General features: G+C 64.4%; 40 protein-coding genes (1 of these 40 only partly in view). 30 read left to right on the plus strand and 10 right to left on the minus strand.

Features of this window, described 5'->3' with window-relative positions; genetic code table 11:
- The 5 genes from Q7V20_RS22635 to Q7V20_RS22655 form a co-directional block, all read left to right on the plus strand.
- Positions 1 to 1830: the 3' portion of a chemotaxis protein CheA gene (locus tag Q7V20_RS22635; protein ID WP_304796160.1), read on the plus strand. It extends 285 nt beyond the left edge of the window; only the last 1830 of its 2115 coding nucleotides appear in the window; its start codon lies beyond the left edge, outside the window; it ends in the stop codon at positions 1828 to 1830.
- Positions 1831 to 1872: 42 nt separating this feature from the next.
- Positions 1873 to 2349 (plus strand): chemotaxis protein CheW, encoded by a 477-nt coding sequence (locus tag Q7V20_RS22640; protein ID WP_304796162.1) that lies wholly within the window; start codon positions 1873 to 1875, stop codon positions 2347 to 2349.
- Positions 2350 to 2395: 46 nt separating this feature from the next.
- A complete protein-coding gene (locus Q7V20_RS22645; protein WP_304796164.1) occupies positions 2396 to 2857 on the plus strand; it encodes a cache domain-containing protein in 462 nt (153 codons plus the stop codon).
- 47 nt (positions 2858 to 2904) lie between these two features.
- Positions 2905 to 4437, plus strand: a complete 1533-nt coding sequence (locus tag Q7V20_RS22650; protein ID WP_304796166.1) for a methyl-accepting chemotaxis protein — start codon at positions 2905 to 2907, stop codon at positions 4435 to 4437.
- 110 nt (positions 4438 to 4547) lie between these two features.
- Entirely contained in the window at positions 4548 to 5129 is a 582-nt protein-coding gene (locus tag Q7V20_RS22655; protein WP_304796168.1) for a hypothetical protein, read from the plus strand.
- Between the two features lie 19 nt (positions 5130 to 5148).
- Here the strand turns inward: Q7V20_RS22655 and Q7V20_RS22660 are convergent, their stop codons facing one another.
- Both Q7V20_RS22660 and Q7V20_RS22665 read right to left on the minus strand, forming a co-directional pair.
- Positions 5149 to 5592 (minus strand): HIT family protein, encoded by a 444-nt coding sequence (locus Q7V20_RS22660; protein ID WP_304796170.1) that lies wholly within the window; start codon positions 5590 to 5592, stop codon positions 5149 to 5151.
- A gap of 1 nt (position 5593) precedes the next feature.
- The gene (locus tag Q7V20_RS22665; RefSeq protein WP_304796171.1) at positions 5594 to 9583 is read right to left on the minus strand and encodes an FAD/FMN-binding oxidoreductase; all 3990 of its coding nucleotides are present in this window, start codon (positions 9581 to 9583) and stop codon (positions 5594 to 5596) included.
- A 152-nt stretch (positions 9584 to 9735) separates the two neighbouring features.
- Here Q7V20_RS22665 and ugpQ point away from each other — a divergent pair, with 152 nt between their 5' ends.
- From ugpQ to bamE, 20 genes are all read left to right on the plus strand, one after another.
- Positions 9736 to 10500 (plus strand): glycerophosphodiester phosphodiesterase, encoded by a 765-nt coding sequence (gene ugpQ, locus Q7V20_RS22670; RefSeq protein WP_304796173.1) that lies wholly within the window; start codon positions 9736 to 9738, stop codon positions 10498 to 10500.
- Positions 10501 to 10639: 139 nt separating this feature from the next.
- Positions 10640 to 10972 (plus strand): phosphopantetheine-binding protein, encoded by a 333-nt coding sequence (locus Q7V20_RS22675; protein ID WP_304796174.1) that lies wholly within the window; start codon positions 10640 to 10642, stop codon positions 10970 to 10972.
- Positions 10973 to 11026: 54 nt separating this feature from the next.
- Positions 11027 to 11719 carry a hypothetical protein gene (locus Q7V20_RS22680; RefSeq protein WP_304796176.1) on the plus strand — a complete coding sequence of 231 codons (693 nt, stop codon included), beginning with the start codon at positions 11027 to 11029 and terminating at the stop codon, positions 11717 to 11719.
- Positions 11706 to 13127: an AMP-binding protein gene (locus Q7V20_RS22685; RefSeq protein WP_304796177.1), complete on the plus strand. Its 1422-nt coding sequence runs from the start codon at positions 11706 to 11708 to the stop codon at positions 13125 to 13127. Before Q7V20_RS22680 ends, Q7V20_RS22685 begins: the two co-directional genes overlap by 14 nt.
- The gene (locus Q7V20_RS22690; protein WP_304796179.1) at positions 13124 to 13465 is read left to right on the plus strand and encodes a 3-hydroxyacyl-ACP dehydratase FabZ family protein; all 342 of its coding nucleotides are present in this window, start codon (positions 13124 to 13126) and stop codon (positions 13463 to 13465) included. The genes Q7V20_RS22685 and Q7V20_RS22690 overlap by 4 nt, the downstream gene beginning before the upstream one ends.
- Before the next feature lies 1 nt (position 13466).
- Positions 13467 to 14372, plus strand: coding sequence for an acyl-CoA synthetase (locus Q7V20_RS22695; protein WP_304796180.1), 906 nt, complete (start codon positions 13467 to 13469; stop codon positions 14370 to 14372).
- Positions 14338 to 14985: a LolA-related protein gene (locus Q7V20_RS22700; RefSeq protein WP_304796182.1), complete on the plus strand. Its 648-nt coding sequence runs from the start codon at positions 14338 to 14340 to the stop codon at positions 14983 to 14985. Before Q7V20_RS22695 ends, Q7V20_RS22700 begins: the two co-directional genes overlap by 35 nt.
- A 5-nt stretch (positions 14986 to 14990) precedes the next feature.
- Positions 14991 to 17435, plus strand: coding sequence for an MMPL family transporter (locus Q7V20_RS22705; RefSeq protein ID WP_304796183.1), 2445 nt, complete (start codon positions 14991 to 14993; stop codon positions 17433 to 17435).
- A 124-nt stretch (positions 17436 to 17559) separates the two neighbouring features.
- Complete coding sequence (locus Q7V20_RS22710; protein WP_304796185.1) at positions 17560 to 18258, plus strand: alpha/beta hydrolase; 699 nt, start codon at positions 17560 to 17562, stop codon at positions 18256 to 18258.
- Complete coding sequence (locus Q7V20_RS22715) at positions 18255 to 19502, plus strand: beta-ketoacyl-[acyl-carrier-protein] synthase family protein (protein WP_304796186.1); 1248 nt, start codon at positions 18255 to 18257, stop codon at positions 19500 to 19502. Before Q7V20_RS22710 ends, Q7V20_RS22715 begins: the two co-directional genes overlap by 4 nt.
- A complete protein-coding gene (locus tag Q7V20_RS22720; RefSeq protein WP_304796188.1) occupies positions 19499 to 20362 on the plus strand; it encodes a beta-ketoacyl synthase chain length factor in 864 nt (287 codons plus the stop codon). The genes Q7V20_RS22715 and Q7V20_RS22720 overlap by 4 nt, the downstream gene beginning before the upstream one ends.
- Positions 20363 to 20411: 49 nt before the next feature.
- Entirely contained in the window at positions 20412 to 22055 is a 1644-nt protein-coding gene (locus Q7V20_RS22725) for an NAD(P)/FAD-dependent oxidoreductase (RefSeq protein ID WP_304796189.1), read from the plus strand.
- Positions 22055 to 22894, plus strand: coding sequence for a polysaccharide deacetylase family protein (locus tag Q7V20_RS22730; RefSeq protein ID WP_304796191.1), 840 nt, complete (start codon positions 22055 to 22057; stop codon positions 22892 to 22894). The genes Q7V20_RS22725 and Q7V20_RS22730 overlap by 1 nt, the downstream gene beginning before the upstream one ends.
- 13 nt (positions 22895 to 22907) lie before the next feature.
- The gene (locus Q7V20_RS22735; protein WP_304796192.1) at positions 22908 to 23678 is read left to right on the plus strand and encodes a bifunctional 2-polyprenyl-6-hydroxyphenol methylase/3-demethylubiquinol 3-O-methyltransferase UbiG; all 771 of its coding nucleotides are present in this window, start codon (positions 22908 to 22910) and stop codon (positions 23676 to 23678) included.
- A gap of 35 nt (positions 23679 to 23713) precedes the next feature.
- Positions 23714 to 24898: a beta-ketoacyl-[acyl-carrier-protein] synthase family protein gene (locus Q7V20_RS22740; RefSeq protein WP_304796194.1), complete on the plus strand. Its 1185-nt coding sequence runs from the start codon at positions 23714 to 23716 to the stop codon at positions 24896 to 24898.
- A 2-nt stretch (positions 24899 to 24900) separates the two neighbouring features.
- Positions 24901 to 25731: a beta-ketoacyl synthase chain length factor gene (locus Q7V20_RS22745; protein ID WP_304796195.1), complete on the plus strand. Its 831-nt coding sequence runs from the start codon at positions 24901 to 24903 to the stop codon at positions 25729 to 25731.
- A complete protein-coding gene (locus tag Q7V20_RS22750; protein ID WP_304796197.1) occupies positions 25722 to 26198 on the plus strand; it encodes a hotdog family protein in 477 nt (158 codons plus the stop codon). Before Q7V20_RS22745 ends, Q7V20_RS22750 begins: the two co-directional genes overlap by 10 nt.
- Positions 26195 to 26932 carry a 3-oxoacyl-ACP reductase FabG gene (gene fabG, locus Q7V20_RS22755; RefSeq protein ID WP_304796198.1) on the plus strand — a complete coding sequence of 246 codons (738 nt, stop codon included), beginning with the start codon at positions 26195 to 26197 and terminating at the stop codon, positions 26930 to 26932. Before Q7V20_RS22750 ends, fabG begins: the two co-directional genes overlap by 4 nt.
- The gene (locus tag Q7V20_RS22760) at positions 26929 to 28266 is read left to right on the plus strand and encodes a cation:proton antiporter (protein WP_304796200.1); all 1338 of its coding nucleotides are present in this window, start codon (positions 26929 to 26931) and stop codon (positions 28264 to 28266) included. Before fabG ends, Q7V20_RS22760 begins: the two co-directional genes overlap by 4 nt.
- Before the next feature lie 53 nt (positions 28267 to 28319).
- Positions 28320 to 28721 carry an outer membrane protein assembly factor BamE gene (bamE, locus tag Q7V20_RS22765; RefSeq protein WP_304796202.1) on the plus strand — a complete coding sequence of 134 codons (402 nt, stop codon included), beginning with the start codon at positions 28320 to 28322 and terminating at the stop codon, positions 28719 to 28721.
- Here bamE and Q7V20_RS22770 read toward each other — a convergent pair whose 3' ends face one another.
- Genes Q7V20_RS22770 through Q7V20_RS22805 form a run of 8 tightly spaced genes read right to left on the minus strand, consistent with a single transcriptional unit; the run spans position 28722 to position 37194 of the window.
- Positions 28722 to 29516 carry a glycosyltransferase family 2 protein gene (locus Q7V20_RS22770; protein ID WP_370652545.1) on the minus strand — a complete coding sequence of 265 codons (795 nt, stop codon included), beginning with the start codon at positions 29514 to 29516 and terminating at the stop codon, positions 28722 to 28724. It lies immediately after the preceding gene.
- Complete coding sequence (locus Q7V20_RS22775; RefSeq protein ID WP_304796203.1) at positions 29509 to 30297, minus strand: 1-acyl-sn-glycerol-3-phosphate acyltransferase; 789 nt, start codon at positions 30295 to 30297, stop codon at positions 29509 to 29511. Before Q7V20_RS22775 ends, Q7V20_RS22770 begins: the two co-directional genes overlap by 8 nt.
- A gap of 16 nt (positions 30298 to 30313) precedes the next feature.
- Positions 30314 to 31177 carry a MipA/OmpV family protein gene (locus Q7V20_RS22780; RefSeq protein ID WP_304796205.1) on the minus strand — a complete coding sequence of 288 codons (864 nt, stop codon included), beginning with the start codon at positions 31175 to 31177 and terminating at the stop codon, positions 30314 to 30316.
- Positions 31178 to 31179: 2 nt separating this feature from the next.
- Positions 31180 to 32232: a hypothetical protein gene (locus Q7V20_RS22785; RefSeq protein WP_304796207.1), complete on the minus strand. Its 1053-nt coding sequence runs from the start codon at positions 32230 to 32232 to the stop codon at positions 31180 to 31182.
- A 22-nt stretch (positions 32233 to 32254) separates the two neighbouring features.
- The gene (locus Q7V20_RS22790) at positions 32255 to 33556 is read right to left on the minus strand and encodes an NAD(P)/FAD-dependent oxidoreductase (protein ID WP_304796208.1); all 1302 of its coding nucleotides are present in this window, start codon (positions 33554 to 33556) and stop codon (positions 32255 to 32257) included.
- A 23-nt stretch (positions 33557 to 33579) separates the two neighbouring features.
- Complete coding sequence (gene mpl, locus Q7V20_RS22795) at positions 33580 to 34962, minus strand: UDP-N-acetylmuramate:L-alanyl-gamma-D-glutamyl-meso-diaminopimelate ligase (protein WP_304796210.1); 1383 nt, start codon at positions 34960 to 34962, stop codon at positions 33580 to 33582.
- 2 nt (positions 34963 to 34964) lie between these two features.
- Complete coding sequence (gene hemL, locus Q7V20_RS22800; RefSeq protein ID WP_304796212.1) at positions 34965 to 36251, minus strand: glutamate-1-semialdehyde 2,1-aminomutase; 1287 nt, start codon at positions 36249 to 36251, stop codon at positions 34965 to 34967.
- On the minus strand, positions 36241 to 37194 hold the full coding sequence (locus tag Q7V20_RS22805; protein WP_370652546.1) for a hydroxymethylpyrimidine/phosphomethylpyrimidine kinase: 954 nt from the start codon (positions 37192 to 37194) through the stop codon (positions 36241 to 36243). Before Q7V20_RS22805 ends, hemL begins: the two co-directional genes overlap by 11 nt.
- A gap of 189 nt (positions 37195 to 37383) precedes the next feature.
- On the opposite strand from Q7V20_RS22805, the gene Q7V20_RS22810 reads away from it, so the two are divergent.
- From Q7V20_RS22810 to Q7V20_RS22830, 5 genes are all read left to right on the plus strand, one after another.
- The gene (locus tag Q7V20_RS22810) at positions 37384 to 37536 is read left to right on the plus strand and encodes a rubredoxin (RefSeq protein WP_290661279.1); all 153 of its coding nucleotides are present in this window, start codon (positions 37384 to 37386) and stop codon (positions 37534 to 37536) included.
- 40 nt (positions 37537 to 37576) lie between these two features.
- Positions 37577 to 37990 carry a PleD family two-component system response regulator gene (locus Q7V20_RS22815; protein WP_300545118.1) on the plus strand — a complete coding sequence of 138 codons (414 nt, stop codon included), beginning with the start codon at positions 37577 to 37579 and terminating at the stop codon, positions 37988 to 37990.
- A 73-nt stretch (positions 37991 to 38063) separates the two neighbouring features.
- Entirely contained in the window at positions 38064 to 38429 is a 366-nt protein-coding gene (locus tag Q7V20_RS22820) for a PleD family two-component system response regulator (protein WP_290661239.1), read from the plus strand.
- 3 nt (positions 38430 to 38432) lie between these two features.
- Positions 38433 to 38972 carry a chemotaxis protein CheW gene (locus Q7V20_RS22825; RefSeq protein WP_304796216.1) on the plus strand — a complete coding sequence of 180 codons (540 nt, stop codon included), beginning with the start codon at positions 38433 to 38435 and terminating at the stop codon, positions 38970 to 38972.
- Positions 38973 to 38990: 18 nt separating this feature from the next.
- Positions 38991 to 41290, plus strand: a 2300-nt coding sequence (locus Q7V20_RS22830) for a methyl-accepting chemotaxis protein (RefSeq protein WP_304796218.1), incomplete at its 3' end; no start/stop codon positions are given.

Here is a 41290-nt window from a genome sequence, read left to right on the forward strand (position 1 = left end):
GCGAGCATGGTGGATGTGCTGCTGGCCTCGGGCGATGCGCTCAAGGCCCAGTTGGCGCGCCACCAGGGCAATGGTGGGGATGCGATCGACACCACTGAATTGCTGTTCAACGTTCGTGCGCTGGTGGCTGGCGAGGCGCCCGTGGCCATCGCGGCCGCGCCGGTCGTGGCCGCGCAGCCCGCCGCGTCCGTGGCCGCAGCACCCGCCGCCAAGGGCAAGCGCCTGGTCGAGCTGCGCGTCGGACCTTTGAGCAATCTGGCTCAGGCCGATGAACTGCGCGATCTGTTCAAGGAAATCGAAGGCCTGGGCACGATCGAAGATCTGCCCAGCCTGCCCGACCAGGCCAACACCCGCCGCTTCAAGTTGGAGACGGCGTCGGCCGAGTCGGACCTCCTGGACCTGTTCACCTTCCACGTGTCGCGCGAAGAAGTTGTCTTCCTGCCCTGGAGTGAAGGTGGTGTGGAGGTTGATCCTGACAAAGGCCTGTTCGAGGGAGGCCCTGCGGCCGCTCACGAAGAGCCTGGCTACGGATTTTTTGACAATGCACCTGGCGCCCCCACAGGCCGCGCCGTGGCGGTGTCTGCCGCTTCTGCCGAGGTGGCGACTGCATCTTCAGCGGCGGCCAAGCCCGCTGCCAAAGCCGACAAGCCTGCCGCCGGTGGCCTGGAGTCCTCCACCATCCGCGTGTCGGTCGAGAAGGTCGATCAACTCATCAACCTGGTTGGCGAGCTGGTGATCACGCAAGCCATGCTGGCGCAAAACAGCCGTGGCCTGGACCCGGTGCTCTACCAGCAACTGGTCAGCGGCCTGACCGACCTGGACCGCAATACCCGCGATTTGCAGGAAGCAGTCATGTCGATCCGGATGATTCCGATGTCGACTGTGTTCAGCCGCTTCCCGCGCATGCTGCGCGACCTGGCCAACAAGCTGGGCAAGAAGGTCGAGCTGGTCATGCAAGGTGAATCCACCGAGCTGGACAAGGGCCTGGTCGAGAAGATCACCGACCCCCTGACCCACCTGGTGCGCAACTCCTGCGACCACGGCGTGGAAATGCCCGCCGACCGCATCGCCAAGGGCAAGCCGGAAGTGGGCACCATCACCCTGGCCGCATCGCACCAAGGCGGCTCGATCGTCATTGAAGTTCGTGACGATGGCCGTGGCCTGAACCGCGAAAAACTGATCAGCAAGGCGCGCGAGAAAGGCATCGACGCGCCGGACACCATGTCCGACAGCGACTGCTGGAACCTCATCTTTGCGCCAGGCTTCTCAACCGCCGACGAAGTCACCGACGTGTCGGGCCGAGGCGTGGGCATGGACGTGGTCAAGCGCAACATCACCTCGCTGGGGGGCACGGTGGAGATCGACTCCGCCGAAGGCTACGGCATGCGCGTCTCGGTGCGTCTGCCGCTGACCCTGGCCATCATGGACGGCATGAGCGTGGGCGTGGGCGAAGAGGTCTACATCCTGCCGCTGTCGTCGGTGGTGGAAAGCTTCCAGGTCAACGAAGAGATGGTCAAGACCATCGGCGGCTCGGGTCGCGTGGTCGAGGTGCGCGAGGAGTACATGCCGGTGATCGAGCTGGAGAAGGTCTTTGGCGTGCCGCGATTCGACTGGGAACACACCAGCGGGATCATGGTCGTGGTGGAAGCCGAAGGCGGGCGCGTGGCGCTGCTGGTGGACGAACTGCTGGGCCAACAGCAAGTGGTCGTCAAGAACCTGGAAAGCAACTACCGCAAAGTCAATGATGTCTCGGGGGCCACCATCATGGGTGATGGCCGCGTGGCGTTGATTCTGGACGTGGGCAGCCTGGTGCGTCGTTCGCGCCATTGATCCGACTCACCCGCAAGCAATAGATACCTTGGAGAACAAGCCATGGGCATGATGGAAAAACTGGACCTGCAGACCGACCTGGCGCGCGAGTACCTGACCTTTCGACTGGGCGATGAAGAGTACGGCATCGACATCCTGAAGGTGCAAGAGATCCGCGGTTACGAGAACCCGACCCGCATCGCCAATGCATCGCACTTCCTCAAGGGCGTTGTCAACCTGCGGGGCACGATTGTCCCTATCGTTGACCTGCGTTTGCGCTTTGGCTGTGCCTCGGCGGAGTACAACGCTTTCACGGTGTCCATCGTCTTGCACATCGGGCACCGCACCATCGGCACGGTGGTCGACTCCGTGAGCGACGTGATGGAGATCCCGGCCGAGTCTGTCAGGCCCGCGCCCGAGATGCATTCGGCCATCGACGCTGGCTTCATCCGTGGGTTGGCCCAGGTGGGTGAGCGCATGGTGATCCTGCTGGACATCGAAGGTCTGTTGATGAGTCCGGACATGGGCTTGGCCGACTGACCGGAACTTGTGTTTCCCCTCTTTTCAACATTGATTGGACGCTGACATGAAAACCAAACTCGCGCTGATGTTGTCTCTGGCCCTGTCGGTGGGGGCGTCCAGCGTCCTGGCCGCTGAAGGTGGTGCCACCAAGGATGAGGCGGTGGCGATGGTCAAGAAGGGCGTGGCCCACGTCAAATCGGCTGGCAAGGACAAGGCCTATGCCGACATCAGCGACAAGGCCAACGCCGAGTTCCACCACCAGGACCTGTACCTCACGGTCTACCAGCTGGATGGCACGGTCAAGGCGCACGGCGCCAACACCAAGATGATCGGCAAGAACCTGATCGAGCTGAAAGACATCGACGGCAAGGCCTTCGTGAAGGAGCGCATGGACCTGGCCAAGGCCAACGCCACCTTCTGGCAGGACTACAAGTTCACCAACCCCGAGACCAAGAAAATCGAGCCCAAGAGCATGTATTGCGAGAAGCTCGAAGACACCGTGGTTTGCGGCGGCATCTATAAATAACGGCGCTTTCCCTCACTCGGCGTCTGAGTTGGGCGCAGGAATCTAGTATGAAACTGCGTACCAAATTGATGGCGGCGCCGGTCTTGGCCAGCATCGTCTTGTTCCTGGCTTTGCTGGGCTTTGTGTGGGTGCTGTCCAACGACCGGGAGAGCAGCCAACGCACGCACGACAGCAGCCTGCAGCAGCAGTTGGCCATCGTGGGTGTGGCGGGCAAGCTGTCCGATGTCCATGTGTCGCTGTACCGCACGATTGCGTTGATTGCCTCGCTCAGCGAGGACGAAGTCAAACAGCGTCGGCAGGGGCTGCCTGTGGCGGTGGCGGCCATTCAAAAAGCGGTGGCCAGCAGCTTCACGGCCGGTGAGCTGAGCGCTGAATCGGCCAAGGCTTTCGAGCAATCCCTGACGGACTACGTCAAGGCGGCCGACAACGCCATTGACCTGTCCACCATGGACCCCAACACCGGCGTGGCCGCCTTGCAAACCGCCGACGGCTACTTCAAGAAGTCGGCCGAGCAAATGTCTGCGCTGGTCACTCGGGTGCAAAAGAATGCGGAAGGCCAGGTTGTGGCGCTGGAGGCCAAATCCCGCGCCACCCAGATCGTGATCGCGACCGTGGCCGCTCTGGCTGGCCTGTGCTCCTTGCTGGTGGCGTGGAGCAGCCAGGGCCGCGTGGTCCGTGATCTGCAAATGGCCGTGAAGGCCGCCGACGAAGTGGCCGAAGGGCGCTTCGACCTGGTGCTGGAAAGCCGCAACGACGACGAGATCGGCCAGTTGCTCAAGGCGCTGGGCCGCATGGTGACGCAGCTGTCGCACTCCATCAACACGGTTCGCCTGGCCGCCAACTCCATTGGCACGGCGTCCAGCGAAATTGCCGCGGGCAACCAGGACCTCAGCCAGCGCACCGAGAACACGGCGTCCAGCTTGCAGGAAACCGCATCGTCCATGGCCCAGTTGACCACCACCGTGCGTCACACGGCCGAGTCGGCTCGGTCGGCGGATTCGCTGGCCAACGCGGCGGCAGATTCCGCGCGTCGGGGCGGCGATGTGATGTCCCAGGTCGTGTCCAACATGGCCGAGATCGACACCGCCTCCCGCAAGATCAACGAGATCATCAGTGTGATCGATGGCATCGCTTTCCAGACCAATATCCTGGCCTTGAACGCAGCCGTTGAAGCCGCGCGGGCTGGTGAGCAAGGCCGTGGCTTTGCGGTGGTGGCCAGCGAGGTGCGCTCGCTGGCGCAACGCAGTGCCGGCGCTGCGCGCGAGATCAAGACCTTGATCGGCGCTTCGTCCGAGCGCGTTGAAACCGGTGCGCGTCTGGTGAACGAGGCGGGCAAGTCCATGCAGGACATCGTCGAGGGCGTTCAGCGCGTCACGCAAATCATTGGCGAGATCACGCTGGCGGCCGAGCAGGAATCGCTGGGCATCACGCAGGTCAGCACGGCGGTGACACAGTTGGACCAGATGACCCAGCAGAACGCGGCCCTGGTCGAGCAGTCGGCCGCCGCCGCTGAAAGCCTCAAATCGCAGTCGCACACTTTGACCGAGGTGGTCAGCCAGTTTCGCCTGGCGCAAAACTGATCGGTCGTCCGGCATCTGCTGGCCGAAATCGGCATTAGTGCCGCGCGCATCACCCCTGCTTACAGGGGGGCCTGCAACACTGGGACCATGCGACGGTGATGAGGTGCAGCATGGTCAAGATGATCTCGATGAGCGTGGTGGGTTTGGTGTTGTGGTGCAGCCAGGCCTTGGCCGCCAGCACGCCGCAGCCGGGTGATTCCGAACCGGCCTTGAGCCAGGCCCTGGCCGAAGCCACCTGGCCCGCCGACATCACCCAACTCGCCACGAGCTACCTGGAACGCTATCCATTGGCCGCAGGGGCCGCCACAGCGCGCCGCCTGAAGGACCAGGCGGCCAAACCCGAGGCCGTGCTGGCCCGCACCGATGTTCGCCTGTACCGCCGTGCTTTCGCCTTGGCCGAATCAAAGCCCGAACTGGCGCCAGACATCCACCGTGCTGCCTTGGGTGATCACGCGGCGGCCATGCGCATGTCGCAGGCCCATCAGCGTGGTGAACGCGGCGCGGCCAAGGATGAGCGTTTGGTGCTGGGTTGGTTGCAATACGCCGCCGTGTTGGGCAACGACCAGGCTGCCTATGATCTGGCGGTGTACTTCCGTCGGCAAGATCAGCCCGCCGTGGCTTCGCAATACGAGGCCATGGCCGTGGCCTTGAACCACCCCTTTCCCACCGAGCTGAATCACATTCGCAAGTGAGCCAGGTTGTGTCGGCTGTTCAGTTCAGCGCGGCCTGGATGGCGATGTCCAGGGCCTTCAATTCGGCGCGCATGCCGTCCCAATGGCTTGAAGCCACCTCGCGTTGAGTCGATCCCCAGATGGGTTGAGGGAAATGCTTGTCATCGGCAAAGCGCGCGATGACATGCCAATGCAGGTGCGGCACCACATTGCCCAGGCTGGCCAGATTCACCTTGGTGGGGTGCAGGTGCTCGCGCACCAGCGATTCCACTTTGGCCAATGCTTCCATCAGGTAGACCCGGTCAGCCGTTGGCAAGTCGGTGAACTCGGCCGCGTGGTCGTTCCAGATCACCCGGTAAAAGCCGGGGTAGTCCAAGTCCAGCACGCGGATCACCCGAAGCTTCAGATTGCGCATGACCAGGAAACCCCCGTCGGTCACGCACAACTCGCAGCCCGGTTGGCGGGTGGTGTCCAACTGCCCCATGTCAGACCAGCACGCGCTCGATGCCACCATCGTTGGCGCGCTTGACGTAGTCGGGCATCCAGTTCTCGCCCAGGATCTGGCGCGCCATCTCGACCACGATGTAGTCGGCCTCAAGCAGGCCGTTCTGCAGGTCGTCTTCGTAGCGGCTCAGGCCTTGCAGGCAACTGGGGCAGGAGGTCAGGATCTTGACGTTTTCCTTGGCGCCGACCTTGCCTTCGGCGCGCAGTTGTGCTTCGCCCTTGAGGATCTCTTCTTCCTTGCGGAAGCGGATCTGCGTGGAGATGTCGGGCCGAGTGACGCCCAGGGTGCCTGACTCGCCGCAGCAGCGCTTGGACTCGAGCACGTTGTTGCCGACCAGTGCCTTCACCGTCTTCATCGGCTCTTGCAGCTTCATGGGGCTGTGGCAAGGGTCGTGGTACAGGTACGAGTTCTTGCCAGCCAGGGTGATGCCCTTTTCCAGCAGGTACTCGTGGATGTCGATGATGCGGCAGCCGGGGAAGATCTTGTCGAACTGGTAGCCCTGCAACTGGTCGTAGCAGGTGCCGCAACTCACCACCACCGTCTTGATGTCCAGGTAGTTCAACGTGTTGGCCACGCGGTGGAACAGCACCCGGTTGTCGGTGATCATCTTCTCGGCCTTGTCGAACTGGCCCGAGCCGCGTTGCGGATAGCCGCAGCACAGGTAGCCCGGGGGCAGCACGGTCTGCACGCCGGCATGCCACAGCATGGCTTGCGTGGCCAAGCCCACCTGGCTGAACAAACGCTCCGAGCCGCAGCCCGGGAAGTAGAAGACCGCCTCGGTGTCCGCCGCCTGCTTGGGGTTGCGGATGATGGGGACGTAGTCCTTGTCCTCGATGTCGAGCAAAGCGCGCGCAGTTTTCTTGGGCAGGCCACCCGGCAACTTCTTGTTGATGAAGTGGATGATCTGCTCTTTGATCGGTGCCGAGCCGACCGATGCTGGCGGTGCGCTGGTCTGCTTGCGGGCCACCACCTTCATCACGTCGTGGGCCACGCGCTGCGCCTTCATCCCCACGCCCACCATGGCCGAGCGGGCCAGCTTGATGGTCTCGGGGTTGGTGGCGTTGAGCATGAACATGGCCGCGGCATTGCCGGGCCGGAAGCTCTTCTTGCCCATCTTGCGCAGCAGGTTGCGCATGTTCATCGACACGTCACCGAAATCGATGTTGACCGGGCAGGGCGACAGGCACTTGTGGCAGACCGTGCAGTGGTCGGCCACGTCCTCGAACTCTTCCCAGTGCTTGATGGACACGCCACGGCGCGTCTGCTCTTCATACAGGAAGGCCTCGACCAGCAATGAGGTGGCCAGGATCTTGTTGCGCGGGCTGTAGAGCAAGTTGGCGCGCGGCACGTGGGTGGCGCACACCGGTTTGCACTTGCCGCAGCGCAGGCAATCCTTGACGGAGGTGGCGATCTCGCCAATGTCCGACTGCTGCATGATCAGGGATTCGTGCCCCATCAGGCCAAAGCTGGGCGTGTAGGCCTCGCTCAGGTCGGCGTTGTGCACGTCGTCGCCCAGGCCCTTCAAGGCGGCGCCACGGAGCAGCTTGCCCTTGTTGAAGCGGCCTTGCGGATCAACACGCGCCTTGTAGGCGGTGAAGTCGGCCATTTCCTCGTCACTGAGGAATTCCAGCTTGGTGATGCCGATGCCATGCTCGCCCGAGATCACTCCATCCAGCGAACGCGCCAGCTTCATGATGCGGGCCACGGCTTCGTGCGCCGTCTGCAGCATCTCGTAGTTGTCGCTGTTGACCGGCAGGTTGGTGTGCACATTGCCGTCACCGGCGTGCATGTGCAGGGCCGCCCACACGCGGCCACGAAGCACTTCCTTGTGGATGCGCTTGGCCTCGGCCAGGATGGGCTCCATCGCCGAGCCGCTGAAGATCTTGGCGAACTCGTCGCGCAGCTCGCGCTTCCAGCTCACGCGGATCGACCAGGTCTGCAGCAGGTTGAACACCGTGTCGCCGTCTTGCGGGGCGTAAGTGCCGTTGCGGTGCTGTTCGTAGCCCAGGGCCACGAGTTGATCACCGACATCAGCCAAAGGCGCGTCAATGCGCTCGTGCAGGAACTGCCACTTGGCCTGCGTTTTTTCCAGCAGGGCCAGGGCACGCTGCACGCGTTCTTCCAATTGCTCGGGGCTGGGCAACTCGCTGGTGTCTTCGACCTTGCCCAAAGGCAGGTTGCCGTTGGACATGAAGGCCTTGAGCTTGTCGATCAGGGCCAGCTTGTTGCGCAGGCTGAGTTCGATGTTGATGCGCTCGATGCCCAGCGTGTACTCGCCCATGCGCGGCAGCGGGATCACGACGTCTTCGTTCACCTTGAAGGCGTTGGTGTGCTTGGCAATGGCGGCGGTGCGCTTGCGGTCGGCCCAGAACTTCTTGCGCGCATCTGAGCTCACGGCGACGAAGCCTTCGCCGCTGCGGCCATTGGCAAAGCGGATGACCTGGCTGGTGGCCAGGGCCACGCGGTTCTCGTCGTCACCGACGATGTCGCCGATCAGGACCATCTTGGGCAGCACGCCGCGCTTGCTCTTGGTGGCGTAGCCGACGGCGCGCAGGTAGCGGTCGTCCAGGTGCTCCAGGCCGGCCAGGATGGCGCCGCCAGGCTGCGCCATCTCGGTGAACATGAAATCCTTGATCTCGACGATCGAGGGCACGGCATCCTTGGGGTTGCCGAAGAACTCCAGGCACACGGTGCGAACGTGGTTGGGCATGCGGTGCACCACCCAGCGCGCGCTGGTGATCAGGCCGTCGCAGCCTTCCTTCTGGATGCCGGGCAGGCCGGCCAGGAACTTGTCGGTGACGTCTTTGCCCAGGCCTTCCTTGCGGAAGGTGCGGCCGGGGATGTCCAGGCGCTCGGTGCGGATCGGCGTCTTGCCATCGGCCTCGAAATAGCGCAGCTCGAAGCTGGCCATGGGGATGTCGTGGATCTTGCCGAGGTTGTGGTTCAGGCGCACGACTTCCAGCCACTGGGCGTCGGGCGTGACCATGCGCCAGCTGGCCAGGTTGTCCAGGGCGGTGCCCCACAGCACGGCTTTCTTGCCGCCCGCGTTCATGGCGATGTTGCCGCCCACACACGAGGCTTCGGCCGAAGTCGGGTCTACCGCGAACACAAAGCCAGCGCGCTCCGCCGCATCGGCCACGCGTTGCGTGACCACGCCCGCGCCAGTCCAGACCGTGGCCACGGGGTGATCGACGCCGGGCAGGCTGACCATCTCGACCTCGGTCATCTGCTCGAGCTTTTCGGTGTTGATGACCGCGCTGCGCCAGGTCAAAGGCACGGCGCCGCCGGTGTAGCCGGTGCCACCGCCGCGCGGGATGATGGTGAGTTCCAGCTCGACGCAGCCCTTGACCAAGGCGGCCATTTCTTCTTCGGTGTCGGGCGTCAGCACGACGAAGGGGTATTCGACGCGCCAGTCGGTGGCGTCGGTCACGTGCGAGACGCGGCTCAGGCCATCGAACTTGATGTTGTCGCCAGCGGTGACCTTGCCCAGCGTCTTGCGGGCGCGTTGGCGCAGGTCGTACACGTGCTTGAAATTCAAGGCGAAGCGGTCGATGCAGGCACGGGCGGCCACCAGCAACTCGCCCACCAGCGTGTCGCGGTTGGCGTCAGCCGGGTTGTTGGACGGCGTGCGGCGCTTGTCGATCTCGCTCAGGCGGTGGTGCAGGGCGTCGATCAACTGGCCCCGGCGCTTGGGGTTGTCCAGCAGGTCGTCTTGCAGGTAGGGGTTGCGCTGCACGACCCAGATGTCGCCCAGCACCTCATACAGCATGCGGGCGGAGCGGCCGGTCTGGCGCTCGGTGCGCAACTGGCTCAGCAGTTCCCAGGCGCGCAGGCCCAGCAGGCGCTGCACGATTTCGCGGTCGGAAAACGAGGTGTAGTTGTAGGGGATTTCGCGCAAGCGCGGTGCGCCGTCGGCGTGAGCCTCGGCAGCATGTTGGGGGAGTTGGGTCAGCGGGAGCGGTGCGTTCATGTCGAGGCGCCAGGCGCGGCCGGGGTTAAAAAACGGCGGCAAGGAGTGCGAAAAGCAGGGTGCGGACGGTTTTCGCGCCTGAGGGGGGATGTTACCGCAGCAGGTGATCTCCCGAGCACTGGCGCACAGGGGGAACGCTATGCTGTGGCGTTATGAATTCACCCGACAAAGCGCTTTTGGCGCCCTGGCCCTATCCCCGCTGGATCGCGCACCGGGGGGCTGGCAAGTTGGCGCCTGAGAACACCCTGGCGGCGTTTCGCCTGGGCGCTGCCCATGGATTTCGCATGTTCGAGTGCGATGTCAAGCTCAGTGCGGATGGCGAGCCTTTTCTGCTGCACGACGCCGATTTGAGCCGCACCACATCCGGGCATGGTGTGGCGGGCGAGCGGCGCTGGGACGAATTGTCCAAGCTGGACGCGGGGGGCTGGCACAGTCCGCCGTACGCGGGCGAGCCATTGCTGAGGCTTGAAGCCCTGGCTCGGTGGCTTCAGGCCAATCGGCTGATGGTCAACCTTGAAATCAAGCCCTCACCGGGGCAGGACGCTTTGACCGGGGCGGCGGTGGCGCGGGAGGCGGCGCGCTGGTGGAGCGGTCAGGCGGTACAGCCTTTGCTCAGCTCCTTCAGTGTGGAGGCGCTGCGGGCCGCTCAGAACGCCGCACCGGATCTGCCCAGGGCATTGTTGTTGGAAGAGTTGAAGCCAGGCTGGCTTGACACTGCACTGGATCTGGCGTGCGTGGCCGTGGTGGGGCACCATCCCCATCTGAATGCCGACAACATCGCGCAAGCCCATTCGGCCGGTTTCAAGGTGCTGACCTACACCGTGAACGACGTTGAACGCGCTGATGCGCTGTGGGCCGCCGGATTGGATGGGCTGATCACCGATTCGGTGGACAAGCTGGGTCCGGACCGCCCATGAAGGGGGGGCTTGTGAAAGCGGATCTCGCTTATCATTCGGAGCACCCCCGCCTAGCAGATTGCCCTCGATCCGGCCCCTGAAACGCACTTGTGCGAGGCAGCCGGTGGTCAGTGCCTTTCTTTCGTTTTCAGACAATTCCATGCAGATTTCAGCGCAGAACCCGGCCGTCGATGGTCAATTCACTTCCGAGGTCGCCTCCCAAAGCGCGCCTGTCGATTCCGCGCTGGAGCTGGAGCTGACCGAACTGGTCATTCAGTCGTTGAACCTGGAGTTCACCGTTGCCGAAGTTGATCCCGCCGGTCCGATCTATGGCGACGGGCTGGGTCTTGATTCGATCGACATCCTCGAAATCGCGCTGGTGGTGTCCAAAAAATACGGATTCCAGCTGCGTTCCGACGACGAGCGCAACGTACAGATTTTCAGCTCTCTGCGCAGCCTGGCGCGGCACGTTGCCGCGAACCGGACCAAGTAAGGGTGCCCGGCAGGTCCTGCCTTGTCCTTTGTCCGCAGCAGCCCGACTGACGCCATGAATTCCTCGTCGCCAGGAGCACCTACTGTCTGGCTCGCCGTCCTGGGGGCGGTTGGGGCCATTTCCTTGCTGGCCGCCTATCTGGTGGCCTGCCATGTGGCCACGCTGGAGCGTTCTCCCTGGGCGCCGTATCTCTATTTCCTGCCCTTGCTGGGCATGCTGTTCTCAACCGTGGCCGGGCGTTGGGGCCTGCTGGCGGCGGGCGTTCTGATGGCGGTGGGGTTGGCTGGACTCGCAGCGCTGCTGCCGCACCGTGATGTCGATCTGAGTTTGCTGTATGTGCTGCAGCACGTTGGCACCAACCTGGCACTTTGCTGGGTGTTTGGCCACACACTGGCCGCCGGTCGCGAACCCCTGGTGACGCGCTTTGCCCGCATCATGCGCCGGGGCGACATGCCGCCCGAGGTGCTGTCTTTCACGCGCGGCGTCACCTTGGCATGGACGCTGTTTTTCGTCGGCATCGCTTTGGTGTCGGCTGTCTTGTACGCGGCGGTGTCGGTCGAGGCCTGGTCCGTGTTTTCGAACCTGATCAACAGCCCGCTGATCGGCCTGATGTTCGTGGTCGAGTACGCCCTGCGCCGGCACAAGCTGCGCCACATTCGGCACACATCCATCCTGGATAGCATGCAGGCGTTTCGCAAAGGCTGGCCGGTGGCCGAGCCAAATCCGAATTCCCATGAACCCCGCTGAAATGGGCGAACACGGTACGCCACGCACTTTTCCGCTGCTGAGGCACGCCTCGCTGGAGGCGGTGTTCGCCTACCGGCAAAGCCGGGTGCTCACCGTCCGTGACTTCCTGCGGGACGTGGCGCGCGTGGCCGCGAGCCTGCCGGAGTGTTCGCATGTCTTGAACGCCTGTACCGACCGCTACCACTTCGCAGTGGGCCTGGCTGCGGCCATTTTGCGGCGCCAGGTCAGCTTGCTGCCCCCCTCGCACAACCCCGAGATGGTGCGCCAGATGCGCGAGATCCATCCGCAGGTCTATTGCCTGAGCGAGGAGCCGCCGGTGGCCGTGGATTTACCGCTGTGCATGTTCCCTTTGCCGGCGGATGAGGCCTCTTCGCCGTCCGAACTGTTGGCGATCCCTGCCATCGAGGCATCCCAGGCCATTGCCTGCGTGTTCACGTCTGGTTCCACCGGGCGTCCCACCGAGCACGTCAAGCACTGGGGTGCTTTGGTCTGCAATGTGCAGGCCGAAGCCCGGCGCCTGGGCGTGTCTGAAGACTCTCGCCATTGCCTGGTCGGCACCGTGCCGCCGCAGCACATGTACGGTCTGGAGTCGACGGTGCTGGTGGCTTGGCAGAGCGGTGCTGCGATGGTCGCCGAGCGGCCTTTTTACCCGGCTGACATCTCGGCCACGCTGTCGGCCTTGCCGTCGCCCAAGGTGCTGGTCACCACGCCTTTCCATTTGCGCACCTGGCTGGCCGAATCCGCTGAGGTGCCGCCAGTGGAGCTGATTGTTTCTGCGACCGCGCCCCTGTCCACCCAGTTGGCCCAACAGGCGGAAGCGCGCTGTGGCGGCGTGCTGCTGGAGATCTACGGCAGCACCGAGACAGGGCAGTTGGCCACTCGCCGAAGTGCCCAGTCACTGGAATGGCTGTCTTTTGAAGGGCTGCAACTGCGGGAGCGGGAGGGGCAGACCTGGGTCAGTGGGGGCCATGTCGAGTCTGAGCTGCCCTTGAACGATGTGCTGGAGCTGTGCGAAGGCGATGGCTCGGCCACCCGTTTCATCCTGCATGGCCGATCGGCGGACATGGTCAACATCGCTGGCAAGCGGACCTCGCTGGGCTACCTGAATTTGCAGCTCAATGCCATTCCCGGGGTGATCGATGGCGCCTTCCTGTGGCCGGAGGCCGATGCGGCCGACAGCCAGGGCAGCGTGAAACGGCTGGCCGCGCTGGTGGTGGCGCCCGAGCTCGATGCGCCGCGCCTGATGGCGGCGTTGCGCCAGCGCATCGACCCGGCTTTCATGCCGCGGCCATTGCATTTCGTCGAGGCCTTGCCGCGCAATGCCACGGGCAAGCTGCCGTACGCGGCCATCCTGGCACTGGCCGAGCGTTTGAACGCCGGCGCCCCGACCTCTTCGGCCTCCGCATGACCGCCTCGCCCCATTTTTTACCCTTGCGCATCGCCCCGGATCACCCGGCTTTCGCGGGCCACTTTCCCGGGCACCCCATCGTGCCCGGCGTGGTCTTGCTGGACGAGGCCGTGCAGGCGCTGGCTGCCGCCGAAGGGCTGCTGCCCGTGACGCTGCAAGTGGGGGTGGCCAAGTTCCTGGTGCCGGTGCGTCCCGGCGAATCCTTGAGCCTGAGCTACAAGACCACCGCGCCGGGGCGCTATGCGGTCGAAGTCAAGGTGGGCGATGGCGCGGCAAGCCGTGTGGCAGCCACCGCCACGATCACCATTCTGAGCGTGCAACGTGAAGGCGAGGCCTGACATGGCGGCCGTGTGGATGCAGCAAGCCGAGCGCAGCAACATGCTGGCGTTGCGGGTCATCGTCTGGGTGGCGCAGCGGCTGGGGCGCCCTGTGGCGCGTGTGTTGCTGTACCCCATCAGTTGGTACTTCGTGCTCGCGGTGCCGAAAGCGCGTCGGGCCTCGATCGCGTATTTGCGCCGCGTGCTGGGCCGCGAGCCCGGCTGGATTGATGGTTTTCGTCATGTGTTCTGCTTCGCGTCCACCATCCTCGATCGCTTCTACCTGCTCAACGGGCGCTTCGATTTGTTCGACACCCAATTGTTCGGGCAGGAGCTGGCCCACGAGATCCTGACGGAAGGCCGGGGCGCCATCATGATCGGCGCCCATTTGGGCAGCTTCGAGGCCGTCCGCGCCAGCAGCGACGGCATGGACGATCTGAACGTGTCCATGGTCATGTACGAGGACAACGCGGTCAAGCTGAACCAGATCCTGGCGGCCATCAACCCGGCGATGAAGCACAACATCATCCCGCTGGGCAACGTCGACTCCATGCTGCGCGTGAAGCACTGCCTGGAGCGCGGTGAGATGGTGGGCATGCTCTGCGACCGCATGCTGAGCGGCGAGTCGGGGCGACAGGTCAATCTGCTGGGCACGCCAGCGGGGTTCCCGATCGGGCCATTCAGGCTGGCGGCGATGCTCAAGCGGCCCATCATCCTGATCGTGGGGCTGTACCGTGGCGGCAACCGCTATGAGATACATTTTGAGCACATCGCCGACTTCTCCAAGCCAGGCGGGCCGACGGTCGAGCAGACCATCGACCTGTACGTGAGCAGGCTGGAGCACTACTGCCGTCAGGCACCCTACAACTGGTTCAATTTCTATGATTTCTGGGATGAGCTTGGACAGCCACGGCCAACGCGCCCTTGATGCGATGCGTGGATGGGCCCTGGCCCGCCGCCGTGGCTTGGTGGCCATGGCCTGTGGCATCGGCCTGGTGCTGGGCAACGGCCCCGTGCACGCGGCAGACGAGTGGACCATCGACACACTGATGCGCCTGCAAGCTCAAACCAAATCCAGCCGCGCGACCTTTGTCGAGCAGAAGTACCTCAGTTCGGTCGAGACACCACTGGAGTCCTCTGGCGAGTTGAGTTACCAGGCGCCCGATCGCCTGGAAAAGCGCACGCTCAAGCCCACGCCCGAATCGCTGGTGCTGGACAAGGACACCCTGCTGCTGGAACGCAAGGGCCGCAAGCGCAGCATCCCCTTGCAGTCCTATCCCGAAGTGGGCGCCTTTGTCGAAAGCATCCGTGCCACGCTGGCCGGTGACCGCGCCGGCCTGGACCGCAACTACCAGGTCGAGCTCGAAGGCAAGCGCGAACGTTGGCGGCTGCTGCTGAAACCCTTGCATGCCAAGGCCGCCACCTTGGTCAGCCAGATTCGCCTGAGCGGGCAGGGCGAGCAGGTCGAGACCATCGAAATCCTGCAAGGCAATGGTGATCGCTCGGTGATGACGATCACGCCTCAGCCGTCCGCCAATTGACGACGATGATCGTTCGCCGTTCGCGCGGGCTGCTGGCCACGCTTGTCTGGCTGGCCTTGCTGGCAGTGCTGCTCACCGCGGTGATCCGCGCGCACTATTCGGCCGATTTGTCGGCCTTCCTGCCCAGCAAGCCGACGCCTGAGCAGGCGGTCCTGATCGACCAGCTCAAGGAGGGGCCGGCTTCGCGCCTGATCCTGATCGGCCTGGAAACGGATGACCACGGTCCCGAGGCCGCCAGCGGTCTGGCGCGTTTGTCCAAGGCCTTGGCCGCCGCCTTGCGGAAACTGCCCGCCTTGCCGGGGGACCAGTCCGCCCCCTTCGCCTCCGTCAACAACGGCGAGCCGGTGGCGGCCCAGCGCGACCAGGAGGTGCTGCTGCGCTACCGTTACCTGATGAGCCCCGATGTCACGCCCGCGCGCTTCCAGCCTGAAGGCTTGCGTGTTGCGCTGCAGGACAGCCTTGACCTGCTGGGCTCATCGGCCGGTTTGATGTTGCAACCCCTGTTGACGCGCGACCCCACCGCCGAACTGGTGCACCTGGTTGAGGCCATGGATTCCGGCGGCGAGCGTGCCTCGGTGGATGGCGTGTGGGTGTCGCCAGACCAAAAGCGTGCCGTGCTGGTGGCGCAGACCCAGGCCGATGGCTCGGACCTGGATGCACAGCAACGTGCCATCGACGCCATTCGCCAGCAGTTCGACGAGGTCCAGAAGCGCGAAGGCCTGACGCAAGCGCGGCTGGTGATGTCGGGGCCCGCGGTGTTCGCCACGCAGTCTCGCCAAACCATCGAGTCCGAGGCCACTCGCCTGGCTTCCATCGGCTTCGCCATCATCATCGCGCTGCTCTTGAGCGTGTATCGGTCTTTGCGCGCTTTGCTGCTGGGTTTGTTGCCCATGATCACGGGGGCGCTGGCCGGTATCGCGGCCGTCTCCTGGGGATTTGGCATGGTGCATGGCATCACCCTGGGCTTTGGCATCACCCTGATCGGCGAAGCGGTGGATTACGCGATCTACCTGTTCGTGCAGGGCAGTGCGCAAGCCACCGGGGCCCGACACGATGGCCGCAGTGCGGAAGGCTTCTGGCCCACGATCAGCCTGGGCGTGCTCACCTCGGTCATCGGCTTCGCCTCGATGCTGGCCTCGGGCTTCCCAGGGTTGGCGCAATTGGGCTTGTTCTCCATCGTGGGCGTGGTGTCGGCGGCGCTGGTGACGCGGTGGTTGCTGCCCCACCTGATCCCCGAGGGTTTCAAGATCCGGCCCACGCCGGTGCTCGATCGGCGCCTCACCTGGCTGAGCGCCAAGGCGCCCTCCGTGCGTTGGCTGGTGCCGGTGCTGCTGGTGGGCGCGGTGGCCGTGCTGTGGATGCACCGCGATCGCCTCTGGAGCCGCGAGCTGACCTCCCTCAGTCCGATCACCGCCGAGGCGCAAGCTTTGGACATGCGACTGCGCGCTGACCTGGGGGCGCCGGATGTGCGCTACCTGGGCGTGATCAGAGCCGCCACCATGGAAGCCGCACTGCAGGGTGCGGAGCAAGCCAGCACAGCCCTGGCACCACTGGTGGACAGCGGCATGCTGCTGGGTACTGACAGCCCCGCGCGCTACCTGCCCAGCCAGGCCATGCAGCGGCAGCGCCAGGCGGCCTTGCCCGACACCGAGACCTTGCGCACGCATTTCACGCAAGCCGCCAAGGGCCTGCCGCTCAAGGCCGAAAAATTCGAGGCCTTTTTTGTCGATGCGGCCCAGGCCAAGGACTTGCGTCCGCTTGCCCGAGAGGACCTGCAAGGCACGTCCTTGTCGCTGGGCGTGGACTCGCTGCTGATGCGCCAGTCCGGCCAATGGACCGCACTCGTGGGCTTGCGACTGCCCAGTGGCGATGCGGTGGCTGGCACGGCCACGCCAGCGGTGGATGCGGCCCGCATCCGGCAACTGCTGAAGTCGTCGGTGAAGGTGGGCGAGGTGCACTTCATTGACCTCAAGGCCGAATCCGAGAAGCTGTACTCCGACTACCTGAACGAAGTGCTCTTCCTGTCAACGCTGGGCGCAGGCGGCATCGTCATCCTGCTGGCCCTGGTGCTGCGTGCACCTCTGCGGCTGCTGAGGGTGGTCACGCCCTTGCTGTGCACGGTGATCATCGTCACCGCCGGCCTGGTCGCCACCGGCCCCCCGCTGACGCTGTTCCACCTGGTGGGCCTGCTGCTGATCGTGGCCATTGGCTCCAACTACGCCTTGTTCTTCGACCAGCGCACCCACCGTGGCACGCCGAGCGCGTCCATCCTGTCGTCCATGTTGTTCGCCAACCTGGCCACCGTGGCGGGTTTCGGCATGCTGGCGTGGTCGCAGGTGCCGGTGCTGCACGCCATTGGCGCGACGGTGGGGCCGGGCGCGATCCTGGCGTTGGTCTTGTCGGCGGTGCTGCACCAAGCGGTCCCCCAGACGGCGGCCCACCAAGCCTGATGACCGAATGGAGCGCATGGTGCCTAGGCTCACATGGCGGCGTTGTGCCCGGGCCCTCTTCACTCTGCTAACCTTTTCGATCTGCCTGGCTGGCTGCGCTGGCTGGCGTCCCGCGAAAGTGCCCATGGATTCGATGTTCAACTTTGCCGCGCCCGACAGCACTGGCGCCCGCCGTGCGCCAGTCTTGCTGGTGATGCTGCCAGGCGCCTATGACACGCCGCGCGATTTCATCGAACATGGTTTTGTGGCGGCGGTGCGTGAGCGGCATCTGGATGTGGACATCCAGTTGGTCGACGCCCACGTGGCGTACTACACCGGGCAGACCATTCTTGAGCGCCTGCAGCAGGATGTGATCGAGCCAGCCCGCCAGCACGGCTACCGGCAGATCTGGCTGGCGGGCATTTCCATTGGCGGCATGGGTGCGCTGGCCTACACCGCGACGCACCCTGCCGACATCGCTGGTGTGGTGGCGCTGGCGCCTTACCTGGGGCCGCGCAACATCAGCGCGGATGTGGTGCGTGCGGGCGGATTGCGATCGTGGCCAGACGAAAGCCAATGGCTGCCTGAGGACGACATGGATCGCCGGCTGTGGTTGTGGCTGAAGTCGCGCACCCTGTCCCCGCCTCCTGAAGGCCCGCCCCTTCTGTATTGGGGTTACGGTCTTGCCGACCGGTTTGCTCTGGGGCACAAGGCGGTGGCCGAAGCCTTGCCGGCCGACAAGGTGTTCACCGTTGAAGGTGGGCACGACTGGCCAGCCTGGATTTCGTTGTGGCACCAGGTGCTGGACAAGCTGCCTTGGCAACACACCGGCGGGCGCCCATGAGGCGGTCGCGCCCTGAGCCCATGCCGCCCTTGGCCGTGGTGGCCTTCACGGCCATCAGTTGTGCTGGCCCTGGTGCAGCGGCCTTGAGTGCGTTGTTGCGTGGCACCCGCACGGCGCTGCGCGAGAACGACTTCACCCGGCAGCCCCTGCGCTCGTTCATCGGCCGGGTCGAGGGCCTGGAAGACCGGCCTTTGCCCGGCCATTGGTCGGCCTGGGATTGCCGCAACAACCGGCTCGCCTGGCTGGCCCTGAATCAGGATGGGTTCCTGGCCGCAGCACGTGCTGCCATCGCGCGACATGGCCCGACCCGCGTCGCGGTGCTGATGGGCACCAGCACGTCCAGCATTGGCGCCAGCGAAGATGCCTACACGCGGCTGACGTCTGATGGCCATTTCCCGCCCGACTTGTCTCAAGCCGAAGTTCATTCGCCGCATTCGCTGGGGGCCTTCGTGGCGCATGCCCTGGGTGCCGCGGGGCCGTGCATGACGGTGGCCACGGCCTGCTCATCCAGTGCCAAGGTCTTTGCCCAGGCCGAGCGTCTGATCCGCTGTGGCCTGGTGGATGCGGCCGTGGTCGGCGGGGTGGACAGCCTTTGCAACAGCGTGCTGTTCGGCTTCAACTCGCTGGGCCTGATGTCCAGCCGGGTGTGCCGCCCGTTCGATGCGGACCGCGACGGCATCAACCTGGCGGAGGCCGGCGGTTTCGTCCTGCTGGAAAGCGCATCGACGCCGACAGGTCAGCGCACCGCCTTGCAACTGGTCGGTCATGGTGAGTCTTCCGACGCGCACCACATGTCTGCGCCGCACCCGCAGGGCCTGGGCGCACGCGAGGCCATGTTGCAGGCCCTGTCGCGCGCGGACATCGAGCCCACCCAGGTGGACTACATCAACCTGCACGGCACCGCCACGCCGAAGAATGATGAGGTGGAAGCCCGGGCGGTGGCCGATGTGTTTCCAACCAGCACGCGTGTGAGTTCGACGAAAGGCTGGACTGGTCATGCCCTGGGGGCGGCCGGTGTGCTCGAGTCGGTGTTGACCTTGCTGGCTTTGAAAGAAGGGTGGGTGCCGGGCACCTTGCATTGCCAGCAACCTGATCCCGGTTTGGGCGAGCGCTTCGGGCACATGCTGCAGCACCGAACAGTGGACATGCCAATCAAGATCGCCATGAGCAACTCATTCGGTTTTGGTGGCAACAACTGCTCGCTGGTGTTTGCCCGTGCCGCAGACGCGGTGCCAGTCCCATGAGCGCGCTGAACCTGGACCTGGTCGTGCTGGGCGTGGGGCTGTGTGCAGGTCGCATGGGCACGTGGGACGAAGCGCGCGCGCACTGGCGTGGCGAGGCGCAGGCCGCAGAGTCCGCGCCATCGGCCAAGCCTCAGACCACGCTCCTGCCGCCCGCAGAGCGCCGCCGTGCGCCCGCCACCGTTTTGCTCGCCCTGTCCGTGGCCGAGCAAGCTTGTCGGGATGCCGGGCTCGAAGCGCGTGACATGCGCTCGGTGTTCACCTCCGCCCATGGTGATCTCGAACTCACCGATTACCTCTGCACCACCCTGGCCGAATCGCCTGAGCACCTGTCGCCCACCAAGTTCCACCATTCGGTGCACAACGCGGCCTCGGGCTACTGGACCATCGGCGTCGGCAATCGGCACGCGTCCACCGCGATTTCTGCGGGGGCGCACAGCTTTGCCCAAGGTCTGCTGGAAGCGGCCACCCAGGTGGTGTGCGAACACGCACCGGTGCTGCTGGTGGCCTACGACATGCCGGCGCCAAGCCCACTCGTGCCCATCACCCAAAGCACCGCCTTGGTGGGGCTGGCGCTGGTGCTGGCACCGGCCGAAAGCGCGACGGCCGCCGGCCCGAATCCGGCCACTTTGGCACTGCGCTTGCAGGCGGGGCTCACCGAGGGGTTGATCGAGTCGCCACAGGCTTGCCATCCCGACATCGTGGCCTTGATGCCTCGCAGCCCCATGTCCGTCGGCTTGCCGCTTGCCCACGCCTTGGCCACCGCCGATGGACGGCAAAGTGTCGAGCTCCGTTTCATGTTGTCACCTGCTCAATCCCTGATCGTGACCCTCGCCGGCCGCAATCACATCAGCAGGCGTTAACATCCCGCCAAAGGTGCCCATCCTGGTGCCGCACCGACAAGGATCGAAGATGGCCGACACCTCGCACGACGTGCTGATCATGGGCGGCGGCCTGTCAGGGCTGACCCTGGCTCTGCAGCTCAAGCAGACCATGCCCGACCTGGACATCAAGGTCCTGGAGCGGCGCCTGGGCCCGGCGCCCCAGGCTGCGCACAAGGTCGGTGAATCCAGTGTCGAGATCGGTGCCCACTACTTCTCCGAAATCCTCGGACTGAAGGATCACCTGGACAGCGACCATCTGCGCAAGTTCGGCTTCCGCTTCTTTTTCAGCGAAGGCGAGGCCGACCTGTCCAGCGTGACGGAGCTGGGTGCCAGCCGCTATCTGTCGACGCCCAGTTGGCAGATCGACCGGGGCACCTTCGAAAACCACCTCGCGCTCGAAGCCGTGCGTCAGGGCGTGCAGGTCTCGGAAGGCGCGGCGGTCAAGCGCATCGAGCTGGACAAGAGCGAGGGGCACCAGGTCGAGTTCGAATGCCCGGACGGTGAGGGCGGCGTGCAACGCCAGACCCTGCGCGCCAAATGGGTCGTCGATGCCAGCGGCCGTGCAGGCCTGCTCAAACGCAAGCTCGACCTGGCCCAGGACAATGGCCACCGCGCCAACGCCGTGTGGTTCCGCCTGAACACGCGGCTGGACATCGACAACTGGGCCAACGACCCCGAGTGGCGCCAGCGCTGCGATCCCGCCGCGCGCTGGATGTCGACCAACCACCTGTGCGGCGCCGGCTACTGGCTCTGGCTCATCCCCTTGTCGTCAGGGGCGCATTCGGTGGGCATCGTCGCGGATGCCGACATGCATCCGCTGGAAGGCATGAACACGTTCGACAAGGCCATGGCCTGGATCGCCGAGCATCAACCCTGCGTGCACGAGATCCTGGAAAGCCACCGCGACACCCTGATGGACTTCGCCTTCTTCCGCCATTTCTCGCATGGCTGCAAGCAGGTGTTCTCGCCGGAACGCTGGGCCATCACGGGCGATGCCGGCATGTTCCTTGATCCGTTCTACTCCCCGGGTTCGGACTTCATTGCCATTTCCAACACCTACATCACCAAGCTGATCCAGCACGACCAGGCCGGCGAGTCGCTGCGCATGCCGACGCTGTTCTACGGCGAGGTGCTGCAATCCTTCTACCAAAGCACCTTGTCGCTCTACGAAGGCCAGTACGCGCTGTTTGGCAGCCCCCGCGTCATGCCCACCAAGGTATTGTGGGACTACACCTATTACTGGGGCGTGCTGTGCCTGCTGTTCTTCCAGGGGCGCCTGGCCGACCGGGCCGCCTTGTTGGAATTGCACGCACCGCTGATGCGCGCCCGCGAATTGAACAGCGGCATCCAGACCCTGCTGCGGCAATGGGGCGAGGCCACCGACCTGGCGGCCAGCCAGCCTGGCGATGGCCCGCGCCGCGACGACAACCCGCCCTGCATGCTGGACCAGGCCAGCTTGCCTTGGTTCGCCGCGCTCAACGCCGGCCTGCGCGACCAGCTCGACGACGCAGGCTTCCGTGAACGCGCCCGGGCCAACGTGGCGCAGCTTGAACAACTGGCGTCAGAGATCGTGGGGCAGGCGCTGCGCGATGCGCCCAGCTTGCGTGCGCAACTGCCGCCGGGTCTGGTGCCGGTCGACACGCACGCACTTTTGTTCAAAATGGCGGCCTGATGCCTTCATCTCCCACCGCGAACCACCCTGACCGTGGCCCGTCCGCGCCCTGGCACATGCCCTGGGCCCTGAAAGCCTCTGTGGGTGTGCACGCGGCGGCGGGCGTGGCCGTGGCCGCCATGCCCGAGCTTTGGCCCCAGGCGCTGGCCAGTGTCGTGGCCAACCATGCGGCGATCACGGCGCTGGGCCTGTGGCCCACCAGCCGCCTGCTCGGCCCCAACATCCTGCGCCTGCCGCCAGCCGCCATCACCCGGCGCGAAATCACCCTGACCTTCGACGATGGCCCCGATCCGGCCGTCACGCCCCAGGTGCTCGACCTGTTGGACGCCTTCCAGGTCAAGGCCACCTTCTTCTGCATCGGCGTTCGCGTGCTGCAGCATCCCGAGCTGGCACGTGAGATCGTCCGCCGCGGTCACCGCATCGAGAACCACAGCCATGCACACCGCCACACCTTCTCGGTGTCCGGCCTCAAGCGCATCGAGCAGGAAATCCGCCGCGGGCAGGATGCCATCGCCGACACGGTGGGGCGGGTGCCTGTTTTCTTTCGCGCACCTGCGGGGCTGCGCAACGTCTTCCTCGACCCGGTGTTGCACAAGCTCGACCTGCGCCTGGCCAGTTGGACCCGGCGCGGTTTCGACACCGCCCGAAGTGATGCGGACTACGTGGCCCACCGCCTGATCGACAATCTGGCACCCGGCGACCTGCTCTTGCTGCACGATGGCCATGCCGCGCGAACCTCGGCGGGCACACCCGTGATCATTGAGGTCCTGCCCCGCTTGCTGGAGGCCTGCTTGGCCCGCAACGTGCATCCCGTGACCCTGGATGCTGCTTTTTCATGAGGACTGCTTTACCTTGAGCCAAGACACCAAGGCGACCAAGACCTTGCTTTCAGCATTGCTTGACCGGGCCTGCGCGCCTTACCGACCCGCTGGACAGTTCGCGTGGCGATTTGCCCGAGGCAAGTTGGGCGGCGATCCTGCATTCAGGGCTCTCCTGGAGCGAGGCCTCATCCCCGACAACGCCCGCGTGCTCGACCTGGGCTGTGGCCAGGGTTTGCTGGCCGCCTGGTTGCTGGCCGCGCGTCAGCAATACGAAGAATCGATTCAGGTCAAGCCCTTTCCCAATGCGCCAGCCTGGCCCGAGCATTGGCCGGTGGCGCCGAGGATTCAGGATTTTCATGGCGTTGAACTGATGCCCAAGGATGTGGAGCGCGCCCAGGCCGCGTTGGGTGGCTTGCGGCCCGTTCCCCGCCTCACGCTGGGCGACATCCGCGACGTGCCCTTCGAGCCCTGCGACGCCGTCGTGATCCTGGATGTGCTGCACTACATCGACATCCCGGCGCAAGATGCCGTGTTGACCCGCGTGCGCGAGGCACTGGCGCCGGATGGCGTGTTGCTGCTGCGCGTGGGCGATGCGTCGGCGGGCTTGCCCTTCAAGATCAGCAACTGGGTCGATCATGTGGTGACCTTCCTGCGGGGCCACCGATTGCCCCGCCTGTACTGCCGGGAACTGGTCGAGTGGCAGTCGGCGTTGCGGCGCCTCGGTTTCCGGCTTGACGCCGACATTCCCTTGAGTCAGGGCACGCCTTTCGCCAACGTTTTGCTGGTGGCCCGGCTCGGTTAAAGTCGCCTCCGTTTCGCTGCACCTGGATCTTGCCCGTGTCTCCCCTTGCCATCACCCATTTCACGATGACCAGTTGCCTGGGCCATGGCCTCGCCGCGACTTCGGCCGCCTTGCGGGCTGGGCGCAGCGGTCTGAAGCCCTGCGATTTCGAGACCGTGGACATCGACACCTGGATCGGCGAGGTGGAGGGCCTGGATGCGGTGCAACTGCGAGGCGACCTGAGCCGTTTTGACTGTCGCAACAACCGCTTGGCTTTGCTCGGCCTGCAGCAAGACGGCTTCGAGTCGGCGGTGGTCGAGGCCATCGGGCAGCACGGTGCTGACCGCGTTGGCGTGTTCATCGGCACCAGCACGGCTGGCATCCTGCAGACCGAGTTGGCCTACCGCCAGCGCGATCCCACCACGGGGGCCTTGCCCGCGAGCTTCCGTTACGCCGAAACCCACAACGCTTACTCGGTGGCTGATTTCCTGTGCCAGCACTTCGGTTTGCGGGGCCCCTCGGTGGTTTTGTCCGCAGCCTGCGCGTCCAGCGCCAAAGCCTTTGGCAATGCGGCCCGCATGATCGAGGCGGGTGTGATCGACGCGGCCATCGTGGGCGGCGTGGATTCGCTGTGCCTGACCACGCTGTACGGTTTCCGCTCTTTGGAGCTGACCTCCCACCAACCTTGCCGACCCTACGACCAGGCCCGAGATGGCATCTCGATTGGCGAGGCGGCTGGTCTGGCCCTGCTTCAGCGCGACGGTCCAGCCGCCTCGATGCGCCTGCTCGGCGTGGGTGAGTCGAGTGACGCACACCACATGTCTTCGCCACACCCTGAAGGCCGCAGCGCGCAAATCGCCATCCGCGATGCGCTGGCGGCCGCGGGTTTGAACGCCGATCAGATCGACTACATCAACCTGCACGGCACCGGCACACCCAGCAATGACGCGGCCGAAGGCAAGGCCGTGCAAGCCGTCTTCGGGGACCGCGTGCCTTGCAGCTCCACCAAAGCTTCCACCGGCCACACGCTGGGCGCGGCGGGGGGCATCGAGATCGTGATCGGCTTGCTGGCCATCCGCGACGGCTTCCTGCCCGCTGGCCTGAACGTGGCCCGGCTTGATCCGAACATCCACATTGACTACCTCACGCAACCGCGCCCGGGCCAAGTGGACCTTGTCCTCAGCAACTCCTTCGGTTTTGGCGGCGCCAACGCCAGCGTCGTCGTCGGGCGGGGGGCTTGAGCATGGCGAACCTGCAGCGTGTGTTCATCGATGGCGTCGGCCTGAATGGTCCTGGCTTGCCCAACTGGGCGCAAGGCCGCGAAGTGCTGAGCGGCTTGAAGCCTTACCTGCCGAGTGCCACCGTGCTGGTGCCACCAGCCGGTCTGCCGCCCGCCGAACGTCGGCGTGTGGGGGTGCTCGTCAAGCTGGCTTTGCAGGTGGCGCAGGAGGCCGTGGACAACGCCCAGGCCGCGGCCGACCAATTGGCCAGCGTGTTCTCATCGTCCAGCGGTGAAGGTGACAACTGCCACGCGCTGTGTGAGGCCTTGGCCGGTGATCGCTTGATTTCGCCCACGCGCTTCACCAACTCGGTCCACAACGCGCCCTCCGGTTATTGGGGCATCGTCTCGCGCGCCGTGGCGCCATCGGCCACCTTGTGTGCCTTCGATGGCAGTTTTGGTGCAGGCCTGCTCGAAGCCGTCACCCAGGTCAAGGTCGAGCGCCGTGGCGTCTTGCTGGTGTGCTACGACGCGCCTTACCCTTCGCCCTTGCTCGAAGTCCGGCCCGTCATGCAGTCCGTGGGCATCGCCCTGGTGTTGTCGCCGCAGGCCAGCGCGCATTCGCTGGCCGCCATCGATGTCAGCCTCTGCGATGAGGCACCCACGGCTCTGCCATGGCCTGAACTGGACACATTGCGGGGCGCCATCCCCGCAGGGCGCGGTTTGCCTTTGCTTCAAGCCTTGGCTGAAGGCCATGGCAACGCCGATGGCAACCTGGGCGTTGCGCGGCAGCGCATCGTGCTCGACTACCTCAACCATCGGCAACTGGCCGTGGAGCTGAGCCCATGCCGCTGACCCTCACCCGCGACGAGATTGCTGCGCGCATTCCCCACGCCGGCACCATGTGCCTGCTCGACGCGGTGAGTGACTGGGGCCCTGAGCACATCCATTGCCAGGCCAGCAGCCACCGCGATCCCGCCAATCCACTGCGTTCAGGCGGCCGTCTCGGCGTGCTTTGCGGCATCGAATACGCGGCCCAGGCCATGGCCATGCACGGCGGCTTGCAAGCGGCTGCGCCAGGTGAAGCAGGGCAGCGGCCCAAGGCCGGGTTCCTGGCCAGTGTGCGAAGCGTCTCGGCGCAGGTGGCCCGGCTTGATGACAGCACCTCTGACCTGCAGGTCGAAGCGCGGCGCCTGTCTGGGGACGAGAACCTGGTGATGTACGAATTTTCGGTCCGCGATGCGGATCGCCTTTTGATCGAAGGCCGGGCGGCGGTGGTGATGGATGCCGGCCCCCTGTTGCCCCCGGAGACCTTGCCATGAGCAACCAACCTGTCCTGAAACGTGCCTTGGTCACCGGAGGCAGCGGCGACATCGGCTCGGCCATCTGCGCGCGACTGGCCAGCCAGTACCACGTCATTGTCCATGCCAACTCGCGCCTTGACCGGGCCGAGGCCGTGGTCAGCCAGATTGTGGCGGCCGGTGGCCAGGCCAGCGCCGTGGCCTTCGATGTGAGCGACGCGCAAGCGACCTCGGCCAGCCTGGAAGCCTTGCTGGAGCAAGGGCCCATCCAGGTGCTGGTCAACAACGCGGGCATTCACGACGATGCCGTGTTCCCCGGCATGAGTCCCGATCAGTGGCGGCGCGTCATCGATGTCTCCCTGCATGGCTTCTTCAACGTCACGCAACCCCTGAGCATGCCCATGATCCGCACCCGCTGGGGCCGCATCATCAGCGTGTCGTCCATCGCGGCGGTGCTGGGCAACCGGGGGCAGGTCAATTACGCGGCGGCCAAGGCGGCCCTGCATGGGGCGTCCAAATCCTTGTCGCTCGAACTGGCCAGCCGGGGCATCACCGTCAACGTGGTGGCGCCGGGCATCATCCAGGGCCGCATGGCCGAGGGCAGTTTCGACCCCGCCGCCATTGCCCAGATGGTGCCCATGAAGCGCGCCGGCCAACCCAGTGAGGTGGCCGAGCTGGTGGGCTTCCTCGCCTCTGATGCCGCCGCTTACATCAGCGGTCAAGTCATATCCATCAATGGGGGGATGCCATCATGAGCACCGCACAAGCCGCCGCGCAGGGCCTCGCGTCCAGCGCCGTTCATCAGAGCGAGATGCTGCTTTATTTTGTCCTGCTGCAGTTGATCGTCATCGTCATTGCCGCGCGGGTGGGCGGCACGCTGGCCAAACGCCTTGGCCAGTCACCGGCGGTGGGCGAGATCGTGGTGGGTATTTTGCTCGGCCCCTCGCTGTTCGGGCTCCTGATGCCCGATGTCTTTCACTACGTGTTCCGATCGGTGCCCGCAGGGCCGCTGACCATCCTGTCGCAGATCGGCCTGATCCTGCTGATGTTCCAGATCGGGATGGAGTTCGATTTCTCGCACCTCACCGAAAAGCGCAACCGTCAGGCGGTGTGGGGTGTGGCCTTGGCCGGCCTGGTGGCGCCCTTCGTGCTGGGTCTGGGCAGCGGGTACTTCCTCGCGCCCATCCTGTCCCCTCAGGCTGACCCGGTGGCCTCGGCCCTGTTCGTCGCCACGGCATTCTCCATCACCGCTTTGCCCATCCTGGGGCGCATCATGATGGAGTTCAACATCACCCGCACACCTTTGGGTGTGATCGCGATCTCAGCGGCGGCCATCAACGATGTGGTCGGTTGGCTGCTGTTGGCCCTGGTCACGACCATCACGGTGTCCCATTTCGAGCCGATGGCCTTCGGCCTGAAAGTGGTGATGGTCGCGGCATTTTTCGTGTTGAGCTGGTATGTGGCGCGGCCGCTGATCAAGCGCCTGGTGCACCGTTTCAAAGAGGGCAACGACGCCTTGCCGCCCATGCTGATGGGCCTCTTGCTGGCCATCATGTTTGCGGCGGCGATCGCCACCTACCAGTTGGGCATTTTCGCCATTTTCGGCGGCTTCATGGCGGGCGTGATCCTGCATGACGAGACCGAACTGGTCGAGGCCTGGAAGCAGAAGGTTGGCGGCTTCGTGCTGGTGTTCTTCTTGCCGATTTTCTTCACCTACACGGGCTTGCGCACCAACATCGGCGGGCTGGACACGGTGGCGGCCTGGGGCTGGACGGCCCTGCTGATTTCGCTGGCCACGGTGGGCAAGTTCGGTGGGTGTTACCTGGCGGCGCGCTGGTCCGGCCTGAACCACGCCGAAGGCAAGGTCATCGGCATCATGATGAACACGCGCGCCCTGATGGAACTGATCGTGCTGAACGTCGGCTTCGACCTGGGCGTGATCTCGCAGCAGATGTTCACCATGTTGGTGTTGATGGCCATCGTCAGCACGGTCATCACTGCGCCCGCCTTGAATGCCTGGTTGCCGGCGGTCGGCTTGTGGCCGGCCAAGCGAAAATCAGGTGACAAGGCTTCGAGCCTTGCGGCCTGACTTCAACCACCCACCAGATCAAGGAGATTTGCCATGGCTTACCAACGACTTGCATGGATCGTCATCCTGGGCGCGGCCTTGTCCGCCACCGAGTGAACGTCGAGATCAAAGGGGGCAAGCAAAGCATTGGCAATGACTACAGCCGCGACCTGGACCTGCCCACCTTTGCCAAACGCTACATCGTGGCCACCGATCCCACCGCCAAGCTGAGCAGCTACCCCCCGCGCATTCGGCGGGCCATCGAACGTTCCAAGCTGATGCCGGGCATGACGCGTGAGCAGGTGCTGATGTCGGTGGGTTACCCCGTCAGCAGCGAGAACCCCACGCTGGATGCCAAGACCTGGCGTTACTGGTTGTCGAGCTTCGCCGAGTTCCAGGTGGTGTTCGACGATCATTGGCAGCTCAAGCAGGTCATCACCGACCAGCAGACGAGCAACCTGGTCGAGATGGATTGATCAGCGTTGAAACGGTGGCCGCCGCATCAGTCGGCGCGTCACCAGCAAGGGCAGACGCAGCGCGAACTCCAGCATCAATCGCAAATGCATCCAGGTCAGCAGGACGTTGTCGCGGCCATAACGGAAGTGTGAAACCCCGCCTTCTTCAGGTGACAGGTATTTCACGGGGGCATCCACGTTGACTGGCTTGACGCCGCGCCAGGCCAGGCGCACGACGGCTTCGGTGTCGAAGTCGAAACGGCGCATCCACGGTTGGTGCACCATGACATCGGCCAGCTCGGCCACGGGGTACACCCGGAAGCCGTAGAGTGAATCAGCGATGCCTGCTCCCAGCGTTTCCAGATTGGTCCACCAGTTGGAGACTCGACGTCCGCGCACGCGCAGCAGAGGCGCACTCGCATCAAAGACAGGGCGGCCAAGCACCATGGTCTCTGGCCGCTGGATCGAAGTCTGCATGAACTCAGGGATCAGGGGCGCCGGGTGCTGACCATCGGAGTCCATGGTCAGCGCATGCGTGAAGCCGGCCACCCGTGCTTCGGTCAGCCCGCGTAACACCGCCGCGCCTTTGCCTTGGTTGTGCGGCAGCACGAAGACCTTGAGTCCGGGGTCGCGTGCGGCCATGTCCTGCAGGCCCTGGGCCGTGCCATCGGTGCTGCCATCGACCACGACCCACACGGGATACCAGTTGCGGCGTGCGGCTCGGACGGTTTCATAGACCTGGCGGCCAGCGTTGTAGCTGGGGATCAGCACGATGTGCGTGGTCGAAGGCGAGAGCGCCTGGCTCATTTCAGTCATGGGCGGTTCGTTCGGAAGGGGAGGCCTCAACCATGAGCGCCAGTTCTGCCCTGGCCAGCTCATGCTCGAAGTAATGCTGCAATTCGCGCGTGAACAGCTTGGCGTCATCACCCACAGTGAAACGTTTGCCCAGCCGGACACGGTAGACCATGGGGAAGCTGGGCGGACGTTGGTAGATGGGCCAGCCCTTGCACAAAAAAGGCGAGCTGTTCTCGATGAACAGGGTCTGCACGGGCACCTTCGCGCCTTTGGCGATCAGCGCGAAGCCCGACTTGAAATCATTGACAGGGTGTTCGATGGTGCGGGTGCCTTCGGGAAAGACCAGCAAGTGGCTGCCCTGGCGCAGGTCGCGGACGGCGTGGCGGACCATGTTGCGGGGGCTGTCGTTGCGGATGAAATCCGCCAGCCGTGCACCCGCGCCCAGAAAGGGGTTGTCAACCACATCGGCCTTCATGATGCAGCCAGCATTCCTGATCCGCGATATCAGAAAGACCGCGTCCAGGAACGTGGGGTGGTTGGCGGCCAGGATCATCGAAGGCTGGCCATCCAGCGCGTCGAGTTCGTCCAGTTCGAAGCGCGTCAGGCCCAGCCAGGTGGTCAGGCCAAAGTACAGGCGAAAGCCGCCACTGATGCCGGCGCGGCCGATGGCACGGCCCTTGTCTGGCGACAGGAAGGGCCGCATTGCCCAGGCCAGCACGCACCAGCCCAGACACATGGCGCCCAGCGCAAGCAGGCCCGCGTAAAACAGCGGGTACTGAGCCAGGGTGCGCAGGGTCTTCATGTCCGGCAGAGGCGTGTCAGTCTTCGGTGGCCACCAGCGTGGACGACTGGTCGATGATCCACGAGATGCCAATGCCGCCCGCCAGATAGCTCTTCTTCTTGACCAGCGGGCTGTCGTCGAAGACGGCGCCTTGCAGCGTGTCATAGCGGACGAAGGCGCCCACCCAGAAGCGGTCGAAGCGCTTGCTCAAGGCGGTGGTGAACTGGGCACCGGCGTAGCCGCCGCGACTGGCGTAGGCCGGGCGATCGGCACGAGCGTATGTCGGCGCCACGTCGTAGAAATAGGCATTGCGACGCCGGTCGGCGTAGATGGGCCCGACCAAGGCACCCAGGTTCCAGCCCGACCAGCCCGCCACGTTGGCCACATCGATGTTCAGGTGCGGTGCGGTCTGCCAGCCGGTGGCCGACATGTCACCCTGACCCAGGGTGACGCCGCCACTGACCGGGAGCCTGAAGTTCAAGCGCACCTCGCCGCTGGCCGATTCCAGCAGGTGAACGTCCAGCGCAGGACCGATTTCGACCGATCCCGCCAGGTTGGGCATGCCCTCGCGCGCTTTGTTGCGCTTGCTGGACACCGGCAAGCTGGCGTTTGCATTCAGGCCCAGCTTGACGCGCGGCCCATCGAACAACCGGGCACTGGCCCCATCGCGGTTGGCCTTGAAGACCTCACCCCGGTAGACCAGGTAGGGCAGGGGCAATAAATAGCCACGGCTTTCGTCCGAGCCACGGTAGTCGGGCAGTGACAAGGCGGCTGCGCCCAGGCCGAACTCCCACAAGGGCTTCATCTGGCCCTTCACGTCGGGTTGCGCGTAAGCGGACAAGGAACTGGCCAATGTGGTGCTCAGCAGCATCGCCCATCGGAGGTGTTTGGGTGCGGTCATGGTCAATGGCTCCTGGCAGCACTCGCTTCGATTTCGACCAGCAGGTCAGGACGGCAGACCACGGCCTGCAGATAGACACAGGGCACATCGGCGCCCAGGCGTTGTTGCACGGCTTGGCGCACCAGTGGCAGGTCGGCGGCGTGGCGGACGTAAGCTTTCAGGTGAAGCTCGGATGTCCGCCAGACCTTGCCGGGGCGCTCTGCGCGGAAGCGTTCCAGGAGGGCCTCGATGTTGTTCAGTGTTTCATGGGTCTGCGCCTGCACATCGTTCAGGTGCACGGTTTCATGCCCCACGATGCTGGCCGTCCCCGAGATGAACACGCATTCTTCGTCCCCGACGGGCGCCAGGGCCGCGCGCGAAAATGTCGGGCTGCGCGCGCCGTACCGCCGAGGGTAGAGGTAGGCGCTCATCTGGCGCGGGTTCTCGATCGGCTGGGCAGGGCGTGACGACGCGAGCGCATAAACCGTCAGCGGTTCGGCCACCCCCTCTGGATGGCCCAGCGCGCAAGCGGCCGGCGGGTTCGGATTGACCATGGCCGCCTGGTCCAAGAACGACGCGTGCCGACCCACGTTGAAGATGCGGTAACGTTCCTCCTCGCCTTGCCCGGCGCCGAGGATGTCCGGCAGGTAGTTCCAAAAGCGCAAGGGGTGCTGGCAGCCCAACTGGCGCATGGCGCTGAACAAGGCGTCGTAGGTCTGCTGCGTGGCTTGCAGCAAGAGATCCTGACTGGGCAAGGGCGTGACCCGCCAGGTGAACGCCAGGTCTGCGCAGCGGGCATAGGCCACGCCCGCGATCTCGCCGTGTTGCACGATGGGCGCGCTGCCTGGCACTGACCAGACTTCAACCCAGGCGGCGGTGTCATGGCCCAGCACCGGCAAGGCCACGCGAGGCCAGGCTCGTTCAGCCAAGCGCGCTGGCGCCGGGCTGTTGATCGTGTCAGCGGCCCCGAACACGGTCATGCCCAGGACCTGCCGAGGTGCCGCGCCGCTTTCAAGTGCCTGGACCCATGCTTCCAGGGCTTCCAGCGCGATGTAATCAAGCTGCAGATGACTCATGCGTGCTCAAACCTGCCCTGTGTCACTGGATGGGTGCCGTGTCGCTGATGTTGATCTTGCGGCGGCGTGCTGCCGCCAGTGTGCGCTTCAGGTTGATCAGCGAGCCGATGTAGTAGATGCCCTTGAACACGTAGATCGACGGCCAGATGGGTGTCTTGCGAAAGATGTCGCCCGCGAACAGCGACAGCACGGCTTCCTTGACCCGGAACATGTTGCGCGGTCCCATGAACAGGTCGCGCATGGTGGGGTTGGTCACACGGTAAATGAACCATGAGAACTCGCGTGGGCCTCGCACCATCACCTGGTCGAAGCGCTTGTGTGCGGCGGGCAGCTTGCGTGGTTCACGCAACTGGGCGTGCACCACGTCGGCGGCGACAAATGCGCTGTTCATGGCCAGGAAGACGCCCGATGAAAACACCGGATCGATGAAGGCGAAGGCATCGCCTAGCAGCAGGTAGTTGGGGCCGCGAGCCCGATCGCAACTGTAGGAATAGTTGCCCGTGGCTTCGACTTGGGAGGCCAGCGTCGCGTCCTTCAAGCGGGCCTGCAGCGGCGGACACAGGGCGATGGTGTCCCTGAAGAACTCTTCGACGCTGTTCTTGCGCGTCTTGAGGTAGGTGGGCCAGCACACGGCGCCCACGCTGGTTGTGCCATCGGCCAAGGGGATGAACCAAAACCAGCCATGCTCGAACCAGAACAGGCTGATGTTGCCTTCCTGCTTGCCTTGCAGGCGCTCGGCGCCAGTGAAATGGCCGAACAGGGCGGCGCTGTTGTGCTTCTTGTTCTTGACCTTGGCATCCAGCTTGTTGGCCAGGAAGGTGTCACGGCCCGAGGCATCGATGACGATCCTGGCTTGCCATGCAGCGTTGTGGCCATCCGCATGCTGGGCCTGCACCACGGCGCCGCCATGGTCGGGCAGGAAATCGACCGCCTTGACGCGGCAGTTCTCCAGCACCTTGGCGCCTTTGCGGGCTGCATTGCGGATCAGGATGTGGTCGAAATCCGAGCGCCGCACCTGGTAGGCCATGTCCATGGACTTGTCCCAGGCCTCGCCGAATTCGAGGAAGGTGCGGTCCTTGTGCCACGGCGAGACGAACTCGATGCCATATTTGGGCATGGCCATGGCCTCGACCTCGGCGCGAACGCCCAATTGGTCGAGCAATGGCACGTTCGCGGGCAGCAGCGATTCACCGATGTGAAAGCGTGGGTGCTGGGATTTTTCCAGCAGCACCACGTCCATGCCTTGTTGGGCCAGCAAGGCGGCTGCCGTGGAGCCCGCCGGGCCGCCACCGATGATCAGCACGTCGCAGGGGCTTGGTGTCATGGGCAATGTCTCGATGGTCGGGTTCACGGGGAGGCCAGTGCCTTGAGCAGCTTGTCGTGAATCCCGCCAAACCCGCCATTGCTCATGCACAAGATCTGGTCACCAGGCTTGGCCGCCTTGACCACCTTGTTCACCAGCGCCTCGATGTTGTCGATGACCACGGCGCGGTCACCCATGGGCGCGAGCGCTTCAGCTGCGTCCCAGCCCAGTCCCCCGCTGTGGCAGAAGGACAGGTCGGCTTCTTCCAGCGACCACGGCAGCAGCGCCTTCATGGTGCCCAGCTTCATGGTGTTGGAGCGTGGCTCGAAGACCGCGATGATGCGCTGGTCGGGGCTGATGCGCCGACGCAGCCCGTCCACCGTGGTGCGGATGGCCGTGGGGTGGTGGGCGAAATCGTCGTACACGGTGACGCCATTGACCTCGCCGCGCAGCTCCAGGCGGCGCTTGACGTTCGCAAACTGGCCCAGGGCCTCGCAAGCGACTTGCGGCGACACGCCCACGTGCTCAGCCGCGGCAACGGCGGCCAGCGCGTTCATCTGGTTGTGCTCGCCCATCAGGGGCCACTCGACACGGCCGACCAGCACGGCGGCTTTGAGCACGTCAAAGGCATGCGGCTCGCCGCGGGCCCGAAAGCCCGGCACATCACCACGCACGCCAAAGCGAACCACGTCGCTCCAGCAGCCACGGTCCAGCACCCGCTGCAAGCTGTCTTCTCGGGCGTTGACCACCAGGCGTCCTTGGCCGGGCACCGTGCGCACCAGGTGGTGGAACTGGGTTTCAATCGCGGCCAGGTCGGCAAAGATGTCGGCGTGGTCAAACTCCAGGTTGTTCAAGACGGCGGTGCGCGCCTGGTAGTGCACGAACTTGCTGCGCTTGTCGAAAAACGCGGTGTCGTATTCGTCGGCCTCGATCACGAAGGGGTGACCCGAAGCAGGGCGCCGCGCTTCGTCCAGCTCGCCCAGGCGGGCTGATACGCCGAAGTTCTGCGGCACGCCACCGACCAGGAAGCCCGGCTGCAATCCGGCGTGCTCCAGGATCCAGGTCAACATCGACGTGGTCGTGGTCTTGCCGTGGGTGCCGGCCACGGCCAGCACATGCCGCCCGCGCAACACGTTTTCACTCAGCCATTGCGGGCCGCTGGTGTAGGGCAGGCCGGCGTTCAGGATGGCTTCCATCAACGGGTTGCCGCGCGACACCACATTGCCGATCACGAACAAATCGGGTTTCAAATCAAGCTGATCAGGCGTGTAGCCCTCGATCAACTCGATGCCCAGCGCGCGCAACTGGTCGCTCATCGGCGGGTAGACGCCCGCGTCGCAGCCCGTCACACGGTGACCGGCCTCGCGGGCCAATGCGGCCACGCCACCCATGAAGGTGCCGCAAATGCCAAGAATGTGAATGTGCATGCTCAACCCAATGCTTGTGCGGCGGCCGCCACCGTGTCGGCGATGTCCTGCTCGGTGTGCGCGTCACTCACGAAACCAGCTTCGTACATGGCCGGTGCAAGATACACGCCACGGTCCAGCATGGCGTGGAAGAAGCGGTTGAACTTGTCGGACCCATGGGCCATGACCGCCTGGTAGTGCTGGGGCAGGCTGTCGGCAAAGAAGAAGCCGAACATGCCGCCCTGGCTGTCGCCCACCAAAGGCACGCCAGCTTGCTGAGCGGCGCCCACCAGCCCTTGCACCAGGCTTTGCGTGCGCTGGGTCAGCGATTCGAAAAAACCAGGGCGCTGGATGACCTTCAAGGTGGCCAAGCCACAGGCCGTGGCCACGGGGTTGCCTGACAGCGTACCGGCCTGGTACACCGGCCCCAACGGCGCCAGTTGCGCCATGATTTTGGCCGGGCCGGCGAAAGCCGCCAGCGGCATGCCGCCACCAATCACTTTGCCAAACACGCTCAGGTCGGGCGTGAAGCCGCTGATCTGCTGCGCGTACAGGCTTTGCGCGCCACCCAGGGCGACGCGAAAGCCCGACATCACTTCGTCGAACACCAGCAGCGCGCCGTGCTGTGTGCACAACTCGCGCAATCGCGTCATGAAAGGCACGGAAGCCCGCACGAAGTTCATGTTGCCAGCGATGGGCTCGATCATCACGCAGGCGATCTCGCCGCCCACTTCGGCAAAGGCTTGTTCGATCTGCTCGACGTTGTTGTATTCCAGGACCAGGGTGTGCTGCACCACCTCGGGTGGCACGCCCGCGCTGGTCGGGTGCCCGAAGGTGGCCAGGCCCGAACCGGCTTTGACCAGCAAGGCATCGGCATGGCCGTGGTAGCAGCCTTCGAACTTGATCAGCTTGCTGCGGCCCGTGAAGCCGCGCGCCAGGCGGATGGCGCTCATGGCGGCTTCCGTGCCGGAGCTGACCAGGCGCACCTGCTCGGCGCTGGGCACCAACTTCAAGATCTCTTCGGCCAGCTCGATCTCGCGCTCGGTGGGCGCTCCAAACGAGAAGCCATCCAGTGCCGCTTTCTGCACCGCCTCGAGCACCTCGGGGTGGCCATGGCCCAGGATCATCGGCCCCCAGGATCCAATGTAGTCGATGTAGCGGCGCCCCTCGGCATCCCACATGTAGGCGCCTTGCGCCCTGGCGATGAAGCGGGGCGTACCGCCCACGGCCTTGAAAGCCCGCACGGGCGAATTCACCCCGCCGGGGATGGCGCGCTGCGCACGCTCGAACAAAGCTGCATTAGTGGACATTGCGTGAGGAAGGGGAGATGTCGTTGTCGGTCAGGCCGGATTCGCCAGCGGCGGCTTCTTCGCTGGCGGCTTCCTCGCCCGCTTCGCCCGGAGGCAGTGCCCAGAAGAAGCGGTCGGGGATGACACCCCCCATGCCAGGACGGAATCCGGAATCAAGCGCCTGGTCCAGGAAGCTCAAGGCTTCTGACACGGCCATGTCCACCGAGGTTTCCGTGGCCAGGATGGCGGCCAGCGCGGCCGACAAGGTGTCGCCCGCGCCCACGAAGCTGGCTTCAAAGCGCTCAAAGCGTTCGCCAGCGATCGCGCCTTGGGCCGAGGCCAGCACGTTGTCGATGAATTGGTCGGGCAACTGGATGCCGGTCACCAGCACATAGCCGCAACCGCTTTCGCTGGCGGCCACCGCCAACTCGCGGGCCGAGGGGGGGCGCTCGGATTCCCACTCTGGCAGCAGGAAGTCGGTCAGGGTCTTGTGGTTTCCCACCAACACCAGGGTGGCGGGCAGGATCAGCTCGCGAAAAGCCTCCAGATAAGACATCTGGGCGTCCTCATCCATCCACGAGACGTTGGGTAAATAAGACACCAGCGGGATATCGGTGTAGTCGGAGAGGATTTCGGCGACCACGCTCACGCCCTCGGCGCTGCCCAGAAAACCGACTTTCCAGGCCGAAATGGTGGCGTCTTCCAGGATGGTGCGCGCCTGCTCGGAAATCGCATCGGCGTCGATTTCGTGAATTTCAAACACCTCGGCGGTGTCGCGAATCAGTAAGCTGGTGATCACCGGCAAGGTGTGCGCACCCATGGACGCCATGGTGGCGATGTCGGCTGCAATGCCACTGGCGCCACTGGGGTCGCTGGCGTTGAAGCTCATCACGCACGCCGGTGTTCCGGAGTCTTCGGCTTCGGTGGCGGGATCAACCTGGGGGCCGTCGGTGGGAGTGTTCATTCAGTGCGTCTAGCGGTGTTCAGGCCCGGTGTTCAGACCAATGGGCGGGAGCTGTCCTAGCAAGCCTCACATGGCGCCAAGCGTCTTGTGGTGCCCACAAACCCTTGTTTTTCACAAGGATGGGATGGCTACAATCAGCCCATTGTATTCAAGCTGGTTTGAACAGACGTGAACTCTTCCCGCACCTGGATGTGTTTGATTTGTGGCTGGATTTATGACGAAGCTGTCGGCCTGCCCGAAGACGGCATTGCACCCGGTACGCGTTGGGAGGACATTCCCATGAATTGGGTGTGCCCCGAATGCGGCGCCCGCAAGGAAGATTTCGAAATGGTTCAGATTTGACGGCCTGGCCGTCATCAACCTTGATTAAAGGAATGGGTCCGTGACTGAAACTGGCTTGCCCGTATTAAGCGATGTCCCCGAAATCACCGCGCCCAAGAAAATCCTGGTGATTGACGACAGCAACACCATTCGGCGCAGCGCCGAGATTTTCCTGAAGCAGGGTGGTTATGAAGTGTTGTTGGCCGAGGACGGTTTCGACGCCCTGGCCAAGGTCAATGACCATGAACCCAGCATCATCTTTTGCGACATCCTGATGCCGCGACTGGATGGGTATCAAACCTGCGCCATCATCAAGCGCAACCCGCGTTTCGCGGCCACGCCGGTGATCATGTTGTCTTCCAAAGACGGTTTGTTCGACAAGGCCCGTGGACGAATGGTGGGGTCTCAGGATTATTTGACCAAGCCGTTCACCAAGGATCAGTTGCTCCAAGCGGTGGCGCAGTACAGTGCTTGATTGAACCATTTCTGGTTCTGCGTCTAGGGCGCGCATGCGCCGCCCACAGAATTCGCCAAGAGGTTGATCGATCATGTCCATTCAAAAAATCCTGCTGGTTGACGATTCCAAGACAGAGCTGCATGTGCTGTCAGATTTGCTCACCAAAAAAGGTTTCAAGGTGCGCACCGCCGAAAACGGCGAAGAAGCCTTGCGCCGCCTCCAGGAAGAAAAGCCTGACCTGATCCTGATGGACGTGGTCATGCCCGGCCAGAACGGTTTCCAGCTCACCCGGGCCATCACCCGCGACCCGGCCTTCGCCGATGTCCCGGTGATCATCTGCACCAGCAAGAATCAGGAGACCGACCGCGTCTGGGGCATGCGCCAGGGCGCGCGCGACTACGTGGTCAAGCCGGTGGATGCTGAAGAACTGCTGGCCAAGATCAAGGCGTTTGGTTGATTCATGGCGAATAAAGAAGCCCTGCGGGACCTGCAAAAACGCCTGGCCACCCGGTTACAGGCAGCGCGTGAGCAAGCGCCAACCCGAAACTGGTTGGCGGTGGAGATCGCCGGGCATGGTTTTTTGCTGCCGCTGGACCAGGCGGGCGAGATCTTTCCCATGTCCGCCTTGCAAGCCGTGCCGCACAGCCAGCCCTGGTTCCTGGGCGTGGCCAATCTGCGCGGGCAGTTGCATGGCGTGGTCGATCTGCCAGCCTTTCTGGGCCTGGCCCGGCCGGTGGCGCGTTGGTCGCAAGAGCAGGGGGCCCGTGAGGCTGGCCGGCTCGTGGCGATGAACAGCTCGTTGCAGCTCAACGCGGCCCTGGTGGTAGACCGGTTGCTGGGTTTGAGAAACCCGGCAGACATGGTGGCAGGCAGCCCCCCCTCACCAGACACGCCCCATTTCATCGGCCAGCAAGTGGTCGATGACAAGGGCCGTGCCTGGTACGAACTCGACCTTGCTGCGCTGACCGCAGACGAGGCTTTCCTCAAGATCGACGCTTGACCGTTTGGAGTACAAGGCATGAGTTTCCTGAGTCGAATCAAGGATCTGGGCAAGTCGCAGGACGAAGTTGAAGTCCAGCCGGAGGCCCTGGCATCCGAGGCGCCAGTGACCTCGTCAGGTGCCAACGCCGTTGACACCCACAACGCGGTCTCGTCCACGCTCCAGCCGGGTGGCGGGAGTTCGTCGGACTCGATCATTTCTGAGGCGGCGCCTTCCGAATTCCCGCCGGATTACCACGATGCACGGGTCAAGGCCGAGGCCCTGGATGCGGCCAATGCCGAATCCCGCACCGGCTTGCCGGTGATCGGCAACTGGTCGCTCGAGCGCCAGCAGCGTGCGCTGTTCGGGGCCTTCATCCTGGGTGGCCTGGGCTTGATGCTCAGTGCGTTCCTGTCGGTGAATTCCGCCGATCGACGCGCGGCGCAAGCCGGTGCCACCGGTCAGGCGCTGATGCAGTCGCAACGCCTGGCCAAGTCGGTGTCGCAGGCCTTGATCGGCCGGGCGCAGGCTTTCCAGGAAGTGGCCGATTCCGCCAAGGTGCTGGCCAGCAATGTGCGTGGTCTGGCGCAAGGTGATGGCTCCCTGGGTTTGACCGAGGTGCCCGCCACGGCGAAAGAGCCTTTGCTGCCCCTGCTGCCCCTGGTGGACCGTGCCGAGAAGAACGCCAAGTTCGTGTTGGCCCAGAAGCAGACGCTGACCCAGGTGAGTCAGGCCCTGCGCGAAGTGAACGGCCAATCCTCCGAGCTGCTGGACCTGGCGGAAGGCATTGCCACCGCCAAGATCGAAAAGGGTGGCGCCACGCCAGCCGAATTGATGGCCATGAACCAGATGGTCATGCTGACCCAGCGCATCGGCAAGTCGGCCAATGAGTTCCTGACGGTGGAAGGCGTGTCAACCGAAGCGGTGTTCTTGCTGGGCAAGGACTTGAACGCTTTCAAGGAAATCGTGGATGGCTTGCTGAACGGCAACAAGGATCTGGACCTGAACGGCTTCAAGGATGCCGAGATGCGTGAACCGCTGGAGGCTTTGCAAAAGCTGTTCGAGCAGACCCGCACGCAATCGACCTTCATCCTGGGCACCCTGCAAGGCCTGGTGGCCGCGCGCGATGCGCAAGTGGCCATCATTGACGACAGCGAACCCTTGCGCAAAGGCCTGGAACAAGTGCAAACGCGCTTGTCGAGCGGTGCGGGCATCGGCCTCATCAACATCGTGCTGATCGTGATCTTCCTGGCGCTCACGGTGGCGGCCGGTTTTGGCCTGCTGCGCGTGTTCCTGACCGACCAGACCCAGCGCCGTCAACTGGCCGAAGGCCAGCGCCAGGAGGCCGAACGCCAGGAGCGCGAAGCCAAGCGCGTCAACGACGCCAACCAGGCCGCCATTTTGCGTTTGATGAACGAGCTGCAAATGGTCGCTGAAGGTGACTTGACACAACAAGCCACCGTGACCGAAGACATCACCGGCGCCATCGCCGACTCGGTGAACTTCACCGTGGAAGAGCTGCGCAGCCTGGTGGCCCAGGTGCAAAGCACGGTTCAACGTGCCACCGACACCACGCAGCAGGTGGAAGCCACCTCGACCGAGCTGCTGGCCGCGTCTGATGAACAACTGCGTGAGATCCGCGAAACCGGCGAATCGGTGCTGCAGATGGCGGGCCGGATTAACGAAGTGTCTGCACAAGCCCAGCAGTCCGCTGAAGTGGCGCGCCAATCGCTGGCCGCCGCCGACACCGGTCTGACCGCGGTGCAGAACGCCATCGGCGGTATGAACACCATCCGCGACCAGATCCAGGACACCTCCAAGCGCATCAAGCGCCTGGGCGAATCGTCGCAAGAGATCGGCGAAATCACCGAACTGATCTCGGACATTACCGAACAGACCAACGTGCTGGCCTTGAACGCCGCCATCCAGGCCGCGTCTGCCGGTGAAGCCGGACGAGGCTTCTCCGTGGTGGCCGAAGAAGTGCAGCGGCTGGCCGAACGCTCCGGCGACGCGACCAAGCAGATTGCCGCGCTGGTGCGCACCATTCAGACCGACACGCAAGACGCCGTGGCTGCTATGGAACGCTCCACACAGGGCGTGGTGGAAGGGGCTCGGCTGTCAGACGCCGCCGGTTCCGCCCTGGGCGACATTGACCGCGTGTCACGCCGACTGGCTGAACTGATTGAGCAGATTTCCTCACAAGCCTTGCGTGAAGCAGAATCTGCGAACGTGGTCGTCTCGAACATCCAGCACATTTTTGCGGTGACCGAGCAGACCGGTGAAGGTACCCGATCAACGACCCAGCTCGTGCGCGAGCTGTCCAAGACCGCCGACGAACT

The sequence above is a fragment of the Aquabacterium sp. genome, from assembly GCF_030652515.1.
Classification (GTDB): domain Bacteria; phylum Pseudomonadota; class Gammaproteobacteria; order Burkholderiales; family Burkholderiaceae_C; genus Aquabacterium.

Coding starts and splice junctions, on each gene's coding strand:
- Q7V20_RS22640 (WP_304796162.1), top strand. CDS start 1,873: ATGGGCATGATGGAAAAACTGGACCTGCAGACCGACCTGGCGCGCGAG.
- Q7V20_RS22645 (WP_304796164.1), top strand. CDS start 2,396: ATGAAAACCAAACTCGCGCTGATGTTGTCTCTGGCCCTGTCGGTGGGG.
- Q7V20_RS22650 (WP_304796166.1), top strand. CDS start 2,905: ATGAAACTGCGTACCAAATTGATGGCGGCGCCGGTCTTGGCCAGCATC.
- Q7V20_RS22655 (WP_304796168.1), top strand. CDS start 4,548: ATGGTCAAGATGATCTCGATGAGCGTGGTGGGTTTGGTGTTGTGGTGC.
- Q7V20_RS22660 (WP_304796170.1), bottom strand. CDS start 5,592: ATGGGGCAGTTGGACACCACCCGCCAACCGGGCTGCGAGTTGTGCGTG.
- Q7V20_RS22665 (WP_304796171.1), bottom strand. CDS start 9,583: ATGAACGCACCGCTCCCGCTGACCCAACTCCCCCAACATGCTGCCGAG.
- ugpQ (WP_304796173.1), top strand. CDS start 9,736: ATGAATTCACCCGACAAAGCGCTTTTGGCGCCCTGGCCCTATCCCCGC.
- Q7V20_RS22675 (WP_304796174.1), top strand. CDS start 10,640: ATGCAGATTTCAGCGCAGAACCCGGCCGTCGATGGTCAATTCACTTCC.
- Q7V20_RS22680 (WP_304796176.1), top strand. CDS start 11,027: ATGAATTCCTCGTCGCCAGGAGCACCTACTGTCTGGCTCGCCGTCCTG.
- Q7V20_RS22685 (WP_304796177.1), top strand. CDS start 11,706: ATGAACCCCGCTGAAATGGGCGAACACGGTACGCCACGCACTTTTCCG.
- Q7V20_RS22690 (WP_304796179.1), top strand. CDS start 13,124: ATGACCGCCTCGCCCCATTTTTTACCCTTGCGCATCGCCCCGGATCAC.
- Q7V20_RS22695 (WP_304796180.1), top strand. CDS start 13,467: ATGGCGGCCGTGTGGATGCAGCAAGCCGAGCGCAGCAACATGCTGGCG.
- Q7V20_RS22700 (WP_304796182.1), top strand. CDS start 14,338: ATGAGCTTGGACAGCCACGGCCAACGCGCCCTTGATGCGATGCGTGGA.
- Q7V20_RS22705 (WP_304796183.1), top strand. CDS start 14,991: ATGATCGTTCGCCGTTCGCGCGGGCTGCTGGCCACGCTTGTCTGGCTG.
- Q7V20_RS22710 (WP_304796185.1), top strand. CDS start 17,560: ATGGATTCGATGTTCAACTTTGCCGCGCCCGACAGCACTGGCGCCCGC.
- Q7V20_RS22715 (WP_304796186.1), top strand. CDS start 18,255: ATGAGGCGGTCGCGCCCTGAGCCCATGCCGCCCTTGGCCGTGGTGGCC.
- Q7V20_RS22720 (WP_304796188.1), top strand. CDS start 19,499: ATGAGCGCGCTGAACCTGGACCTGGTCGTGCTGGGCGTGGGGCTGTGT.
- Q7V20_RS22725 (WP_304796189.1), top strand. CDS start 20,412: ATGGCCGACACCTCGCACGACGTGCTGATCATGGGCGGCGGCCTGTCA.
- Q7V20_RS22730 (WP_304796191.1), top strand. CDS start 22,055: ATGCCTTCATCTCCCACCGCGAACCACCCTGACCGTGGCCCGTCCGCG.
- Q7V20_RS22745 (WP_304796195.1), top strand. CDS start 24,901: ATGGCGAACCTGCAGCGTGTGTTCATCGATGGCGTCGGCCTGAATGGT.
- Q7V20_RS22750 (WP_304796197.1), top strand. CDS start 25,722: ATGCCGCTGACCCTCACCCGCGACGAGATTGCTGCGCGCATTCCCCAC.
- fabG (WP_304796198.1), top strand. CDS start 26,195: ATGAGCAACCAACCTGTCCTGAAACGTGCCTTGGTCACCGGAGGCAGC.
- Q7V20_RS22760 (WP_304796200.1), top strand. CDS start 26,929: ATGAGCACCGCACAAGCCGCCGCGCAGGGCCTCGCGTCCAGCGCCGTT.
- bamE (WP_304796202.1), top strand. CDS start 28,320: ATGGATCGTCATCCTGGGCGCGGCCTTGTCCGCCACCGAGTGAACGTC.
- Q7V20_RS22770 (WP_370652545.1), bottom strand. CDS start 29,516: ATGACTGAAATGAGCCAGGCGCTCTCGCCTTCGACCACGCACATCGTG.
- Q7V20_RS22775 (WP_304796203.1), bottom strand. CDS start 30,297: ATGAAGACCCTGCGCACCCTGGCTCAGTACCCGCTGTTTTACGCGGGC.
- Q7V20_RS22780 (WP_304796205.1), bottom strand. CDS start 31,177: ATGACCGCACCCAAACACCTCCGATGGGCGATGCTGCTGAGCACCACA.
- Q7V20_RS22785 (WP_304796207.1), bottom strand. CDS start 32,232: ATGAGTCATCTGCAGCTTGATTACATCGCGCTGGAAGCCCTGGAAGCA.
- Q7V20_RS22790 (WP_304796208.1), bottom strand. CDS start 33,556: ATGACACCAAGCCCCTGCGACGTGCTGATCATCGGTGGCGGCCCGGCG.
- mpl (WP_304796210.1), bottom strand. CDS start 34,962: ATGCACATTCACATTCTTGGCATTTGCGGCACCTTCATGGGTGGCGTG.
- hemL (WP_304796212.1), bottom strand. CDS start 36,251: ATGTCCACTAATGCAGCTTTGTTCGAGCGTGCGCAGCGCGCCATCCCC.
- Q7V20_RS22805 (WP_370652546.1), bottom strand. CDS start 37,194: ATGAACACTCCCACCGACGGCCCCCAGGTTGATCCCGCCACCGAAGCC.
- Q7V20_RS22810 (WP_290661279.1), top strand. CDS start 37,384: ATGTGTTTGATTTGTGGCTGGATTTATGACGAAGCTGTCGGCCTGCCC.
- Q7V20_RS22820 (WP_290661239.1), top strand. CDS start 38,064: ATGTCCATTCAAAAAATCCTGCTGGTTGACGATTCCAAGACAGAGCTG.
- Q7V20_RS22825 (WP_304796216.1), top strand. CDS start 38,433: ATGGCGAATAAAGAAGCCCTGCGGGACCTGCAAAAACGCCTGGCCACC.